Genomic DNA, 55,930 nt, shown 5'->3' on the forward strand with positions numbered 1-55,930 from the left:
GCCGCGGCCCGCTCACGCGGGTCGCGGCGGCGATCGCCACGACGCTGTTCGCGATCGGGGTCGGCGCGGCGCTGCCGGCCGGATCCGCGTTCGCCCACGACGCCACGACGGCGGCATCCGCTTCCGTCGAACGCGCCGAGGGGCGAGTGTCGGTCGAGCTGCAGCTCGAGTACGACCTGCTGATGAAGTCGGCGTGGCTCTACGCCACGGCCTACGAGGCCACCGATCCCGACGAGCAACGTGCACAACTGGCTGCGAACGCCGACGCCGTCGACGAGTACGTCGTCGAGCGGTTCGCGATCGATGCCGACGGCGAACGCTGCTCGCTCGAACGGGCCGCACCGAGCGGCATCCGCGACGATGCCGGGCGGAGCTACGCGGTGCTCGTCTACTCGGCCGACTGCCCGGGCCCAGGCCCAGGCGCCGACGGCGGTGCCGCAGCCGCGCTCGCGGCGTCGAGCGCGCTCTTCCCCGATGTCGAGGGGTTCGTGCACGACACGCAGACCCTCGTCACCTGGAACGTCGACGGCGTCGCGGGCAGCGGGCTGCTGACCACCGCCGCCCCGACGATCGCCCTCGGGGCCTCGGCGCCGAACCTCGTCGAGTTCTTCCTGCTCGGTGCGGAGCACCTGCTGCTGGGCCTCGACCACCTTCTCTTCCTCTTCGCGCTGCTGCTCGGCGCCCGAAGTCTGCGCGGCATCGTCATGACCGCGACGACCTTCACCGTCGCCCACAGTGTCACCTTCCTCGTCGCGGGCATGGGGTTCGTCAGCGTTCCCGCCGCGATCGTCGAGCCGGTGATCGCCGTGTCGATCGCGGCTGCGGCCGCCGCCGTGTTCTTCCGGCGGGAGGTGCCGGCGCGGTACCGGATGCCGGTCGTCTTCGCGTTCGGTCTCCTGCACGGGCTGGGATTCGCGAGCGCCCTCGGCATCGATGAGCAGTGGTCGTGGGGGCTGCTCGGCTCGCTCCTCGCCTTCAACGTCGGCATCGAGATCGTGCAGCTGGTGCTCATCGCCGTGGCGTTCCCGCTGCTCGTGCTGCTGCGACGCACCGCGATCGCCGATCCGTCGACCAGGGTCGCCGCGGCGCTCGTCGCCGCGGTGGGCCTGTTCTGGTTCGGCGAGCGCATCGTCGCGCAGTTCTGAGTCGCGGTTCAGGCGCTCGCGGGCTCTTCGACGGGCCGATGCTCGACGTCGTCGACCTGGGCGCTCGGCATCGCGATGCCTCCCGCGATCGTGACGGCCGCGGCGACCAGCACCGCCACGAAGACGGCCGTCGAGGCCGCGTGGATCGCGACGGGCGAGTGTTCGCCGAGCCCCGAGCGGGCGATCACGCCGTTCGCCACGGCTCCGAAGATCGCGACGCCGACCGCGCTGCCCATCGAGCGCAGGAACATGTTGGCGCCGGTGACGACGCCGCGCTCCGACCACGGCACCGACGACTGGGCGGCGATGAGCGTCGGCGAGGCCACGAGACCGAGACCGAGGCCGACGATGAAGCACGCGATCGCAGTGGTCCAGACGTTCGGCGTGACCGAGGCCGCCACGAGCGCGGCCGAGCCGGCCACGGTGATCGCCAGCCCGATGAGCGCGGTGCGGCGGAACCCGATGCGGAGGAAGAGCCGACCCGCCTGGCTCGCCGCGATCGGCCAGCCGAGCGTCAGCGCGGCCACCGCGAGCCCCGACACGAGCGGAGAGGCACCGGCCGTCGCCTCGAGGAAGGTCGGCACGTACGAGGTCAGCCCGATGAGCACGGCGCCGACGCCGAGCGAGATGAGCGACGTCGTCACGATGAGGCGGCGGGAGAAGACCCAGAGCGGCAGCACCGGTTCTGCCGCCCGACGCTCGATGAACACGAAGGCGACGAGCAGCAGGGCGCCGATCGCGAAGGCGCCGATCGACTGCCACGACGCCCATGCCCAGGCCTGGCCGCCCTCGAGCACCGCGAGGATCAACAGGGTCGACGCGATCGTGAGCACGGTGGCGCCGGCGAAGTCGATGCGATGCTTTTCGCGGCCGACCGACTCGTGGTACGAGCGCACGAGCATCCACGCGGCGATGAGGCAGAGCGGGATGTTCACGAAGAAGATCCACCGCCACGACGCGAACTCGGCGAAGAGGCCGCCGAGCGTCGGGCCGACGACGGAGGAGACCGCCCAGACGCTCGCGATGTAGCCCTGCACGCGGGCGCGCTCGCGCACCGTGTAGATGTCGCCGGTGATCGTGATCGAGACGGGCAGCACGGCGCCGGCGCCGAGACCCTGGATCGCACGGAAGACGATGAGCGAGGTCATGTCCCAGGCGAAGCCGCACAGCACCGAGCCGACGAGGAAGATGCCGATGCCGATGAGCATGATCGGCTTGCGGCCGACCGTGTCGGCGAGCTTCGAGGAGATCGGCACCGAGACCGCCTGGGCGAGCAGGTAGATCGAGAACAGCCACGGGAACTGGGCGAACCCGCCGACGTCGGCGACGATCGACGGCACCGCGGTCGCGAGGATCGTCGAATCGATCGCGATGAGGCCCGTGGCCAGCATCACGGAGATGAGCACGGGTCCGCGCTCGGAACGGAATCCCACGGCAGTTGTCTCGGTCACATTCCTCCTCCGGCGGGCGCAGCACAACCGGCCCGAACAAGAGCAACGCCGTGGCACCGGATTCATTCCGCAACGAGCGCCATCGGATCGAACTCGCCGGGGCGAGCGCGTCTCGGTCGGGATCGGCTCGCGCTACCTTCGGACTCATGAGGATCCGTACGAAACGCCCGGTACCCCCGCCGTCTCCCGCCGTGGCGGAGATCACGAGCGACGGCGACTCCCACGCGCCCGAGGTGCGGATCAACGCCTTCCGCATCGGCTTCGTCGGCGCGCTCGGCGTGCTGCTCGCGGTGATGCTCGGCGGCATCGTCGGCGAACTCGGCACCGTCATCCTCTACGTCGCGCTCGCGCTCTTCCTCGCGCTCGGCCTCGACCCGATCGTCAGCTGGCTGCAACGGCGGGGCATGGCGCGCTGGGTCGCGATCCTCATCGTGTTCGCCGCCGTGATCGGCATCTTCGTCGGACTCATCGCGACGATCGTGCCGATCGTCGTCGAGCAGACGACGAACATCGTCGAGCACTGGGACGACATCGTCGCGAACGTGCAGAACAGCAGCTTCGTCGCCTGGCTGAACACGCTCGGCGGCAGCGAGCACGCCATCCAGGACGCCATCGAGTCGGCCGGCAAATGGCTCGCCGACCCCGCGAACCTCGGCTCGCTCGGCGGCGGCATCCTCGCGGTCGGCGCCGGTATCGCCGGCGGCTTCACGGGTGCGACGATCGTGCTCATCCTCACCCTCTACTTCCTCGCCTCGCTCGACGCGATGAAGCGCTACGCCGCCCGCTTCGTGCCGGCGAGCTCGCGCCCCGGCTACCGCGACGTCTCCGAGGAGATCACGGGCTCCGTCGGCCGCTACGTCATCGGGCAATTCGGACTCGGCGCGATCAACGGCGTGCTGAGCCTGATCTACCTGTCGATCATCGGGGCGCCCGCGCCGATCCTGCTCGCGTTCATCGCCTTCCTCTTCTCGCTCGTGCCGCTCGTCGGCACGCTCACGGGCGCGATCATCATCTCGCTCGTCTCACTCGCGGCCTCGCCCGAGACCGCGCTCGCCGCGGCGATCTACTACCTGATCTACATGCAGGTCGAGGCCTACGTGCTGAGCCCGCGCATCATGAGCCGCGCGGTCGCGGTGCCCGGCGCGCTCGTCGTGATCGCGGCCGTCGCGGGCGGCACGCTCGGCGGCGTGCTCGGCGCCCTCGTCGCGATCCCGGTCGCGGCATCGCTCATCATCATCGTCGAGAAGGTCATCTTCCCCCGCCAGGACAACATCTGATTCGCGGGCGCGATCCGCGCGCCCGCGACGGCCGCCCGACCGAAGCGCCTCAGAACCAGATGCTGAGGTGCGGCGTGCGCTGCGAGGCGAACATGGCGTCGGCGAGTTCCATCGAACGCGCCGAGATCGCCTCGATGCGCCCCGCTCGCGCGAGCAGCGACGGCGCCACCCCGCCGAGGTAGATCGCGCCGAGCTCGCGCACCCCGAGCCTGATGCCACGTGCCGCAGAACCGGATGCCGCGGCATCCGCTCGATCGATGGGCGCGACCTCGGCCCGCCCGCGCTCGCCGACGACGAGCTCGAACCGGCCGGCCGCGAGGCCGACGGGGTCGTCGACCTCGATCACGAGCCGACCCGGCGTGCCGTAGGTGCGGGCCGCGAGCGCCGCGACCGGGTCGATCACGCGCAGCCAGAGGTGGTCGACGACGTCGGAGATCGTGACGGCGCGCGGGTCTTCGAGCAGCCAGGGCAGCGGTTCGTCGACCGAGCGCAGCAGTCCGCGGGTGCCCGACACGAAGTCCTGCTCCACGAGGAATCGCCAGAGGGCCCGCTCGGCGTCGTCGGTCGCGGCGGCGAGGAAGTCGAACTCGGCGACGCCCGGCTCGTTGGGCTCGCGGGTCACACGGAACACGGCGAAGCCCTGGGCGTGGCCGCGCTCGTCGTCGTAGCGTACGACCCGGCGCGAGCGCGAGCGCTCGCTCTCGGGGTCGTGCAGGCCGAGCACCCGGTCGAGCAGTCCGGGCCAGCGGTCGATCTCGCCGGGTGTGCGGGCCACGGCGCGGCGGGCGATCGCGGGGGCCGCTTCGCGGATCGACGCCGCTTCGACGAACTGCACGCGGCCCGGGGCATCCGGTCCGACCCAGTGCACCCGGCGGCGGTCGACGTGCACGGTCGCTGCGCGTGCCGCGGGGGCGTAGCCGTAGCGGCCGTAGATGGTGGCCTCGGTGGCGGTCAGCATCGCGAGCGCAGCGCCCGCCGCGCGCGCATTGGCCAGTTCGGCGAGCATGAGCGCCCTGGCGATGCCGCGTCGGCGATGCGTCGGCGACACCGTGACCGAGCTCACGGCCCAGGCGTCGACGCTGCCGTCGCCGGGCACGCTGAGCCCCGTCGGCCAGCTCGAGACGGTGGCGACGGGCACGGCCGGGTCGATGATGGTCGAGTCGTAGACGCCGTGCACCCGCCGGTCGGCGAGCACTGCGAGATCGTAGTCGAGGTCGACCTGTCTCGGGCGGGCGTGATGGAACCCGCGGAAGTCGGCTTCGACCCACGCCGTTGCGGCTGCCGCATCACTCGTGTCGACGAGTCGGTAGTCGAGGCCTCTCGCGGCCAGCGTGGCGAGCGCCGTGGAATCGGCGGGGAAGCCCTGCAGGTCGAACGACATCGAACCATCGTAGTCGCGAGGGTCGAGCGCTGCCTCCAGCGCATCCCGCAGTCGTTCGTGCTCGTGCTCGTGTTGCGCGCTGTCCGATCAATTGCGTCTGCCGGACGCAGTGCAACGCGTACGATGGACGCAGTGAGTTCGAAGGGGCATCGATGGGCGAGCACGACGAAACCTCGGCGACCGGCGCCGCCGCCCTGCTCTGGGCCGAACCGCCGGGGCGCCGGCCGGGCCCGAGGCCGAAGTTCACGTTGGCCGGCATCGCCGCCGCGGCGATCGCCATCGCCGACGACGCGGGGCTCGACGAGGTCACGATGCAGCGCATCGCCGATCGGCTCGGCACGACGAAGATGGCGCTCTACCGGTACCTGCCCGGGCGAGCCGAACTCGACGCGGTGATGCTCGACACCGCCCTCGGCGCGCCAGGCGTGGGGGTCGAAACCGGCGAGACCGGCGCGGTCGACGCGCCACGTGCGGCGGATGTCGCGGGCGACGACTGGCGCGCAGCCCTCACCGCATGGGCCGACGGCGTGCACGCGCGAGCGACGGCACACCCCTGGATCGTGGAACTCGTGCAGCGACCCCATACACCCGGCCCGATCGAGCTCGGCTGGTACGAGGCGGGCCTCGCGGCCGTCGCCGGCCTTCCCCTTCGCGGCGGCGAGCAGCTCGACCTGCTGGTCTTGCTGGTCGGTCACGTGATGTCGATCGCCCGGCAGCGCGTCTCGGGCGCGGGATCCGACGACGCGCTGGCGGCGGGCCTGACCGTGATCCTCGTAGATCGCGGCGAGACCTACCCGCGCACGGCGAGCGCGTTCGCCGAGGCCGGGCGAGACGGCGCCCGCGACGACGCGCTGCGGTTCGGCGTCGAACGGGTGCTCGCGGGGGTCGACGCGCTCGTCGCCGAGCGGTCGGCGTCTGCATCGGCGTCTGTGCCGGCGCGTGCACGATGATGAAGGTCGTCGTCGCGCCCGATTCGTTCAAGGGCACGGCGAGCGCAGCGGATGCCGCGGCGGCGATCGCGCGCGGATGGAGCTCGGTTCGCGGCGGAGACGAGGTGATCCAGCGCCCGATGGCCGACGGCGGCGAGGGCACTCTCGACGCGTTCGAGGCGGCGGTGCCGGGCGCCCGCCGCATGCCGATCAGGGTGCGCGGCCCCGTGGCGACAACCGAACCGGGCGCCGCTGTCGCTGCCGCTGCGATTGGCGCCGACGCTGCTGACGCTGCGGGCGCCGGCGCCGACGGCGCCGTCGCGACGCACTGGCTGTTGCTGGCCGACGGCACCGGGGTCGTCGAACTCGCGGCGACGTCGGGCATCACCCTGCTCGATCGGCTCGCGCCGCTCGACGCTCACACCGCCGGATTCGGCGAGGCGATCGCGTCCGCCCTCGACGCCGGCGTCGACCGGCTGCTGCTCGCGCTCGGCGGCAGCGCCTCCACCGACGGCGGTGCCGGAGCTCTCACGGCGCTCGGCGCGCGGTTGCTCGACGCAGACGGGCGCCCTGTTCCCCTGGGCAACCGCGGACTCGCCCGGCTCGCCCGAGTCGAGCTCGCAGGGCTCCGCCCGATGCCCGCCGGGGGAGCGGTGATTCTCGGTGACGTCACGAACCCGCTGCTCGGCGGGCACGGCGCCGCGGCGGCGTTCGGCCCGCAGAAGGGCGCGGATGCCCCGACCGTCGCGGTGCTCGAGGCCGGCCTCGCGAGGCTCGCCGCACGCGTTCGCGACGCCGTGCCCGCGGCCCGTGGCGTCTCACCGGACACGCCGGGCGCCGGTGCCGCCGGCGGCACCGGGTTCGGGCTGCTCGTCTGGGGCGCCGAGATGGGCGATGGTGCCGCGCTCGTCGCCGACACGGTCGGACTCGACCGCGATCTCGTGGGCGCCGACCTCGTGATCACCGGCGAGGGGCGCTTCGACGGTCAGTCGCAGGCGGGCAAGGCGCCCAGTGAGGTCGCCCGCCGATCGACGAACGCCGGGGTGCCGGTCGCGCTCGTCGCGGGCGTGATCGCCGCCGAGCCACGCGAGTTCGCGGCATCCCTCGCCCTGTCGGCGATCGCCGGCGACCCGCAGGCCGCGATGGGCAACCCGCTGCGCTGGCTCAAGGCGGCCGGCGCGATGCTCGCTCGCGAGCTCCGCGCCGACGCCTCGGACCGACCCTGACTCGACCTGGGCGACGCGCGATCGGGTCAGATGTGATGCATGCCGGGGTGCGGCTTCGGCGGCTCCACCCTGACGAACTTGCCGTGCCGTTCGGCCGCGTCGTGGACCTCGGGATGCGCGTCGGTCGACGTGTAGTCGCTGACCTCGGACTCGTCGTCTTCGGAGCCGTCGGTGCGAGTGTAGGCACCGGCGACCGTGCGCTCGTGCGGGCCTTCGCCGTCGACCTCGGTGTAGCTGCCTTCGAGGTCGTCGGTGGCGTCGCCTGCGACGGCGGGCACGACCGGCTCTCCGGAGGCGTTCGGCTCAGCGGCTCGGTTCGATTCGGACATCATCGCTCCCTCACTCGTTGATCGGGGCGCCGTCATGGGGCGACGTCTCGCTCCCATGCTATGTCTGAACGCCGTGAAGGGAAGGGCTTGGCGGCCTCGCGGGGGAAAACCGTCAGCGCAGGAACAGCCGCGCGTTGGACTGTTCGGCGTCGGAATACTGCACGGCGGCGACCCCGAGCGCCCGATTGAGGCCGGCGAGACTCTCTTCGACCTGCAGTTGCGTGACGCGCCAATCGGAGACCGCGCCCTGGAACGCGGCCGAAGCCTGACCCGACCACGACGACTGCAGCCCCGTGAGCTGGCCGAGCAGGGATGCCACTTCGGATTGGATGCGGCCGATCGTGCCCTGCACGGTCTGGGTCGCGGCGGACACCTGTTCGGCGTCGACTTGGTATACGGCCATCTGGGGCCCCCTTCACTCGGTGTGCGCGCCACGCTACGCGTCGGCGGATACCCGCAGACGGGCCGAACGGCTGCCTGTGGACGCAGGTCGGAGTGGGGCAGATGTGGAGGAGGAGTCGGCGGCGAGGGTCAGTCGATGCCGATCGGCTGCGGCGCGGCCGCCGAGCCGGCGAGCGGCAGCGACACGCGGAAGGTGGCACCGCCGCCGGGCGTCTCGACGACGTCGACCACTCCGTTGTGCGCCGCCACGATCGACGACACGATGGCCAGGCCGAGCCCCGAGCCGCCCGTCTCCCTCGTGCGAGAGGTGTCGGCACGCCAGAATCGCTGGAAGATCTTCTCGCGGATCTGCGGCGGGATGCCCTCGCCGTGGTCGACGACCTCGATCATCGCCCGCTCGGTGGAGTCGTCGACCGAGATGCGGATCTCGATGGGGCTCTCGGGAGAGGTGAAGCGGATCGCGTTGCCCATCAGGTTCGTGATCACCTGGCGGATCTTGTTCTCTTCAGCGAGCACGACGGTGCGGCGCACGGGTTGGGATCCGGCAGCGCCCCGGGTTCCCACAGGCGACGTCGCGATCGCCTTCGAGGAGGCGGCCGACGCGGCCGAGGCCGCGGCAGCCGATGCGGCGGCCGACGCGCGGGCCGCCCGCTTCGACACCGCGGCGGTGCCATTGCCCTTCGCAGCCGCCCTGCGGCTCTCGGCCGACGGCGACTCACTCCTCGGCCGGCGGCCGCGGAGGCGTGCAAGCGTCGCCCCGGCGAACGAGATCGCCCCGGTCGGGGTGGGATCGCCTGCACGGTCGAGCTCGACTTCGAGGTCGGCGGCGGGCTCGCCCTCGGCCGCCGTCGCGCCGACGTCTTCGGGTGCGATCACCGTGATCGTGCGCGCCGGGTGCGCGGCCATCGTGTCGAGCGCGGCGTCGCGCGCGAGCGGCACGAGGTCGACCTCGGCGAGTTCGAGCGGCTTCGCCTCGTCGAGTCGGGCGAGCGCGAGCAGGTCCTCGACGAGGAGGCCCATCCGGATGACCTCCTTCTCGATGCGATCCATCGCCTGGCCGACCTCTTCGGGCGATTGCAGCGCGCCCATGCGATAGAGCTCGGCATAGCCGCGCACCGACACGAGCGGTGTGCGCAGTTCGTGCGAGGCGTCGCCGACGAAGCGGCGCATCTGGTCGATCGTGCGGGCGCGATCGCGGAACGCCCGATCGATGCGGTTCAGCATCGTGTTGAGCGAGCGGTTCAGGCGCCCGACCTCGGTGTTCGGCGTCGCGCCGCCGAGGCGCTGGCTGAAGTCGCCGTCTGCGATCGCCGACGCCGTGCGCTCGACCTCGCGCAGGGGCATGAACGTCGTCGTGACGAGCATGCGGGTGAGCAGGGCGCCGACGAGCACGACGCCGACCCCGAACCCGAAGAAGATCGTGAGGTACATCGTGAGCAGCTGCTCGGTCTCCTTCGACGAGATCGCGAGGATGATCGGCGAGTAGTTGCCGTGATTGTCGGCGGTCATGATGGCCGCGACGGCACGGAACGTCGGGTTACCCGAGGCGTCGGGCAGGGCGAAGACCTGGTAGCCCCCGGCGTTCTTCGAGTTCACGAGCGCCGTCGTGAGCGTCTCGGGCAGCTTGGGCAGCTCGGAGGGATCGTGGTCTCGCCAGTTGTAGTTCGCGAGGTCGCCCGTCTGCGCGTCGTAGACGGCGACGAAGACGTCGAGATCGGGCCGGAACGTGAGGTCGTTGAGATTCGCCTTGTCGCTCGGCTCGGCGCCCTGGTCGGTGAAGTACTTGCGCAGATCACCCGATGCGATCGCCTCGAGCTTGCCCTTCACCTGGTCTTCGACGTACGAGCGCAGCATCGCCGCGGTGCCGATGCCCGACACCAGAAGTCCGAGCGTGAGCATGAGCACGGTGACACCGGTGATCTTGGTGCGCAGCGAGATGCGGTTCCACCGCTCGGAGATCTGATTCATGGCGGGCCGAGTCTAGGTTGGCCTTCCTGAGTCAGGGCTTGGAGGACTTCAGCATGTAGCCGAATCCGCGCTTGGTCTGGATCAGCGGCTCTGCCGAGTGCTGATCGAGCTTGCGGCGCAGGTACGAGATGTAGCTCTCGACGATGCCGGCGTCGCCGTTGAAGTCGTACTCCCACACGTGGTCGAGGATCTGCGCCTTCGACAGCACCCGGTTGGGGTTCAGCATGAGGTAGCGCAGCAGCTTGAACTCGGTGGGGGAGAGCTCGACGGGCACGTCGCCGACGAGCACCTCGTGCGTGTCCTGGTCCATCGTGAGCTCGCCGGTGCGGATCACCGCGTCCTCTTCGGCGTGCATGGTGCGACGCAGGATCGCCTTGATGCGTGCGACGATCTCGTCGAGGCTGAAGGGCTTGGTGACATAGTCGTCACCGCCGACGGTGAGGCCGGTGATCTTGTCTTCGGTGTCGTCTTTCGCCGTGAGGAAGAGGATCGGCGCGGTGTAGCCGGCCGAACGCAGGCGCTTCGTGACGCCGAAGCCGTTCATGTCGGGCAGCATGACGTCGAGGATGATCAGGTCGGGTTCCTCTTCGAGCACCGCCGAGATGGTCTGTGCGCCGTTGCCGACGGCACGAACGGCGAATCCTGCGAAGCGCAGGCTCGTCGTGAGGAGGTCGCGGATGTTTGGCTCGTCGTCGACGATGAGAATTCGTGGTCCGTCGCTCATGTGACGATTCTCTGCGCATCGGCTGGAACTTTGCTGAACATTCTTCGAGGGTTGCCGAATCGGTGTGTCGGATGTCGCGTGGCATCGCCCCTTCGCGGCGGGCGTGGAAGACTCGGCAGCATGACGATTCGACCCCAGGTGATCCGCCGTATCGGCCCGCGCGAGTTCGATTTCGCGCGCGAGGTCGCGGTCATGGCGATCGTCAACCGCACGCCCGACTCCTTCTATGATCGGGGCCGCACCGAGGCGCTCGACGCCGCCGTCGCCGCGGCCGAGGCCGCGATCGACGAGGGCGCCGACTGGATCGACATCGGCGGCGCGAAGTTCGCCCCCGGCCCCGCGATCTCCGCCGAGGAGGAGATCGAGCGCGTCGTGCCCGTCGTCGCCGCGCTCGCCGGATCGGGCGCCGTCATCTCGGTCGACACCTTCCTGCCCGAGGTGGCGCGTGCCGCGCTCGACGCCGGCGCCCATGTCGTCAACGACACGACGGGCATCCACGACCCGGCCATGGCCGACGTCGTCGCCGAGACCGGGGCGACGATCGTCGTCACGCACAGTCTCGCGAAACCCCGTACGCCGTACCCCTCGCCGCAGTACGGCGATGTGGTCGCCGAGGTGTCGGGGTTCCTCGCGGAGCGTGTCGCCCTCGCGGAGTCGCGAGGTGTGGCATCCGATCGCATCATCGTCGACCCGGGCCACGATCTCAACAAGCACACCCTGCACTCGCTCGAGCTGACCCGTCGGCTCCGCGAGATCACGGGCCTCGGCTACCCGACCCTCGTGGCGCTGTCGAACAAGGACTTCGTGGGCGAGAGCCTCGGCCGGCCGCGCGAGCAGCGCGTCGAGGGCTCGATCGCCGCCGCCGTCTACTGCGTCATGCAGGGCGCCCGCATCGTGCGCGTGCACAACGTGCGCGAGACGGTCGACGCGATGCGCATGATCGAGGCGATCGAGGGCTGGCGCGAGCCCGTGTTCCTGGAGCACAACCGGTGAGCGCCGACGCGCGCGCGCCGGAGCTGCCCGACCGGGCGGGGCTCTTCGCCGCGTACGCGCTCGACGATCGGGTCGCCCCGCGTGTCCGCATGAACTTCGTCGCGAGTCTCGACGGCGCCGTCACGCTCGACGGCCGCAGCGGCGGCCTCGGCGATGCGAGCGACCGGCTCGCGATGCAGGTGCTGCGAACCCTCGCCGACGTCGTGCTGGTCGGCGCCGGCACCGTACGGGTCGAGGGCTACGGCGGCCTCGCCGTCGGCGAAGCGGATGCCGCGTGGCGTGCGTCGCACGGCCTGCCCGACCAGCCCCGGCTCGCCGTGGTGTCGTCATCGCTCGACCTCGATCCCTCGTCGCCGCTCTTCACGGCCGCCGTGACGCGCCCGATCGTCGTGACGCACTCCGCGGCCCCGGCCGAGCGGCTCGCCGCTCTCGAACCCGTCGCCGACGTGATCGTGGTCGGCGAACGCGGGGTCGACGTGCGCGGCATGCTCGACGTGCTCGCCGAGCGAGGCCTGCGGCAGGTACTCTGCGAAGGCGGGCCGCACCTCTTCGGCTCGCTGCTCGAGGCCGACCTCGTCGACGAGCTGTGCCTCTCACTGAGCCCTACCCTCGTCGGCGGCACGGCGGGTCGCATCGTGCGCGGCGCCCCCGAGTTCGCGCGCCGCATGCACCTCGTGCACGCGATTCCCGCAGCCGACCTCGTCCTCCTCCGTTACACCCGCTCCTGAAGAGTGAAGACGCCGTCAGGCGGCTTCGAGCGAGTGCGCGTCGAGGATCGTGTAGCTGTAGCCCTGCTCGGCGAGGAAGCGCTGGCGGTTCTGCGCGAAGTCCTGGTCGACGGTGTCGCGCGCGACGAGCGTGTAGAAGTTCGCGCTGAGGCCCGACTCCTTCGGCCGCAGGAGGCGCCCGAGGCGCTGCGCCTCCTCCTGGCGTGAGCCGAACGAACCCGACACCTGAATGGCCACGGTCGCCTCGGGCAGGTCGACCGAGAAGTTCGCGACCTTCGAGACGACGAGCACGGGCGTGCGGCCCTCGCGGAACTCCTGGAACAGGCGTTCGCGCTCGTCGACCGGGGTCGCCCCGGTCAACTGGGGCGCGCCGAGCGCCTCGGCGAGTTCGTCGATCTGGTCGAGGTACTGGCCGATCACGAGGATGCGCTCGCCGGCGTGCTTGGCCACGAGCTCTTTCACGACGCCGAGTTTCGCTGGTGCGGTCGCGGCCAGTCGGTAGCGTTCGTCGTCGGCGGATGCCGCGTACGTCAGTCGCTCGGATTGCGGCAGGTCGATGCGCACCTCGTAGCACGCCGCGGGGGAGATGAAGCCCTGCGCCTCGATCTCCTTCCACGGCGCGTCGAAGCGCTTGGGGCCGATGAGGCTGAAGACGTCGCCCTCGCGGCCGTCTTCGCGCACGAGCGTCGCGGTGAGGCCGAGCCGGCGGCGGGCCTGCAGCTCGGCGGTGAGCTTGAACACGGGCGCCGGCAGCAAGTGCACCTCGTCGTAGACGACGAGACCCCAGTCGAGCGCGTCGAGCAGCGCGAGGTGGGCGTACTCGCCCTTCCGCTTCGCGGTGAGGATCTGGTAGGTCGCGATCGTGACGGGCTTGACCTCTTTCACCTGCCCCGAGTACTCGCCGATCTCGTCGGCGGTGAGCGAGGTGCGCTTCAGCAGCTCGTCGCGCCACTGCCGGGCCGAGACGGTGTTCGTCACGAGGATGAGCGTCGTGGTCTTCGCGGTCGCCATCGCTCCGGCGCCGACGAGCGTCTTGCCCGCGCCGCAGGGCAGCACGACCACGCCAGAGCCGCCGTCGAAGAAGTTGTCGATCGCCTGCTGCTGGTACCCACGCAGGTGCCAGTCGGCCTGGTCGAGTTCGATCTCGTGCGGAGTGCCCGGCGTATAGCCCGCGAGGTCTTCGGCCGGCCAGCCGAGCTTCACGAGTTCTTGCTTGAGTGCGCCGCGCGCCCACGCCGCGACGAGGAAGCTGCGATCGTCGAGTCGCTCGGTGAGCAGCGGTGCGATGCGCTTGGCCGAGGCGACCTCGGTGAGCACGGCGATGTCGTCGCTGTGCAGGCGCAGTGCGCCGTCGTCGGTGCGGTCGACCACGAGTCGCCCGTAGCGGCCGACGGTCTCGCGCATGTCGACGGCGACGGTCTGCGGCACGGGGAACTTCGCGTACTTCTCGAGCGTCGAGAGCATGTCGTCGGCGCCGTGCCCGGCGGCCCGCGCGTTCCAGAGGCCGAGCCGGGTGATGCGGTAGGTGTGCATGTGCTCGGGGGCCCGCTCGAGCTCGGCGAACACCGCGAGGTCGTGGCGCGCGTCTTCGGCGAGCGGGTGCGCGACCTCGAGGAGCACGGTTCGGTCGCTCTGCACGATGAGTGGGCCGTCTGACATAGCCGTCGAGTCTACGCCCGGATCGTGAGAGGACGGCCGGGAGGGTCAGGAGCGAGGGCGAGGGCCGAGACGGCCGGGAACACGGGGCGGGACGGCGGGGGCGGGAACGCGGGCCGACTCAGGCGCCCGTCGGCGCCGGTGAGACGGCCGCGATCGCCGACAGCGGCAGCGTGCGCTCGATGTCGGCCTTGCGGTCGCGCGCCCGCAGCCGCCCGTTCGCCACGCTCGCGGGCGCGAGCAGGTAGTCGGCGGTGTCACCGCCCGGCATGCGCACCGTGACGGTGAGCGTCTCTTTCGAGCGTGCCGCGGCCTCGAGCTGGCGCGCGAGCCATGCCTGCTCGGTCGCCCCTTCTTCGCCCTCGGCGAAGACGAGGTCGAGCAGCGCCTCGACGGGGTCGGCCTTCACCGCCGGTTCGGGCGCGGTCGCCAGGTGGTGTCGGCTGAGCCGGATGATGTTGCCGGCCGCGTCTTCGGCGGCGATCGGGTAGCGCGCGTCGGAGATCGCCCAGAACACGACCTCGGGCGTGAAACGCGAGAGCAGACGGTGCGGCCCGGTCTGGCGCAGCCCGATCGAGACGAGCGACTGGTCGACGGCGAGGGTGCGCACGAGCTGCTCGTCGTCGGAGCGCACCGAGGCCCGCGCCGGGGCATCGGCCTCGTCGGCGAGGGAGACGCGCAGCGACCCGAATCTCGCAGCCGCCTCGCCGACGAGGTACGAGAGCGGTTGCGGAATTCCGGTCAGGGAGATGCCGCCGAGGAAGGCGAGGATCGATTCGGCCGTCTCGCCGACGGCCAGACCGCGATTGACGGATGCCGCGCTGACGCGATACGTCGACGCCAGGTCGCGGCCCTCGACGTCGGCGAAGCTGCGCAGTCGTGCGTCGAGCGACGGTTCGAGCGGGCCGGGCGAGACGATCGAGAGGTCGTGCTGCAGGTAGACCTTCTCGACCTGGGCCGGGAAGTACGCCGCGAGCCGGGCCGAGGCTTGTTCGAGGTCGCCCGCGAGCACGAGCAGCGCGGTCGGCGCCGGCTCGCCGGCCACAGCCAGACCGAGTGCCTCGGCCTCGTTGATGAGTCGTTCGAGGCCCTCGTCGAGCCAGCGCCCGCCGGCGGGGTAGAACCAGCGCACGTCATCGCCGAGCGTGCTCGCCGTGAGGGACTCGCTTCGACGGGCCACGAGTTCGCGCAGCAGCTCGGGAATGCGGTCGCGCCAGCACTGGGCCAGACGCCGCCAGCGCCCCTCGGCGGTTTCGAGCGACCAGGCCGCCCCGCGCTCGGACTCGAGCCAGAAGGCGCCCTCGCGCACCACGAGCCCCGCCTCGCCGGCGCGGTGGAAGAGCCGGGGCAGCGCGTCGAGCGCCGTGCCGCTCGCCTCGGCGAGCCGCTTGGAGTCGGGCAGTGCGAGGCCGCCCTTGGCGAGCTCTCGAGCGGGCTGCACGCCGAGCGCGGCGAGCACCTCGGCCGTCGCCGTGACCGTGGCGTACGCGGTCTCGGCCGCACGCCGGTCGATGAGCGTGCGGTCGACGTCGTCGCCGGTGACGAGCACCGGGGGCGCCGACGCGGCGAGTTCGGCCGTGCTCGGCAGCTCGTCGCCGAGCCGCGGCGCGAGCCGCGCGATCACGGCGGCCGGAACATGCACGCGGTCGTCGACGCGCACCACGAGCAGCAGCCCGGCCAGTGCGTCGAGCAGTTCGCCCGCGGCATCCATCAGGTCTGCGGATGCCGCGTGCCCTGCCAACTCGTCGCGCACGGCGTCGACCGTGGTACTGCCGCCTTGGGCGAGGTCGACCGCGGCGGCGAGCACCGCGAGCCGCCGCCGGTCGAGGCGACCGATCGCGTGGTCGATCGAGTCGGGGGTGAGCACCGCTTCGGCCAGGTCGAAGAGATCGCGCACGCCGGCCGGTTCGAACTCGCGCGAGTGCAACGCTGCGGCGAGGGAGTCTCGCGACAGTCCGCGGAGTCGAGCGGCGAGTTCGAGCATCGTCTCCGATCAGCTCGATCCGGCCCGTGCGGCTCGGCTTCGGCGCACGGCGTTGACGATGAGCAGCACGATGAGCAGCAGGAACGCGATCGGCAGCCCGAACCAGGGCAGCATCGTCACGACCGGCCAGATGCCGGTGCCCATCTCTTCGCGGTCGACACCGGCGAAGGTGCCGATCATCACGGCGAAGAAGCAGACGATGGAGAGACCGACGATGGCGGCGAACATGTACGCGAGGACGCGCTCGGCACGATTGTCGGTGATGGGGCCGGAATCGCTCACCCTCTCAGAATAGGGGGTGAGCGCCCACTCGCGGGTGCCTGAGCAATAGACTGGGGCAGGACGGCGCTGTGGTTTCAGCGCGCCTGCAGACATGAGCGAGGTTCACACGATGCCCACCGGCAAGGTCAAGTTCTACGACGAGGAAAAAGGGTTCGGCTTCATCAGTTCCGATGACGGCCAGGAGGTCTTCCTCCACGCATCCGCTCTTCCCGCCGGCGCGACCGTGCGTGCGGGCAGCCGGCTGGAATTCGGCGTCGCCGAGGGCAAGCGCGGTGCGCAGGCGCTGTCGGTGCGCGTGCTCGACACACCCGTGAGCCTCACCAAGATCAACCGCAAGCCGGCCGACGACATGGCGATCATCATCGAAGACGTCATGAAGGTGCTCGACGGCATCGGCGCCGACCTGCGCCGCGGGCGCTACCCCGAGAAGTCGAAGGCGCGCACCGTCGCCGCGGCACTGCGCAAGGTGGCAGACGATCTCGATGCCTGAGTCGACGGAAGCAGAGCAGGCCGAGGCCGCGCAGGCCGAGGTCGGATCGGTCGAGGTCGAGCAGGCGGATGCTGCGTCGCCGGACGTTGCCGACGTCGAGGCCGCGAGTGCGCCCGCGGCCGTGGCCGACGAGGTGCTGCTGTCATCGGTCGACCTCGCTCGACGGGCGTTGCTCGAGGTCACCGCGCCCGAGACGGTCGGATCGGTCGTCGGCCACCTCGTCGAGGGCGAGCACGTGCTGACGCTGCTCTTCGCCTCCGACCTCAGCGGGTACCCGGGCTGGCACTGGAGCGTGACCCTCTCGCGGGTCGACGCCGACGCCGAGCCGACCGTGCTCGAGACCGAGCTCATGCCCGGCGAGACCGCCCTGCTCGCACCCGACTGGGTGCCGTGGTCGGAGCGGCTCGCCGACTATCGCGCCGCGCAGGAAGCCGTGGCCGCTGCGGCCGCTGCGGCCGGCGACGACGCAGACGGTGCCGACGACGAGCTCGACGACGAAGACGAGCTCGATGACGACGATGACGACGATGATGACGATGACGATGACGACGATGACGACGGCGAGCACGACGACGTCGACGAGGAGTTCGACGGAATCGACATCGACGCGCTCGACGAGTCCGACGACGAGGAGTCGGATGACGACGACTCGGATGACGACGACACCGACGACGATGATGGGCCCGACGACGACGAAGATTCCGACGACGACGACGAAGATTCCGACGACGACGACGACGACGAGTCCGACGACGATCAGTCGGTCGAGCGCTCCGCCGACTGATCCGTCGGTCGCTCCGCAGACCGGTCCGTGCGACGGCGGATCACCTGGACGACCACGAGGCCGATGAGGCCGATGACGACGCCGGTGATCGCGGCGGCCGTGAACCAGCCGAGCCCCGCAGCATCGAGCGGTTTCTGGAACACGAGGCAGGCCACGAGCGCGACGACCCAGCCGATGGTGCCCGCGACCACGGCTTTGCGGCCGTCGGCCCGTGCGGGCGCCGGGTCGGGGCGCCGTTCGTCGTCGCTGAGCCAGAGCCGCATCGCGGTCAGCCGATCTGCGTGAGCACGTAGTCGATCGAGGCCGTGAGCGCGCGAACGTCGTCGGGCTCGATCGCGGTGAAGGTCGCGACGCGCAACTGGTTGCGGCCGAGCTTGCGGTACGGCTCGGTGTCCACGATGCCGTTGGCCCGCAGCGTCGAGGCGAGCGCCGCGGCATCCGTCGACTCGTCGAAGTCGATCGTGACGACCACTTGGGAGCGGTGCGCGGGGTCGGCCACGAACGGGGTCGCGACCGAGGTGCGCTCCGCCCAGTCGTAGAGCACCGACGACGACTCGCGAGTGCGGGCGTCGGCCCAGGCGAGGCCGCCCGAGGCGTTCATCCACTCGAGCTGGTTCTCGAGCAGCAGCAGGGTCGCGAGCGCCGGGGTGTTGAGCGTCTGGTTCAGGCGCGAGTTGTCGACGGCGTTCGCGAGCGACAGGAATTCGGGGATGTATCGCCCGCTCGCCGCGATGCGTTCGATGCGCTCGATCGCGGCGGGGGAGAGGATCGCGAACCAGATGCCGCCGTCGGATGCGAAGTTCTTCTGCGGGGCGAAGTAGTAGACGTCGAACTGCGAGGCGTCGACCAGGATGCCGCCCGCCGCACTCGTCGCGTCGATGACGGTGAGCGCGCCCTCGTCGCCGGCCACCCGGGTGACGGGAGCCATCACGCCCGTCGAGGTCTCGTTCTGCGGCCACGCGTAGACGTCGACGCCCGCGAGTGCAGCGGGTTCGGCGCGGGAGCCGGCGGCAGCGGTGCGCACGTCGGGCGCCTGGAGCCACGGTGCGGCCGCAGCGGCGGCGAACTTCGCGCCGAACTCGCCGAACGAGGCGAGCTGTGCGCGGCCGTCGATCAGACCGAAGGCAGCGGCGTCCCAGAAGGCGGTCGAGCCGCCGTTGCCGAGCACGACCTCGTAGCCGTCGGGCAGGTCGAAGAGATCGGCGAGCCCGGAGCGCACCCGGCCCACGAGCTGCTTCACGGGAGCCTGCCGGTGCGAGGTGCCGAGGACCGAGGGGCCGAGTGCGGCGAGGTGGGCGAGCTGCTCGGGCCGGACCTTCGACGGTCCGCAGCCGAAGCGTCCGTCGGCGGGCAGCAGGTCACTGGGAATCACGATGCTCGGCATGCGTCGAGTCTAGCGATCGGGCCACGCCCGGTAGGCTGGACGACGGGCTGTGACAACGGGAGGATGACGCGTGACCGACCTGATCGACACGACGGAGATGTATCTCCGTACGATCCTCGACCTCGAAGAGGAGAACATCGTGCCGCTGCGTGCACGCATCTCCGAACGACTCGGTCACTCCGGTCCCACCGTCTCGCAGACGGTCGCCCGCATGGAGCGCGACGGACTCGTCGTCGTCACGGGCGACCGCCACCTCGAACTCACCGTCGAGGGCCGATCGAAGGCCGTGCACGTCATGCGCAAGCACCGGCTCGCCGAACGCCTGCTCTCCGACGTCATCGGGCTCGAGTGGGAGTTCGTGCACGACGAGGCGTGCCGCTGGGAGCACGTGATGAGCGAGCAGGTCGAACGCCGCCTCATCGAGATCCTCGGCGGCCCTCGTGAGTCGCCGTACGGCAATCCGATCCCCGGGCTCGAAGAGCTCGGCCAACCGCCGGCCGACCCCTTCATGTCGGGTGTCGTGAACCTCGTCGAAGCGGTCGACGCGAGCGAGGCACCGGTTCGCGGCGTCGTGCGCCGGCTCGGCGAGCCCGTGCAGTTCGACCCCGAGCTGCTCGCGCAGATGCGGCAGGCCGGCGTCATGCCGGGCGCCATGGCCACGTTCAGTCGCGCCGGCGGGTACGTGCTCGTCCAGGTCGACGGCGTCGACGGCGGGCTCGAACTGCCGAACGACGTCGCGGGGCACCTGTTCATCGCGGCCTGAGTCGGTCGGGTCGGTTTGCGCCTCAGGGAAAGCCCTGATCAGCGGCGCGCCGTGATCAGAATGTGACATTCGGCGACTCGTCGCGTAGTCTCATTCGAGTCCGCCGGCAAGAAGCCAGTCGGCTGGCCAGGGTCGAGACGCCTCCCAAGCCCACCGCTCGATCAAGTACCCGTAAGCGCCCTCGAGCGCATCCGGTGGGGTGACATCCGATGTCGTGGGGCGACGGAGGTACACATCTTGGCTCGATTCTCACGGCGGCGGCTGAACAGAAACCCCGCCCGCGGAGCTGCGACGAAGGCGATCATCGCCGCGAAAGCACCCGTTTCCCCCAGTTCCACCCAGCCTGACGCGGCTGCTCGCGTCGCCGCGACGCCATTGCCGTCGACGCGTCGACTGCGGCGCGGCCCGCTGGCCAACGTGCTCGTCATGTCGGTCGCGGCCGGCATCATCGGCACGCTCGCCATACCGGCGTACGCGTTCACTCCCGGCTCCGCCGGGCTGCAGTTCGGCGAGACCGATGTGACGAAGCTGACCAAGGCGCAAGCCCAGTCGGTCGAGGTGACCGACGACGTGATCGCGGCACCGGTCACGAAAGACGGCTACGACGCCGTCACCGGCGCCGACATCAAGGCCGCTGCCGATGCCGAGGCCGCCAGGGTCGCCGCCGAAGCGGCGATGAGTTCGTACGCCGCCTCGTACTCCGGACCCTCGGTCGGCGACTTCCTCGCCAACCCGCCCTACCCGGGCTACGACCTCGCGAGCGTCTACAACGTCGCGACGCAGTACATCGGGGTGCCCTACGTCTACGGCGGCGCCACGCCCGCCGGCTTCGACTGCTCGGGCTTCGTGATGTACGTGTACGCGCAGTTCGGCATCAGCATGCCGCACTCCTCGTCGGGGCAGGGCGCCATGGGCACCCGCATCTCCGAGGCCGACGCGCAGCCGGGCGACCTCGTCATCATGCCCGGGCACGACGGGTTCTACGCCGGCAACGGCATGATCCTGCACGCGCCCTACGAAGGTGCGTCGGTTCGCGTGCAGCCCATCTGGACGAGCGATTACTACATCGTGCGCATCGGAATCTGATCCATGAACATCGCATGACTCCATGCATGGATGGCGCGCCGGAAGTTTCCGGCGCGCCATTCGTGATCTACGCTGAAACCCTGACGATCCGAGAAACCGGGCAGGGGAAGCCGATGGTGAAGTCGTGCAGCATCCATTCCACGGATGCGCGCGCGCTCTTCGACCAACGGCGCAGCAGTCGAACGAGCACGAACCGGGCCGAGGCCTCGACGGGCACTGTCATCACGACGGTGCCCGTTCTCTGTTTTCGGGCCACCCGGCATACCCTCGGAACGCCGATCCGTTCACGCGGCTGGAAGCCATCCAGCCCCGATCGAAAGGCACTCCATGCGCACACTCGTGCTCAATGCGGGCTATGAGCCGCTCGCCGTCGTCTCGTTCAAGCGGGCGCTGCTCCTCGTCATGAACCACAAGGCCACCGTCATCCAGCACGAAGTCGGCAATCCGGTGTGCGCCGCGAGCGGCTCGTGGCAGCGACCGAGTGTCATCCTGCTCACGCGCTACGTTCGCCCGCCGCGATTGAACCAGGCTCCGGTGAGCCGCCGCGGCGTGCTGCGCCGCGACGACCACCGCTGCGCGTACTGCGGCCGGGCGGCGGCCACGATCGACCACGTGCTCCCGCGCTCGCGCGGCGGGCGCGACACGTGGGAGAACCTCGTCGCCTGCTGCCTGCGCTGCAACAACACGAAGAGCGACAAGACGCCGGCCGAGATGGGCTGGGAGCTCCGCTTCACGCCGACCCGCCCGAACGGGCGCAACTGGGTCGCGCGCGGGTTCGAGCGGCCGCTGCCGCAGTGGGACGAGTACCTCGTGACCGCGGCCTGACCCTCCTCATCGGCCGCGCCCGGCGGAACTCCTTCCCCTGGGGGCGCCACCGGGTCTACGCTGCGGATCGAGGAGCGGATTTCGGCTCCACCGGCGCGGTAGTTCAGGAGGCTCGGAATGAGCGAATCTTCGTCCCTCACCCGGATGCTCCGGCATCCGGTTCGAAGCGCCGAGGCCGCGGAGTCGTCGGCGCTCCTCATCGGGGCTGCGGCCCTCGTCATCGGCACGCTGATCGGCCTGTTCGTCTTCTGGGATCGCGACGTGCCGATCTCCGGGCGAGGGTCGGTCGGCATCTTCGCGGCGATCGGCGGCGCCCTCGCCGCGATCGCCGCATTCGTGATCGGCTGCTTGCTGAGACGGTCGCGGACCCGCGTCGCTCCGGGGAATCGCCGGCGCTTGTACTGGTTCGACGTCGTCGCGCTCGCCGTGGCGCTCGGCGTGATCGCGCTCCTCGGCTGGACCGGCCTCGCGTCGCTCTTGAGCGAGAGCTTCGTCGGCGCCCTCGTCTACGGCATCCCCGCCGCCATCCTCGGCGGAGCGGCGATGGCGATCACCGCGTACATGGCCTACCTCTCAGCGGTGAATCTCACGCCGATGCTGCTCTCGCTCGTGCTGGCGCTGTTCCTCGCCGTCGGCGCGCTCGCGAGCATGCTGAGCGCGACCGACCCGCTCTGGTGGCAGAAGAACCTCAGCACCCTCGGCATCAGCGACGACATCTCGGCCCTGGCGTTCAACCTCACGCTCATCATCGCGGGCGTGATGGTGACGACGATCGCCCATTACGCAACCGCGTTCCTGCCCGCCGACAGCGTCGCCGAGCGACGAGGCCGCAACCTCGTTCGTTTCGGGCTCATCCTGATCGGCGTCCTGCTCGCCTGCGTCGGCATCTTCCCCGTCGACGAGTACCTCGGTGCGCACAACCTCTCGGCGACCGGAATGGCGATCGTGTACGTGGCGATGGTGTTGAGCCTGCCGGCACTGCTCCCGTCCATGCCGAAGGTGTTCATCGTGCTTGGATACGCGTACGTGGGCGTCATCGTGGTGCTCGCCGCGTTCTTCATCAGCGGGTACTACAACCTCACCGCCGTCGAACTGATCGTCGCCGTGCTGGTCTTCAGCTGGGTCATCGTCTTCCTGCGCAACACCGGCGCGGTCGGGCAGGGCGGCGACGAGCCGCAACACCCGCACGATGAAGTGCAGGCGGTGACAAAGACGCAGCATGTGCCCTAAGGTGAAACGAGTCGGGCGCCCCTGAGGTCACCGACACCCGAGAAGCCACTCCGTTCCCGGGCTGCACTGCGGCCTCGAGCGGTGCCCGGAGGTCCCACTGTTGAACGCCGACGACACGAACGACGCATCGCAGCGCCCGCGCTCCGGACGTCGGTCGGCCGACCGTGATCGTGTGCGTCGGAGCGCCTCAGCCGAGCGGCGGCGTGCCGCGTCGGCGAGCCGCAGTCGCCCGGCACGCGTCTTCGCGACCGTGCTCGTGGTGCCCGCGATCGTCGGCACCATGGCGCTGCCGGCGTACGCGTTCATGCCGGGCGGCGGCACGCACGAGACATCCGGCACCTTCAGTCTCGCCAAGGCCCAGGCGCAAGACGTCGAGGTCTCGTCGCTCGTGAGCGGCGCCGAGCTCTCGAGCGAGGCGTACGAGGTCGTGACGAAAGCCGACATCGAGGCGGCGCGCCTCGACCAGGAGGCCAAAGACAAGGCGGCCTGGGCCGCGAACCTCGCCTCGCGGGGCAGCGGCAGCTACGCCATCTACACCGTCAAGGCCGAGGGCGACGACTACCCCTGGTGGGATCAGACTCCCGACGACTACGGCGGCGGCCTGTCGCCGTTGCGCTACTACTACCGCGAGTGCGTCGACTTCGTCGCCTGGCGACTGAACCGCGACGCGGGCGTCACGAGCGCCCCGTGGAAGTGGGACTGGTCGAACCTCGCTTCGGGCAGCGCATACGCCTGGGCCGATGCCTGGGCGAGCAAGGGCTGGCCGACGTCGAGCGAGCCGGTCATCGGCGCGGTCGCCTGGTTCCCGTACAACCACGTTGCGTACGTGCAGTCGATCAACAGCGACGGCAGTGTCAACATCGAGGAGTACAACCAGAACTCCGATCACTCGTACCACCGGCGCACGATTCCCGCCGGCGGGGCGCTCTACTTGTACCCGCCGGGCTGAGCCCGCTGCGTGCTCGCTACGCGCGCGCCAGGCACGAGCCCGCCAGTGGTCGAGTAGGCCCGCCAGGGCCGTATCGAGACCTACGCGCGCGCCAGGCACGCTGGCGCGGGCGTCGTGATCGTGCTCACGACGGCGGTCGGCACCCCTTCGGCGTCGAGCGCGACGACGGCGATCGAGTCCGAACCCTGATCGGCCACGAGCGCGAACCGCTCGTCGTGCGTCAGTTCGAGATCGCGCGGGTGCCGCCCACCTGTCACGACCGTCGCCACGAGCTCGAGCGTGCGCGCCTCGGCGTCGAAGCGCAGGCCGCGAATGGCGTCGGCGTCGCGGTCGCCGATGAGCACGATGCCGCCGCGGGTCAGGCGGATCGCCGAGCTGCCCAGCCCGCGCGGTTCGACGTCGTCGCCGATCGGGAACCAGGCGACCTCGCGCCGCGCAGCGAGGTCGAGGATGCTCGCGGTGCGGTCGAGTTCGTTCGCGGTGATCGCGAGGTCGCCGGCGATCACGAGGTGGCGGGGGCCGGCGCCGGCGTGCAGCACGATGTCGTCCGCCTCATCGTGGTCGAGGCGATCGGGCAGGCCGTCGAGCGCGAGCACCCGCACCCGGTCTGCGCCGAGGTCGGGCACGAGCAGCTGGTGTCGGGCAGCGTCCACGACGGCCTGATGCGGGTGCGATGACCTCTGTCGTTCGGCGTCCGGACCGGTGCCGGTGAAGTCCGCGGCGAGCGCGACGTCGGCCGGGGCGTCGGGCACCGGGCGGTGCACCGACAGGCGCGCGCCCCAGTAGTTCGCGACGAACAGCGACTCGCCGCCCTCGTCGAACGCGAGGTGGCAGGGGTCGGCGGCGCCCGTCGCACCGGGCAGGCCGAAGGGTGCGACGGCGGCGCCCTCGATCGTCCAGGTCGAGACGAGGCCGCCCTCGAGCTCGTGCACGACGCCGAGCACGCCGGCGGCGGGGGCGAGCGCGAGGAACATGGGGTTCGGCCCGACGTCGACCGGATCGCCGAGCGTCGTCGTGCCGTCGGCCGCGACATCCAATGGCCGGATGCCTCGCGCCGCAGTGCCGAGCATGCCGAGCGTCGACGCGCCCACCCAGAACCTCGTGCCCGTGCCGGTGCCCGTACTTGTGTCCGTGCTGGCGCCCGTGCTCGTAAACTCGCCCATGCCGCCCCGTTCTGCGGCCCCGCCGCGGTTCACCGACGCTCGCGCGCCGCAGCCCACGCTACCGCGATGCAGTTCGTCTGCTCGGTGGTCGAGGCGCGGCCTCGACCGGCAATCGCAGGAAGTAGACTCTTACGGCCGCCCCCGTAACTCAGGGGATAGAGTGCCGACCTCCTAAGTCGGAAGCGCAGGTTCGAATCCTGCCGGGGGCACCATATTCGCGACTTCGAACCGGCGACACGTGCAACCGTTCACCTCGGTTCCCGCGACGGTTTGCGCCACTACGGCGCTTTGGAATTGTCCTCCAGCGCAAAAAACGTCGCGCGAAGGGCACGCGCGAAGGGCGCACGCGCGAGCGGGCATCACCCGCCGATGAGCCCCCTGATGTCGTCGGCCGTGAGCGTCTCGCTGAACAGTTCGCCGTCGTCCATGAGCGAGGAGACGAGCTTCGCCTTGCGGGCCTTCAGGGCCATGACCTTCTCTTCGATCGTGCCCTCCGCGACCATGCGGTAGACGTTGACCGACTTCGACTGGCCGATGCGGTGCGCCCGGTCGACGGCCTGCGCCTCGCTCGCGGGGTTCCACCACGGGTCGAGCAGGAAGACGTAGTCGGCCTCGGTGAGGTTCAGGCCGAAGCCGCCGGCCTTCAGGCTGATCAGGAACACGGGCGCGTCGCCCTCGCGGAACTTCGTGATGACGTCGCCGCGCTTCGTCGTCGAGCCGTCGAGGTACGCGTACGGCACGCCGGCTGCGTCGAGCCGGGCCGCCGCGAGCTGCAGGAACGAGGTGAACTGGCTGAACACGAGCGCGCGGTGCCCCTCGGCGACGACCTCGTCGAGCTGGTCGAACAGCGCATCGAGCTTCGCCGACGGCACCTCGGCGTACTGCTCGGAGTCGATGAGCGCGGCGTGCAGGCTGAGCATGCGCAGGAGCGTCAGAGAACGGAACACCGTGAAGCGGTTGCGATCGAGGTCGTCGATGAGCCCCAGCAGCTTCTGCCGCTCGAGCTGCAGGAACGCGTCGTAGATGTGCTGGTGCTCGGGGTCGAGCTGCACGGTCAGCACCTGCTCCTGCTTCGGCGGCAGCTCGGGGGCGACGACGTCCTTCGTGCGGCGCAGCATGAACGGGCGGAGGCGTCGGCGCAGGGTCGCGAGCCGCCCGGCGTTGTGGTCGTTCTCGATCGGCCGGGCGAACCGCTCGGCGAAGCCGCGGGCCGACGGGAAGAGCCCTGGCGCCACGATTTTCAGCAGCGCCCAGAGCTCCATGAGGTTGTTCTCGACGGGCGTGCCGGTCACTGCGAGGCGGAACGGTGCACGGATGTCGCGTGCCGCCGCATTCGCCTTCGATGACGCGTTCTTCACGAACTGCGCCTCGTCGAGCACGAGCCCCGACCACTCGAGGCCCGCGAACTCGGGTGCGTCCAGGCGCAGGATCGCGTAGCTCGTCACGACGATGTCTGCGCGCGCCGCGACATCCGAAAGCCGTGTGCCGCTCGCCCCGTGCGTGGCCGTCACCGCTTCGACGCGCAGCCCCGGCACGAAGCGCGCGGCCTCGGCCACCCAGTTCGAGACGACCGAGGTCGGCGCGACGACGAGGAACGGGCGTTGCTCGCCTTCGGAGGAGGAGGCGGTCTCGAAGGCGTGAGCGATGAGCGCGAGGGTCTGCGCGGTCTTGCCGAGGCCCATGTCGTCGGCGAGGATGCCGCCGAGCCCGTGGCGGTGCAGGAATGCGAGCCAGCGGAATCCTGCGAGCTGGTACGGGCGCAGCTCCATCGCGAGCCCAGTGGGCGGTGCGATCTCGTCGACGCCGTCGGCGGCGCGGAGCCCGGCGACCGTCTCGCGCCACGCGACGGCCGTCTCCGACTGGTCGGCGAGGTCTTCGAACTCGGCCCAGAGGCTCGTCTGGTAGCGGCTGATGCGCAGCCCGGCCTCCCATTCGCGCAGCGATCCGGCCTCTTCGATGAGCTCGCGCAGCGGGTCGAACACGGGCTGCTTGAGCGAGAGGTAGCTGCCGTCGATGAGCAGCAGCTTGGCCCGGCCCTTCGCGAGCGCGCTGAACAGCGGCCCGAACGGCACCTTCTTGCCCTCGACCGTGACGACGACGCCGAGGTCGAACCAGTCGGTGCGCTCGCTCTCGACCGTGCTGACGGTCAGCTTCGGAGCCTCGACGAGTTCGCGGTACGCCGGCGGATCGCCGACGACCTCGACCCGCAGCCGATCGAGCTCGCGCAGTCGCGGCAGCAGCCGAGCGGTGAACTCGGCGCTCGCGAGCCCGCGCAGCGTCGCTTCGGGGCGCAGTCGCGGTTCGGTCGCGTCGGTCACAGCCGGGAGCCCGGCCGGGTCGTCGGCCAGCAACAGGGCGGCGGATGTCGCGACGAGTCGCTCCTCGACGGGGTCGTGGAACTCGGCGTCGGGCGCATCGAGCGCGAACCGGCGCCCGCCGTCGGCCTGCCACTGCCACTCGAGGCGCACGACGTGGCCCGGCTCGTGGTGCATCGTCGCGACGAGTGTCGCAGGCGGCAGCTCGGGCAGCTCGAAGCTGCCGTCGCCGCTCGCGAGTCGCAACGAGCGGGCGAGCGAGGCGTACTGCTCGTCGACGAAGGCCTCGACCTCGGCGGCGGGCACCACGATGGGAGCGCGACGGCGTACCGCAGCGCGGCCGGCGGGGGTGAGCGGTGCCGCGAGCGGGGCGAGCGTGATCGTGCCCGCTGCGAAGTCGAAGGCGTAGACGCCGTGGTCGGCGATGAGGCGCACCTGCTCGCTCGGGTGGCTGCGCTCGCCGACCGTGATCGACGGGGTGAGCACGAGGTCGGCGTCGAGGTCGTCGGGCTCGGGTTCGTCGTTGCCCGGCCCCGCTCGTCGTGCGTCGAGTCCGATCACCGCGGGTCCGGCGACGCCGATCGCCGTGCGAGTCGTCGAGCCGACGAGCGCGATGCCCAGCCGGGGTGCCGCCTCCAGCAGCGCCCAGAGGGTGGCGCTCTCGTACTCGTCGACCGAGATCCACGCCGAACCGTACTCGGCGAACGCGGAGTGCCGGTTGCCCTTCAGCAGCGAGAACTCGGCGAACCAGCGCGCCTGCGCCGGATCGAACCCCCCGGCCCGACCCTGGAAGCCGACGTTCTGCCAGGTGAGACTGCCCTTGATCCAGCCGCCGCGGGTGCCGCGCGTCACCGGGCGCACGGCGAGGCGGGCGACGGATGCCGCCGACGACGCGGGCTCGTCCTTCGCGGACTGGCGTGCGCTGCGACGCCCGGCCACCCGCTCGCGCAGTTCGAACTGGAGCGCGAGGGGTTGACGGGTCGCCGCGGCATCCGCTCGCCCTGCTGCACCGTCACTCGCGCTCGCGCCCGCCAGCGCCGCCAGCTCGTCGCGCCATCCGGCCGGTGTCGCGCCGACGGCCCGGGGCACCTCGATCGCGGCGGCCTCGACGCGATCGCGGCGGTGCCGATCGGCGGCGGCGAGCAGCGCGGCGGCGACGTGCTTGCAGTTGCGGCCGACGGGGCACGTGCAGGCACCGGCGAGGATCGTCGCGCGACCGGGCATGCCGAGATCGAGCTTGACCGTCGAGTGGTACGGCGCAGGTGCCGTTCCCTGCACCTCGGCGCTCAACCGGAAGTGCGCGGGATCCCAGTTCAGCGAGAGCACCCCGCCCGCGCGCTCGACCGTGCGGCCGCGGCTCAGGGCCAGGGGGCCGACGAATCGCGCGATCGCGAGTTCCTCCACGAAGGGGTACGTGTCGACGGGCATCCTTCAATCGTCGCACCCCGCAAGGGTCGGAAATGCACACGCGGGTGCGGTTGCAGCGTTCGGGCGACGATTGCAGACGGTTCTCGATGCCGGCCGGCGGCTCAGCCGGCCTCGCGGCCGCTCGGATGGGCCGCGGCCGACGCCCGGATTCGGGCGATGCGACGGGCGGCCCAGCGCCCGCTGAGCGGGCCGACGACGAGCAGGAGCAACCAGGTGTAGCGCCCCCAGTCGGCCCCGAACAGGTACGCGACGGGAATCGAGGCGAGGAACACCGCCGGCGTCGTGAGCGTGTCGATGAGCTTGACGGTGTCGGCCCTTCGCGGGAGCGGGTCGCGCAGCACCCCGTCGCGGCGCGCGACGTAGAAGACCGCCGTCTGGGCGAGCACCGCCATGCTGATGTTCAGCGCGTAGACGGCGACGGGCAGCGGCAGTTCGCTGAGTTCGGCATCGCTGATGCCCTGGGTCGAGAAGGGAATGAGCACGACGAAGGCGATCGCCACGAGGTTCGCGGTGATCGTCGCGGGCGAGATCGCGCCGAAGCCGGCGACGATGCGATGGTTGGCCCGCCAGAACACGGCGATGACCGCGAAGCTGATGCCGAAACCGAGCAGTTGCCAGCCGAGCCCGCTCGCGAGCAGGGCGCCGACGCTCGTCCACTCCGAGGCCGGCGGCGGTTCGACGTTGATCACGAGCAGGGTGAGCGCGATGCCGTAGACGGCGTCGAGGAACGCGAACGTGCGAGCGAACTCGACGCCGTCGCGTTCGTACCGACGCGAAGCGGTCGCCGTGGTCATCTGCTGTCGCCCTGTCGACACGCCGCCCGTCGCCTCGCCGCCCATCGAATCAGCCGAGCACGTCGTCGAGGTCGTAGGCGACCGGGCGCTCGATCTGCTCGAAGGTGCACGAGCGCGGCTCGCGGTCGGGCCGCCACCGCTCGAACTGGGCCGTGTGGCGGAACCGGTCGCCCTCGAGCTGGTCGTAGCGCACCTCGGCGACGAGTTCGGGCCGCAGTTGCACGAACGAGACGTCACGGCCCGACGAGAAGCGGCTGCGCTCGGTCTCGCCGGTGACCGCCGCGCCGTCGTCGCCGCGCACGACGTAGGGCGCGAGCTCGTCGATGAGTTCGAGACGACGGGCGTTCGAGAACGCCGACATGCCGCCGACGTTGCGGAGCCGGCCCTCGTCGTCGTAGAGGCCGAGCAGGATCGAGCCGACGCCGTTGCCCGAGGCGTGCACGCGATAGCCGAGCGCGATCACGTCGGCGGTGCGGTGGTGTTTCGCCTTCAGCATCACGCGCTTGCCGGGGGAGTACGGTGCGGCGAGCGGCTTGGCGACGACGCCGTCGAGCCCGGCGCCCTCGAACTCCTCGAGCCAGCGGCGGGCCAGCTCGACATCCGTCGTGATGCGGGTGAGTCTGATCGGGTCGCCGATGGCGCCGACGAGTCGTTCGAGTGCGGCGCGGCGCTCGGAGAACGGTCGGCCCAGAAGCGATACGCCGTCGGACTCGATCAGGTCGAACGCCACGAACATCGCGGGCGTCTCTCGGGCGAGCAGCTCGACCCGGCTCGCGGCCGGGTGGATGCGCTGCGAGAGCGCCTCCCAGTCGAGCCGCGCCGTGCCGGCCCCCGCCTTGCCGGCGCCCGCCGTGCCGGCCCCCGCCGTGCCGGCCCCCGCCGTGCCGGCGCGGGTCGTGGCGACCACGATCTCGCCGTCGAGCACGCACGGCCCGGGCAGCAGGCGCGTGAAGGCCTCGACGAGCTCGGGGAAGTAGCGGGTCAGCGGCTTCGCCCCGCGGCTGCCGATCTCGACGTGCTCGCCGTCGAACGCGACGATGCCGCGGAAGCCGTCCCATTTCGGTTCATACGCGAGACCGCCCGGCACGGAGTCGGGGTCGGGCACGCCGGGCACGGCCTTGGCGAGCATGGGGGCGACGATCTCGTTGGGCGCCATGGCGTCCACCATAGAACCGGATGCCTCCACTGGCGACCCTGGGCGGCTGAGATCACCCAACCACGTCCACCTTAGAACCAGCCTCAGATCACCGCGCGAAGCCCCGCCGACAGGGCGGTGTGGTGCTCGAACACGAGGTTCGTCTCGGTGAGGGCGACGGCGGGGTTCGCCGAGAGGTTCTTCAGCACGAACTGTCGCACGTGGTCGCTGTCGCGCACACGCACGTGGATCAGGAAGTCTTCGGAGCCGCCGAGGAAGAAGAGCTGGGCGACCTCGGGCTGAGTGCGCAGCTCGTCTGAGATCTGCTCCATGAGATGCCTCGCGCCCGGGCGGATGCGCACGCTCACGAGCGCCTGCAGGTGGTAGCCGAGGGCCGCGGGGTCGATCTCCGCGGTGTAGCGCACGATGACCCCGCGTTCACGCAGCGAACGCACGCGCGCGAGGCACGTCGACGGTGAGACGCCGACCGCACGCGCGAGATCGACATTCGAGATGCGCGCGTTCTCGTGCAGCCGAGCGACGATCTGCTGATCGATCGCGTCGAGCACCACGGGTGTGGACTCTGCGCCGGGTGCGCTGATCTGCGGTGTGTCGGGCATCGAGACATCCTTGAATCGAATGAATGAAGTGGATGTCTCGATTCTAGCGAATTCTGTACGGATCAACTGTCGAGACGACGAACAAGCCGCGACAATTGATGCACTCGTCATCACGAGATTCGGTTCACAGCAACGGAGCAACCATGCGCATCGGCGTGCCTGCAGAGATCAAGAACAACGAATTCCGCGTCGCGATGACGCCCGCCGGCGTGCACGCGCTCGCCGGCCGCGGTCACGACGTCGCTATCCAGGCCGGCGCCGGCACGGGAGCCGGCTACCTCGACGCCGAGTACGCCGAGGCCGGGGCCACGATCGTCGCGACCGCCGCAGAGGCGTGGTCGGCCGACCTCGTGCTGAAGGTGAAGGAGCCGATCGCCGCCGAGTACGGCTTCCTCCGTGCCGACCTCACGCTCTTCACCTACCTCCACCTCGCGGCCGACCTGCCCCTGACCCGGGCGATCCTCGACTCGGGCGTCACCGCCATCGCCTACGAGACGGTGCAGCTCGCCGACCGCTCGCTGCCCCTGCTCACCCCGATGAGCGAGGTCGCCGGGCGGCTCGCGCCCCAGGTCGGCGCCGCCGAACTGCTCGCCTCGAGGGGTGGCCGCGGCGTGCTGCTCGCTGGCGTTCCCGGCACCTCTCCCGCGAAGGTCGTCGTCATCGGCGGCGGCGTCGCCGGCGAGCAGGCCGCAGCGACCGCGCTCGGCCTCGGCGCCGACGTCACGGTGTTCGACATCTCGCTGCCGAAGCTGCGCGAGATCGACGCGCGCTACGACCACCGCATCCATACGCTCGCCTCGTCGCCGTACGAGATCGCGCGTCAGCTGAAAGACGCCGACCTCGTCGTCGGCGCCGTGCTCGTGCCGGGTGCTGCAGCGCCGAAGGTCGTCAGCGACGCGATGGTGGCGTCGATGAAGCCCGGGTCGGTGCTCGTCGACATCGCCATCGACCAGGGCGGGTGCTTCGAGGGCTCGCACGCCACGACCCACGCCGACCCGACGTTCCGGGTGCACGACGCGATCTACTACTGCGTCGCCAACATGCCCGGCGCCGTGCCCGCGACGTCGACGCCCGCGCTCACGAACGCGACGCTGCCCTACACCCTGAAGATCGCCGACCTCGGCTGGGAGGCTGCGCTCGCGGCCGACCCCGCGCTCGCCAAGGGGCTGAACGCCACGGCGGGTCGTCTCACGAACGAGGGTGTCGCCACGGCGCACGGCCTCGAGCTCGCGTCGGTCTGACGCCGTCGGCTCCCCGACCGGCCGGTCCGCTCCCCGGGCCGGCCGGACCTCGGGCGGGTCCCGCGCCGGCCACGCTCACGAGAGCGTGAGGAAGAGCTTCTCGAGTTCGTCGACGCTGAGGCGCCCCGAGTCATCCGTCGCCTGCTGATCGTCGGTCTCGGCGAGGCACTCGCGCATCGCGGTCGAGATGACCGCGAAGCCGGCCTTGTCGAGCGCGCTCGAGACGGCGGAGAGCCGGGTCACGACCGTGCGGCAGTCGGCGCCCGACTCGACGGCGTCGATGACGGCGCTCAGCTGGCCGCGGGCGCGCTTCAGGCGATTGGCGATGCGCCGCTGCGCGTCGGCCTTCGACGGTGTTTCGCTCGTCACGACGCCCCGCCGAGCGTGACGGGAAGACCGGCCTGATACCAGGCCATGATGCCGCCGTCGATGTTCACCGCATCGATGCCGCGGCTCTCGAGGTACTGCGCGGCCTGGGTGCTCCGCCCGCCCGCGTGGCACAGCACGTAGACGGTCGTGTCGGCGGGCACCTCGTCGACCCGTGCGACGAGCTCGCCGAGGGGGATGTCGAGGGTGCCCTCGATTCGGGCCTGCGCGAGTTCGCTCGGTTCGCGCACGTCGAGGATGACGGCGCCGGTGATGTCGTGCACGGCGTTCGGGGTGGTGGATCGCATCGGGGCTCCTGTATCGGTCGGGGGCTGGGTCTGGGTCGGTCTGAGGTTCGGGTGCCGGCTTCGGGGTCGAGCGCCGGTGCGTCGCTCAGGCGGCGAGCGGCACCTCGGCGAGCGCCCGGGCGCGCTGCCCGTCGCGCCAGGTGAGGTACCCGCCGTCGAGGTTCACGACGTCGTGCCCGAGCTCGGCGAGCAGGCGCGCCGCGGTGTGCGCGCCCTGTCCGACGCGGCAGTGCACGACGACCCGGCGGCCGGCGAACTCGGCGTGCCGTGCGCGCAGTCGCTCGACCGGGATCCACTGCGCGCCGGGGACGCGCCCCTCGGCGAGCTGGCCCTCGGCGCGCACGTCGATGAGCACCGCGCCGCCGGCGAGCTCGTGCTCGAGTTCGTGCCACTGGATCACGCGGTCGTCGCCGGCCGCGAGGTTGCGCGCGACGTAGCCGAGCATGTTGACGGGGTCTTTCGCCGAGCCGTACTGCGGCGCGTAGGCGAGTTCGAGATCTGCGAGAGCGGATGCCGCGAGGCCCGCGCTCATCGCCGTGGCGATGACGTCGATGCGCTTGTCGACACCGTCGGTGCCGACGGCCTGGGCGCCGAGGATGCGGTCGTCGGCGGCATCGACGACGAGCTTCAGCGAGAGCGGCGCAGCGCCGGGATAGTACGTCGCGTGCGAGAACGGGTGCGTGTGCACGACCCGCACCTCATGGCCGCGCTCGCGGGCGGTGCGCTCGGTCCAACCGACGCTCGCCGCGGTCAGGCCCGCCGCGTCGACGATCGCGGTGCCGAGGGCCGGCCGCGCCGGGGCGGTGTCGCGGCCGGCGATCGTGTCGGCGACGGCGCGTCCGTGACGGTTCGCGAGGCCGGCGAGGGTCGCGAGCCGGCCCGAGCCGTCGACGGCATCGCGCTTCTCGGCGGCGTCGCCGATCGCGAAGATCGCGGGGTCGCTCGTACGGTGCAGGGCGTCGACGGCGATGCCGCCGCTCGCGCCGATCGCGAGCCCGGCGTCGGCCGCGAGCGAGGTCTCGGGGGTCACGCCGAGTGCTGCGACGACGAGGGCGGCGGCGATGCGACGGCCGTCGTCGAGCACGACGTGGTCGGCACCGATCGAGGCCGCAGTCCGGCCGAGTCGCACGTCGATGCCGAGGCCCGCGAGATGGTCGGCGACGGGCGCCGCCATCTCTTCGTCGAGCGCCGCGAGCACGTGCGTGCCGCGTTGCACGAGGGTGACCGCGAGGCCGCGCCGGTGCAGGTTGTCGGCCATCTCGACGCCGATGTACCCGCCGCCGATGACCACGACCGGGGCGCCCGCCGTCAGATCGCCCAGTCGTCGCATCAGCCGGTCGAGGTCGTCGAGAGTGCGCAACGCCTGCACCGGGGCATCCGTCGCCATGCCGGCCGGCCGTCGCGGAGCGGCGCCGGGTGAGAGCACGAGCTCGTCGTAGGCGATCTCGGTCACGGTGCCGTCGTCGAGCCGGCGCACCGCGACGGTCTTCGCGGCCCGGTCGATCGCGACGGCCTCGTGACGCACGCGCGCATCGATGCGGAATCGTGCGGCGAGCCGCTCGGGGCTCTGCAGCGACAGGGCGTCGCGATCGGCGATCACGCCCGACACGTGGTACGGCAGTCCGCAGTTGGCGAACGAGACCTCGCCGCTGCGTTCGAGCACGATGATCTCGCGCCGCTCGTCGAGGCGGCGCAGGCGGGTGGCCGCGGACATGCCGCCGGCGACGCCGCCGACGATGACCGTCGTGCGATGCGCGAAGGTCGCGGATTCGAGCGTCGCGGACTCGGAGGTCTGGGATTCGAGCGTCGGGGCAGGGTTCTCGGGCAGTGCTTGGCTCACCTCGGCGAGGTTAGCACAATACCCTGGGGGTATCGGAAGAGCCGCGGGCGCGGCGATGCTCCGAGGAATCCGCGTGATTGCACGTATGGTATCCGTGTGCGGCGGCTCGATCGGAATCACGACGAGGAGGACATCCTCGACCCCGAGATCGACGCTGCCGCCGAGAACCTCACCCCCGACACCATGCGACACGACAACACGAGCCCCGAAGCGCTGAGCCTCGGCGACCCCGACCTCGTCGCGGGCAACGTCGCCGAACCCGCCTGGCGGCGCTGGAACGCCGAGCTCGCAGCCGTGGGCGGCCGCTCGCCGCTCGTGCGCTTCGTCGACACCCCGCGCACCCGCATCGAGCTCTCGACGACGCATCCCGGCGGCCTGCCGCAGTTCATCACCGGCAAGTCCACGCTGCTGTCGAGCCTCATCCGCGACGAGCTCGCGTTGCGCAACGCCCGGCTCGCTGCCGCCGAGATCACCCAGAAGGGCATCGAACTGCGCTCGGTGCGCGGCATCGAGTCGGTGCACCTCGCCATCGGGCTCGCGTCGTGGCGCAACGCCGGCGAGGAGTTCCTCGCGCCCGTGCTGCTGCGCCCGCTCGCGATCCGGCGGTACGGCCGCGACTTCGAGCTGAAGCTCAAGGGCCAGCCCTTCCTGAACCCCGCGCTCGCCCGCGAGCTCCGCGAGCAGTTCCAGATCACGCTCGACGCCGAGGCCTTCGTCGCGCTCGCCATCACGAACGGGGTGTTCAAGCCGCAGCCGGTGATCGACCGGCTGCGCGGGCTCACGAGCCACCTGCCGTGGTTCCATGTCGCGCCGCGGCTCGTCGTGTCGTCGTTCGCCGAGGTCGGGCCCGAGATGGCGGCGGATGCCGCGAAACTCGACCACCCCGTCATCGATGCGATCGCCGGCAACCCGGCCGCCCGCGCGGCCGTCGTCGCGGCGACCGGCGAGCGGGTGCGCGCGGTGTCGCAAGACGCGCGACCGCCGTCGACCGACACGCTGCTGCTCGACGCCGACCCCGAGCAGGAGCAGGCGGTCGCCGAGATCGAAGCGGGCACCTCGGTCGTCGTCAAGACGCTGCCCGGCACGGGCGGCACGCAGACGATCGTGAACGCGATCGGCGCCCTCGTCGCGAAAGACAAGCGCGTGCTCGTCGTCGGCGCGCGACGGGCGAGCCTCGACGGCATCGCCCACCGCCTCGGGCAGGTCGGGCTCGGCGGCGCCGCCGTGACGACCGCCGGGCTGCGCCGTGAACTCGTCCAGTCGATCTCGCGCAACGAGAAGGCCGAGCGGCCGCGCGTCGCCGACGTCGACGACGCCCTCGTGCGCCTTCGCAAGGTGCTGCTCGACTACCGGTCGGCGCTCACTCGCAAAGACCCCGAGCTGCACGTCTCGGTGCTCGACGCGCTCGGCGAGCTCGCGAGCCTCGCGCTCGTGCCGAGCCCGCCGTCGACGACGGCACGACTCGACCACGCCGCCCTCGCGGCGCTCGCCGGCGGTCGCGACGACGTCGCCCGCGATCTCGCTCGGGCCGCGGCGCTCGGCGAGTTCCGGTACGGCCCCGGCGACTCGCCCTGGTACGGCGCGTCGTTCACCTCGTCCGAAGAGGCGACGGCCGCGCACGAACTCGCGAAGCGGCTCTCGCGCAGCGACCTGCCGCGCCTGCTCGATCGGGGCCGCGCGCTCATCGCCCAGACCCGACTGCGCGAGTTCGAGTCGGTCGCCGAGCTCGGCGTATTCCTTCGGCTGCTGCTCGACGTGCGCGAGACGCTCGACCGCTTCCAGCCGTCGGTCTTCGACCGGCCGCTCGGCGAGCTCATCGCCGCGACGTCGTCGCGTCGCGAGTCGCCGGGGATGTCGGGTGCGAACCGTCGCCGCCTGCGCCGGCACGCGCTCGAATTCGTGCGCCCCGGGGTGCACGTCTCAGACCTGAACTCGGCGCTCCGCGGCATCCAGCAGCAGCGCACCCTCTGGCAGCGCTACTCCGACGCCGGTGCGATCCCCGGCGTGCCCGTCGGCATCGACGACGTGCACGTGGGCTACCAGCACGTCATGGGCGACCTCGCGGCCCTCGATGCCCCGCTCGGCGTCGTCGGCACGCAGCGTCAGCTCGCCGCGCGGCCGGTGCGCGAACTCACTGCGAACCTCGCCGGGCTCGCCGCCGAGTCCGAGGTGCTGACGAACCTGCAGGAGCGCACGGCGGTGCTCACCCGCCTCCGCGATCTCGGCCTCGACCCGCTGCTGCTCGACCTCGCCGAACGCCACGTGCCCGAACGGGCCGTCGCAGCAGAGCTCGAGCTCGCCTGGTGGCAATCGGTGCTCGAGTCGATGCTGGCGACCGAGAAGGCGCTGCTCGGCGCGAACACCACGGTGCTCGACCGGCTCGAAGGCGACTTCCGCCTCGTCGACGAGGCGCACGCCTCGGCTGCAGGGCCGCAGCTCGCCTGGCGCCTCGCCGAGAACTGGAAGGTCGCGCTCGTCGACCACGCCGACGAGGCCGGACGCCTGAAGCGGATGCTCCGCGGCGACCGGGTGCGCCCCCAAGACCTGCAGGCCGAGACGCCGCACCTGTTCCGCGCCCTCGCGCCGATCTGGCTCGCCTCGCCGTACGACGTCGCGGCCATCGACGACTCGATCGCCTTCGACACCGTGATCCTCGTCGATGCCGGGGCCACGAGCATCGCCGAGAACCTCGGTGCGATCCGCCGGGCGAAGCAGGTCGTCGCGTTCGGCGACCCCGTGACGCAGACGCCCACACTCTTCGAGACGGGCATCGACGATGCCGAGCACCCGCGCAGCTCCACGACCGAGCACGGCGTCGACGCGCTGCACGCCGACTCCGCGCTCGCCCGCCTCGGCGAGCTGCTGCCGACGCTGACCCTGACCCTCAGCTACCGCGCGGGCGGCGAAGACCTCGCCGAACTCGTGAACAACCGGTTCTATGCGGGCCGCATCGCCTCGCTGCCCTGGGCCGGCAGCTTCCTCGGCCACGGCAGCCTCGGTCTGCACTACGTCGCCGGCAACGGTCTGCCCGACTCGATCACCGGCACCGTCGAATCGATCGACTCCGAGGTCGCGAAGGTCGTCGAGCTCGTCATGGAGCACGCCGTCAAGCGCCCGCGCGAGTCGCTCATGGTCATCACCGCGAGCACCAAGCACGCCGGGCGCGTGCACCAGGCGGTGCTCGCCGCGTTCGCCAAGCGCACCGACCTCTCCGACTTCATCCTGAAAGACCGCGCCGAGCCGTTCACGGTGCTGACCCTCGAGCAGGCCGTCGCGCAGAGCCGCGACCGCGTGATCTTCTCGGTCGGCTACGGGCGCACCCCGCACGGCCGCCTGCTCTCGAACTTCGGATCGCTCGGCGAACCCGGCGGCGACCGGCTGCTCGCGGTCGGCATGACGCGTGCCCGCCGCTCGATGGACCTGGTCTCGGCGTTCCGCCCCGACGACATCGACGAAGACCGGCAGAGCCACGGGGTGCTCGCCCTTGCCAACGTGCTCTCGCAGACCGAAGAGCGTGCGGCGTCGCCGAGCGCGACCGGCGAGGCGCCGTCGATGGTGCACGATCTCGCGGCACGGCTCGAGCGCCGCGGCATCCGGGTCAGTGTCGGCCATCGCGGCCGGCTCGCGCTCGCCGCCGCGAACGCGGGCAAGGCCGTCGTCGTCGAGACCGACGACGCCCTCGCCGGGCTCAGCCTGCGCGAGTCGCTGCGGCTGCGGCCCGAGGTGCTGCGCCGGCTCGGCTGGCACTACCTGCGGGTGCACAGCTTCGAACTCTTCGGCAATCCCGAGGCGGTCGCCTCACGGGTCGCGTCACTGCTCGGCAAGCCCGACGCAGAGCGAGCGGATGCCGCGGCCGAACGCCGATGACCGAAGAACCGCGTCAGCGCGTCGAACGTGCAGCGGGGCGGGCGCGCCGTGCCAAGCTCACGCCCGCGCCCGGCTCCGACCCGTCGCCCGAAACGCCCGTCGATCGTGCGCCCGAATCGGCGCCGCGGCAGACGGGCAAGGCCCGCCCCGCGTCATCCGACGACGAGCGTCTGACGCGGGACAGGCCGCCGCACTGGCGTCAGACCTGACTACTCGCGATGCGTGCCGGTGCCCCGTTCGGCGAGCAGGTCGCGGATCTGGGCGAGCATGGTGAGCTCGGTCTCGGGCTCTTCGGGGTCGGGCACGCCCGCCTTGCGCTTGGCCTCCGCCCGCTCCTTGACGTGGTTCATCGGCATCACGAAGACGAAGTAGACGACGGCGGCGACGGCGAGGAACGAGATGATCGCGCCGATCACGGCGCCGTAGGCGAACGTCGCGCTGCCGAGCTGGAACGTCAGGCTGTCGAGACCGTCGGCGTTGAACAACAGGCTGATCAGCGGGTTGATGAGTCCCTCGACGATCGCGTTGACCACGGCCGTGAACGCGGCGCCGATGACGACCGCGACAGCGAGATCGATGACGTTGCCGCGCATGATGAATTCTTTGAAGCCCCGGATCATGGCCCTGCCCTCCGTCGGTCGCGGATCCGAGGGTCTGGATCCGACGGGAACCACGCTAGCGGAAGGCCGGTTCGGCGTTAAGGCCGCCGCGGCGCGTCAGCTACCCGACGAGGTCGAACCCGACGACGAGGAAGAGCCCGACGAGGAAGAGCCCGACGACGAGGATGAACCCGAAGACGACGAGCCCGACGACGAGGACGAACCCGACGACCCCGACCCCGACGAACCCGACCCCGACGACCCCGACCCCGACGAACCCGACCCGCTCGAGCTGCCGCCGTCTGCACCGCCGTTGCGCGAATCGGTGCGGTAGAACCCCGAGCCGTTGAAGGTCACGCCGATCGTGTTGAAGAGCTTGCGCAGCTTGCCGCCGCAGACCTCGCAGACCGTGAGCGTGTCGTCGGTGAACGCCTGATGGATGTCGAAGGCGTTGTCGCACTCGGTGCAACGGTAGGAATACGTGGGCATGGTGCTTCTTCCGATTTCGGGTGGGTGCCGGCGCCGTGGCCGGTCAGAACGCGATGATCCGCGTGGGTGTCACGACGCCGTCGACGCCTTGGTCGTGCACCTCGCGCGGCACGGTCTCGATGAACTCGCTGTCGAAGACCACGGCGTACACCGGAGGACATTTTCCCATCGAACCGAGGGTCTTGTCGAAATAGCCCCGGCCCCAGCCGAGCCGCATGCCCGTCGCATCGATCGCGGCCGCCGGCACGATGATGAGGTCGACGTCGTTGATCGCCATCGGGCCGAGCAGTTCGCCGACCGCTTCGGGGGTGCCGTGCGGGCCGAGCGTCTCCGTCTGCTCTTCGCCGACCGTCCAGTCGAGCAGTCCGTCTTCTCTGGTCACGGGGAAGAGCACGCGGATCCCGCGAGCCTCGGCCCAGTTCACGAAGGGCCGGGTGTTCGGTTCGGTCGGCATCGAGAGGTAGCACGAGATCGACTCCGCCTCGGCCTGGCCGACGAGTTCTTCGAGGCGGGCGGTGAAGCCCTCGGTCGCGAGTTCGCGCTCGTGGGCCGGCATGTTCCGGCGGCGCTCGCGCAATTCGGCGCGAAGGATGCGCTTGTCTACATCCGGATCGTCGGGCATGGCTCACATCCTAGGACGAAGCGATCGGTTCCGGCCGGGAGTGCGGCGGTACGCTGAACCGCATGACTCAACGGATCACGAAGGCCGTCATCCCCGCAGCCGGCCTCGGCACGCGCTTCCTGCCAGCCACGAAGGCGATGCCGAAAGAGATGCTGCCGGTCGTCGACAAGCCGGCCATCCAGTACGTCGTCGAAGAGGCCGTCGATGCCGGCCTGACCGATGTGCTCATGGTGACGGGGCGCAACAAGAACGCGCTCGAGAACCACTTCGACCGCGTCGCCGAGCTCGAGGCGACCCTCGAGGCCAAGGGCGATACCGCCAAACTCGCGAAGGTCAACGAGTCGACGGGCCTCGCCGACATGCACTACGTGCGCCAGGGCGACCCGCTCGGCCTCGGGCACGCGGTGCTGCGCGCCCACATGCACGTGGGCGACCAGCCCTTCGCCGTGCTGCTCGGCGACGACATCATCGACGCCCGCGACACCCTCTTGACCCGCATGCTCGAAGAGCAGGTCGCCCGCGACGCCTCGATCGTCGCGCTGCTCGAGGTCGACCCCGATTCCATCCACCTCTACGGCGCCGCCGCGGTCGAGGCCACCGACGACCCCGACGTCGTACGCATCACGGGCCTCGTCGAGAAGCCCGCAAAAGAGGTCGCACCGTCGAACTACGCCGTCATCGGCCGTTACGTGCTGAAGCCCGAGGTCTTCGAGATCCTCGAGCGCACCCCGCCCGGCAAGGGCGGCGAGATCCAGCTGACCGACGCGCTCATGACCATGGCGGGCGACGTCGAGGGCACCGGCGGCGTGTACGGCGTCGTCTTCCGCGGCCGCCGCTACGACACGGGCGACAAGCTCGACTACATCAAGGCGGTCATCCAGCTCGCCTCCGATCGCCCCGACATCGGCCCCGATCTGCGCCCGTGGCTCATCGAGTACGCGTCGCACCTCGAAGCGGCACCGGGACTCGATACAGTCTGAGCATGCCCGCAGTCGCCGTACCCACCCTGCGCGATGGCGACGTCACGCTGCGACCCATCCGCGTCCGTGACGCGAAGCCGCTCGAGCGGGTGCTGATCGCCAATCGCACGTGGCTGCGCCAATGGGAGGCGACGTATCCGGGCGGCGGCTCGATCATCGACACGCGCTCGAGCATCCGCAACCTGCTGGCGCACACGCGCAGCGGCCATGCGCTGCCGTTCATCATCGAGGTCGATGGGCAGCTGGTCGGGCAGCTCAACGTCTCGTCGATCGCGTACGGCTCTCTCTCGTCGGCCACGATCGGCTACTGGGTGGCACAGGACGTCGCGGGGCGAGGCATCACGCCGACGGCGGTCGCGCTCGCGACCGACTACTGCTTCCGTACGCTGCGGCTTCACCGTATGGAGATCTGCATCCGCCCCGAGAACGGCCCGTCGCTTCGTGTGGTCGAGAAGCTCGGATTCCGTTACGAGGGGCTTCGGCGCCGATTCATCCACATCAACGGCGTCTGGAGCGACCATTTCGCGTTCGCCCTCGTGACCGAAGAAGTGCCGGGCGGGGTGCTCAAGAGGTGGCGTGAGGGGCGCGTGCCCGAGGATGTCGCGCGAGTGAACGCCGAAGACCGGGCGGCATCCGCGCACCCCCTGCAACTGCCCGATCGGTGAACACGCGGGCGTCGAGTACGCCTCGGGGCATGTAGTGACCTAGCGTTGTGCCATGGACGTGATCGGTGGGGGACTGCTCGTGGCTGTGGCAGCCGCGCTGTGGATCGCGTACCTCCTGCCGAACTGGCTGCGTCGACGGCAGTATCTGGCGACCGAGCGCAACGCCGTGCGCCTGCAGCAGACCCTTCGCATCCTCGCCGAGACGGCAGAGACGCCCGAGCCCGTGCGGGTCGAGGCGACGGCTCGCGAGGTCGCCGCGCAGCAGCGCATCTTGCACCAGCGCGAGGCGACGGCGCGGTTGAACGCCGAGGCCGAAGAGCGAGAGGCGCTCGCCGAGCGCTGGGCGGCCGAAGGCGCGGTGGATGCCGCGCGCCTCCGTGTCGGCATCGTGCTCGCCGCGGCCGCCGCGGCCACCGAACCCATCACCGTCATCGCGCCGGCCGATGCGATGCCGCCGAGGGCTGAGGAGACCGAGCCCGGTGCTGGTGCCGCCACTGCCTGGCCCGCCGCCGATGCCTCCGCCGCGCGTCGTGCCATGGCGCGTCGGCGACTTCGCCGTGGGCGGGCGCTCTGCTCGCTCGTGCTGCTCGTCTCACTGCTCACCGGTGTGGGCGGCGGTATCGCCGTCGCGTTCGGTGCATCGATCGTGGTACCGGTGCTCGGCGGCGTCGGCATCGTGCTCGCGCTCGCCGGTCTCGTGAGGCTCGCGCGGGTGCACCCGGCGGCTCCCGTCGCGGCGTCCGCGGCACCCGTCGCCGAGGCGCAGCCGTTCGAGCCCATCGACCTCGTCGAACCCGAGGCGCCGGCCGACGGCTGGGTTCCGCAGCCGCTGCCGCGCCCGCTGCACCTCTCGCGGGGCACGATCGCCGCGATGGCGATGGCATCGATCGACGCGGCGGCCGAGCTCAAGCGCGCGGAGACCGGCGACGACATCGCGCGTCGCGCCGCCGAGCTCGAGCCACAGCTGCCCGTCATCACGCCCGCTGCGTCGACGGCTGCGTCGGGGTCGGCCGCGACATCCGCTGCCCGTGTGCGGCCGTCGGCCGAAGCGGTGCGCGACGACGCCCCTGCGAGCCCATATGCGCGCATGGGCATCATCGACGATGCGCGGCCCGGGTTCGACGATCTCGACGCGGTGCTGCGCCGCCGCCGGCAGGCCGGCTGACCCGCTCGGCGCACCCTGCTTGGTCTGCACCGCGTTCGCGAGATGATAGGCTCTTTCTCGCTCGGGCCCATGGCGCAGTTGGTAGCGCGTCTCGTTCGCAATGAGAAGGTCGGGGGTTCGAATCCCCCTGGGTCCACCGTGTGATGAGAGCCCGGCCATCGGCCGGGCTCTCGTTGTCGGTAGCACCAGTAGGTCTGGTTCGGGTCGATGGTGTTGGTCGCCATGCCATGGATCAGCGTGGACTCACCGTGTACCGCGGGTCGACGGTCTGGGTGGCTGCGGAGCCCTCGCGCAGCAGATGCACCACGCGCCCGTCGTGCGCCTCGTGCAGCCGAATGCCGTCACCGAGCAGGACCGGGGCGATGTGGACGATGACCTCGTCGATCAGTCCGCGCTCCAGCAGCTGCGCAGAGAGGTCGGGGAGAACACTTCGACGTTCTTGCCCCTGGCCGCCCCCACGGCGATGCGCAGCGCCTCCTCGGCGGGGAACCGTCATTCCGCCCCGATGACACTGAGGCCGTTTGGAGCATCGACGAGCACCGGTACGTCTACCTCAAGGCGGGGCAAGGCCTGCCTGGCGGCAGCTTGGTCACCATCCTCGTCCACGATCTCGACGGATTCCTTCGGGCCGCAGCCGATCGCGGCGTGATCCCGGACGGCCGCGAGGAGTACGGCGAGGGGGTCGGCAAGGCCGTCTTCCACGACCCCGACGGCAATGAGTTCGGCGTCGGAACCGTGCCGGAGGGGTAGGAGACGTCAGCCCAGAGACGCCCTCGCCCCGACCGTGCGGGGGCTTGTGATTCGCGTGCCGGCTGCCCCTCACCGCGGATCGCCAGGGTGTGCGGGTAGCGTGGTCGAGAGCCATCGTTTCGCGTCGATACCCGATCGGAGGACAGCGTGGCCACGACAGCAGCGCATTCCGACGAGCGCCGACCCGACGAGCCGCGATCGGCCGCTCCGACTGCGGGCGAGCGCCGTCACGTGCCGCTGCGCAGCACGTGCGCCCAGCCCCACCGCTGCCCGAAGCCCATGCGCATGCGCATCCTCGCGCAGGTGCCGTTGTTCGCGGGGCTGTCGACCGACGAGCTCGACGACATCGACCGTCGCATGGTCGCCCTGTCGTGGGCCGAAGGAGACCGGCTGTACAGCGAGGGCGACCCGGCCGATCACCTCTACGTCATCGCGGCGGGCCAGGTGAAGGCGTTCCGCTCAGCGGCGAACGGGCAGGATTCGATCGTCGACGTGCTCGCACCCGGGGAGATCTTCGGCGGCATCGGCGAGAGCCAGACTGTGCACACCGAGACCGTCGAGGCCCTCGTCACGACGTGCGCGCTGCGCATCGAGCGAGATGTGTTCCGTGACGTGCTGCTCGAGCACCCCCGGGTCGCCCTGCGCGTGCTCGACGACGTGACCGCGTCGCTCGGCCTCGCGCGTTCGAGCGCGCACCGGCACGCGACCGGCACGGTCACCCACCGCGTGGCCGCGACGCTGCTGCGACTGGCCGAGAAGTTCGGGCAACCCGACGCGGGCGGCGACGGCACGCTCATCCAGCTGCCGCTCTCGCGCGTCGACCTCGCCGCGATGACCGCGTCGACACCCGAGTCCGTCTCCCGGGTGATGAGTCGACTGCGCAAAGACGGCGTCATCGACTCCGGCCGGCGGTGGACCGCCATCCTCGATCGCGAGCGACTGACCGCGATGGTCGCGGCCGACGTCTCGAGCCAGGGCGCTCTGCGGCCCTGAGCCTCGCAGTCCTGCAACCCGAATCCACGCGGGTCTGCGGTTGACTGACGCACGTCATGGTGCCGTTCGCGTGCACTCCGTAGCGTCGAAGACGACCGACCACCTCGGAAATCGCACGACGGAAAGGGCGACGAAAATGAGTACTGCAGCAGACGCGGGCACGCGCACCATCCTGCGCGCGGAGGGCTTCTCGTGCCCCTCGTGCGTGGCCAAGATCGAGAAGCAGGTCGGGCGAGTGCCCGGCGTCGCAGCCGTGAAGGTGCACTTCGCCTCCTCGCGCATCGAGATCGACCACGACGCCTCGACCGCGAGCGTCGACGACCTGGTGGCCGCCGTCGGACGGGCCGGGTACACCTCCCGCCCGTCCGCGTTCTGAAGGAGGTCGACATGAGCGCCATGCGCACGTGGGTGAACAACCGGTGGGCGATCCCGGCGCTCTCCGGATCGCTGATCGTCGCGGCGCTGCTGCTGCACGCGGCCGGCCTCGCGACGATCGGCGACGCGCTCATGGTCGCCGCCGCCGTGGTCGCTGGCGCGCGCATCGTCGTGGCCGCGGCCCGAGCGCTCTGGGCGAGGGTCGTCGGCATCGACCTGCTGGTGTCGGTCGCGGCGATCGGCGCGGTGGTCATCGGCGAATACTGGGAGGCCGCAGCCGTGACCTTCCTGTTCGCGATCGGTCACGCCCTCGAGGCGGCGACGCTCAACCGCACGCGCTCGGCGCTCGCCGAGCTGGTGGCCGTCGCCCCCGATGTGGCGATCGTGCTGCGCGGCGGCGTTCAAGCGGAGATCCCCGCGGGCGCGGTGCACATGGGCGAGACTGTGCTCGTCAAGAACGGCGGCAAGGTGCCCGTCGACGGCGAGGTGATCGGCGGCTCCGGAGCCCTCGACGAAGCCTCGATCACCGGCGAGTCGATGCCGGTCGAGAAGGTCGCCGGCGACCGGGTCTTCGCCGGCACCGTGGCACGCAGCGGGTTCCTGCAGGTGCGGGCCACCGGCGTCGGTGCAGACACCACCCTGGCCAGGATCATCCACCGCGTCGAGGACGCGCAGGACGCGAAGGCCAGGACCCAGGTCTTCATGGATCGCTTCTCGGCGTGGTACACCCCGGCGATCATGGGGCTCGCGATCGTCGTCGGCCTCATCACCGGCGACGTGGTGCTGGCACTGACCCTCTTGGTCATCGGATGCCCCGGGGCCCTCGTGATCTCCATCCCCGTGTCGATCGTGGCCGGCATCGGCCGGGCCGCGAAGGACGGCATCCTGATCAAGGGCGGCGAGTTCCTCGAGACCTCTGCGAAGATCTCCGTCGTCGCGGTCGACAAGACCGGCACGCTCACGACCGGCACGCCGCGGGTGACCGATGTCGTGGTGCTGCGACCGGATCAGGACCGTGCGCAGTTGCTCACTTGGGCGGCACGTGCCGAGGCGGGCTCCGAGCACCCCCTGGCGCGGGCGATACTGGATGCGGCGGCGCTCGAAGGGCTGGAAGCGACCGGCCTGCCCGACGCGACCGTTCCCGTGCCGGGCAAGGGCATCGCAGTGCAGACCGCAGGCAGCCAGGTGCTGGTCGGCAACCTCGCACTGCTGGCCGAGTACGGCGTGCCCGACCTCGAACCCGCGACGCGCGTCGCCGATGAACTCGTGGCCGCCGGCCGCACGCCGATGATCGTGGCGGTCGCCGGCACCGTGGCCGGGGTCATCGGCGTCGCCGACGGGGTGCGCCCCGAGGCCGCCGAGATGGTGGCGAGGCTGCACGCCACGGGCGTCGAGGTCGTCATGCTCACGGGCGATGCGCCGCTCGTGGCACATGCGGTCGGCGCCGTCACCGGAATCGACGAGGTGCACGCCTCGCTGCTGCCCGAAGACAAGATGGATGTCGTCGCGCGCCTTCAGGCGGCGGGACACGTCGTGGCGATGGTGGGCGACGGCGTCAACGACGCCCCGGCTCTGGCGATCGCCGACATCGGGGTGGCGATGGGCGCTGCCGGATCTGCGGTGGCCGTCGAGACGGCCGACATCGCCCTCATGGGCGACCGGCTGCTGAAGCTGCCCGAGGCGATCTCGCTCGCCAAGCGCACCGTGAACAACATGCGTCAGAACATCGTCATCGCCCTGATCACGGTCGCCCTGCTGCTGGTCGGTGTGCTCTTGGGCGGGGTGACGATGGCGGTCGGCATGCTCGTGCACGAGGCATCCGTGCTCATCGTGATCGTCAACGCAATGCGCCTGCTGCGCCGCCGTCGCGACGGCGGCGACGGCGGCCGGCGGGATCACCCGAATGCCGGTGCGGAGCGACATGCGAGCGGGGGAGACGTGAGCCCCCTCGGCGAGTCCTTGGCCGCCCGTGATGCCGATGGGGGTGCCTCGACGTAAGGTTGAGGCGATGTCAGACGCGCCAGCCACACGGTCGATCCCGGTTTCAGAGCAGCATCGTTGGCGCGCGTACTGGGTGTGCGTGGCGGTCGCGGCGCTCACGATCATGGACCTCTCGAAGGTCAACGTCGGGCTGCCGGCCATCGAAGAGGCGTTCGACGCGGGGTCGACCGAGCTGCAGCTCATCGTGGCGGGGTACGTGCTCACCTTCGGCCTCACGCTCGTGCCGGCGGGGCGCATCGGCGACCAGCGCTCGCGCAAGACCCTCTTCATCGTGGGCCTCAGCCTCTTCACCCTCACGAGCATCGTCGCGGCGCTCGCACCGAACGCGACGGTGCTGCTCATTGCACGGCTCGTGCAGGGCGTCGCCGCCGGCATCCAGATGCCGCAGGTGCTCGGCCTCATCCAAGAGCTCTTCCGGGGCAAGGAGCGCGGCAAGGCGTTCGGCCTGTTCGGGGCGACGATCGGCCTCGCGACCGCGTTCGGACCGACGCTCGGCGGGCTCATGATCGCGATCGGCGGGCCCGAAGACGGCTGGCGCGGCATCTTCTGGATCAACGTGCCGCTCGCCCTCATCGCGATCGTGCTCGCCGTCTGGCTGCTGCCGTTGACGCGGCATCCGTCTGACAAGCCGTTGTCGCTCGACCCTGTCGGCATCGTGCTGTTCGGCGTCAGCGTGCTCTCGCTCATGTGGCCGTTCCTCTTCACGACCGGGTCGCCCGACGACGACCCGAGCCGCTGGTGGGTGCTCGTGATCTTCGTCTTCGCGTTCACGGCCTTCCTCGTGTGGGAGCGGCGGTATGCGGCGAGCGGCAGGCATCCGCTCGTGCCGCTGAACCTCTTCGGCATCAGCTCGTACCGCAACGGCACCGCGCTCTCGAGCGTCTACTTCGCCGCGCTGCCGCCGATGTTCCTGCTCACGACGCTCTACCTGCAGCACGGTCTCGGTCTCGCGGCGGTCTTCGCGGGCATGGTGACGATCGGGTTCGCCCTCGTCAGCGCCCTCACCTCGTACATCGGCGGCAACCTCGTGAATCGCTTCGGGCGCCCGCTCGTGGTCTGGGGCCTCGTGCTGATCATCGTCGGCGTCGGGCTCTCGGTGCTCGCCGCGTACGCGACGCCGCCCGAGATGACGCCGTGGGCGATCGCCGTCGCGATGACCATCGCCGGGGCGGGCGGCGGTTTCGTCATCTCTCCGAACCAGACGCTCGCGCTCGCCGACATCCCCGTGAAGCAGGGAGGCCTCGCCGGCTCGGTCGGCCAACTGGGCCAGCGCATCGGCACGGCCATCGGCACCGCGATCACGCTCTCGCTCTTCTATTCGACGATCTATCGCGAGTCGAGCGGGGCGCCCGGCCTCTCGGTCTACCGCGACGCCTACGCGGTGGGCATGATCGCGGTCGCCGTGCTCGTCGCCGTGTCCTTCGCGATCGGCGTGCTGGACCTCGGTGCGCGCGGGCGGCAGCGCAGCGCGCTCGGCGGGGCGCCCGCCGAAGACCTCGACTGACGCCGGCGCCGGCACCTGCACCGGCACCTGCACCGGCGTCAGCGGATCGCGAGGATGCTCGCCCGCTCGACCTTGTCGTAGTGCTCGATCGCCGCGCGCAGCGCGACCCTCGGCATCGTGGCGGCGTGCCGCTCGACGAACGCCGTGAGCCGCGTCCGATCGACGTCGCCGGCAGCGCGCAGCACCCAGCCGAGCGCCTTCTGCACGAGGGGCTCGGGGTCGTCGGCGAGGGCGTCGGCCAGTTCGAAGGCGTCGTCGAGTTCGCCGCGGCGAACGAAGGCGAAGGTCGCCACGAGCGCGGTGCGGCGTTCGGGCCAGAATCCGGATGCCGCGAGCCGGACGAGCGGCGAACGATCACGTTCGAGCAGGTACCCGCCGATCACGTCGCGCGCGGCGAGGTCGACGAGGTCCCACTGGTCGATGCGGTCGTGGCGGCGCAGGTAGAGCTCGTACAGTTCTCGGCGCCGGGCCTCGCCGGTCTTCGGCCGTGCCGCCGACGTGCCCATGATGCTGCAGGCGAGGGCGCGCACCTCGTGCGTCGGCTGCTCGAGCAGCGCCTCGAGTTCGCCAGCCGGCAGCTCGAGAGCGGTCTTCGCGAGCGCGAACACGGCCCCCATGCGTACACCGATGAACGGCGCGTCGGGGTCGGGCGCGAAGTAGCGCGTGTACTTCTGCCGCTCCTCGGCGCTCGCGAGGCCTTCGAGCGTCGAAACGAGCGCCGCGGCATCCACACCTCGCTCCTTCCGTCGTCGGCAACAGCGTAGCGAGTGGATGCCTCGGCGACGCGAGTCGCGAATCAGGCGGCGAGGTGCACGGCGGGCGTGAGGAGCGCGGCGAGCTCGGCGGCCGAGAGTTCGCGGCCGAAGGCGGGGTGTCCGGGCTCGAGCGCGACGCCGTGGCGCAGTTCGCCGCCGTCGACGGGGTCGAAGCCGAGTTCGTCGATGATCTCGGCGACGACCGCGCGGGCCTCGTCGTCGTCGCCGACGACGGCGAGGGCACGGCGCAGGGGAGAGCCGGCGGCCATGCTGTCGTCCTCCATCTCGTGATAGCCGAGGTGGTTCAGCGACTTCACGACGCGGGCGAGGGGGTTTCGTGCCGCGTTGATCTCGCTCGTGGTGCGCGGGTCGTCGTCGACCTCGGCGATGTTGCCGTCGACGGGCGGCCAGTAGTTCATGGCGTCGACGACGATGCGGCCGTCGAAGGCGGGCCAGGGCACGGTGCCGGCCTTGCCGAACGGCACGGCGACGATGATGACGTCGGCGGTGGCGGCGAGGGTCTCGGGCGAGGTCACCTCGGCACCGGGGGCGACGACGCCGACGAGCAGGTCGAGGGCGGTCTGTCGGGGGGATCCGGCGATGAGCACGCGGTGGCCGGAGGCGACGAGCAGTCGGGCGAGGGCAGTGCCCACCTTGCCCGCGCCGTAGATTCCGATGACCGGCCGTTCCGTCACGCTTCGATTCTCCCATTCCCGGCGCAGCGATTCGATGCGTCGACATGGAAGAGAACGCGCCCCGCCCGGCGCGCATTCCCCGTGCACGGGCGCGCGCGCCCGCCGCACGGTGCCGGGGAATAGTCTCGACCCGAGGGCGGTTCCGACTATGCATGCAGATGCATGGAAAAATGGAGAGGGATCAGGATGTCTGAGCGCTACGAATTCGGACTCGACACGTTCGGCGACGTCACGAGAGGGCCTGACGGCGAACGGTTGCCGCACGCCCAAGTGCTGCGCAACGTCGTCGAAGAGGCCGTGCTCGCCGACCGGCTGGGCCTCGACTTCTTCGGCATCGGCGAGCACCACCGTGAAGACTTCGCCGTCTCGGCGCCAGAGGTCGTGCTCGGCGCGATCGCCGGGCGCACCGAGCGCATCCACCTCGGCTCCGCGGTGACCGTGCTGAGCTCCGACGACCCCGTGCGCGTGTTCCAGCGCTTCGCGACGCTCGACGCGCTCTCGAGCGGCCGCGCCGAGGTGATCCTCGGGCGGGGCTCGTTCACCGAGTCGTTCCCGCTCTTCGGCTTCGAGCTGAACCAGTACCAAGAACTCTTCGAAGAGAAGCTCAACCTCTTCGCCGCCCTGCTGCCGCAGGAGCCGGTCTCGTGGAGCGGCCAACTCCGTGCGCCGCTCAGCGAACAGCTCGTCTTCCCGCCCGTCGAGCACGGCCGGCTGAAGACCTGGGTCGGCGTCGGCGGCAGCCCCGAGTCGGTCGTGCGCGCCGCCCACTACGGGCTGCCGCTCGTGCTCGCCATCATCGGCGGCAGCCCAGCCCGGTTCGCCCCGCTCGCCGACCTCTACCGTCGTGCGCTCGAGCAGTTCGGCAACCCCGTGCAGCCGATCGCCATCCACTCGCCCGGTTTCATCGCGGACACCGACGCCGAGGCGCTCGACACGCTCTGGCCGCACTACAAGATCATCATCGACCGCATCGGGCGCGAACGCGGCTGGGGCCCGGTCAGCCGCGAGCACTTCGAAGACGAGGCGGGCCCGAACGGCGCACTCTACGCGGGCACGCCCGAGCGCGTCGCCGTGAAGATCGCCGACGCCATGCGGGCGATCGGTGCGAGCCGCTTCGACATGAAGTACTCCAACGGCGGGCTGCCGCACGAGGCCATGATGCGCAGCATCGAGCTCTACGCCACCGAGGTTGTGCCCCGCGTCAGGCAACTGCTCGCGGCCGCCGACGCCGATGCGGCCGCCGATGCCGATACAGCCGCCGACGCCGACTCAACCGGCAGCTGACGTCGCCGCCGCTCGCCTGCGCACCGCCGCCCGGAACCACACGGCGTCGGGCAGGCGCGCGAGCACCGTGCCCGCGACGATCGTGATGAGCACGTAGCCCGTCGCGAGCGGCGCGAACTCGGGGGTGACGACGCCGGATCCGACGGCGAGCCCCGCGATGACGATCGAGAACTCGCCTCGCGGGCCCAGTGCGAGCCCGGCACGCCATTGTCCGAGCGTGCCGACGCCCGCGCGCCGGGCCGCATAGGCGCCCGTGACGAGCTTCGTGAGGATCGTCACGACCGCGAGGCCGAGTGCGGCGGGCAGCACCGACAGCAGGGCCGACGAGTCGGTCGTGAGGCCGAAGAAGACGAAGAAGATCGCGGCGAAGAGGTCGCGCAGCGGTGTGAGCACCTGACTCGCGTTCACCGCGACCCGCCCCGACAGGGCGATGCCCACCAGGAACGCGCCGACCGCCGCCGACACGCTGACCTCGGCGGCGAGTCCCGCGACGAGCATCGTGAGGCCGAGCACCCCGAGCAGCAGCGGCTCGAAGTGGTCGGCGGGGAACAGCCGCGAGACGAGGTGCCCGTGCCGCAGGGCGACGTAGAGGATCAGCGCGACCACGCTGACCGCGACGGCGACCGAGACGGCGCCCTGCAGCAGGCTCATGCCGACCACGAGTGCCGAGAGCACCGGCAGGTAGAACGCCATGGCGAGGTCTTCGATGACGAGCAGCGCGAGGATCGCCGGCGTCTCGCGGTTCGAGAGGCGCCCGAGATCTCGCAGCAGCTTCGCGATGACGCCCGACGACGACACCCACGTCACGCCGGCCAGCGCGACCGCTGCGACCGGCCCCCACCCGAGCAGCAGCGCCAGGCCGGCCCCGGGCAGCGCATTGAATGCGGCGTCGACGAGTCCTGCGGTGCGCGCCGACTTCAGGCTGCCGAAGAGCTCCGCCGCGGTGTACTCGAGGCCGAGCAGCGCGAGCAGCAGGATCACGCCGATCTCGGCGCCCGTCTGGAAGAACTCGGCGCTCGCGTCGAGCTCGACGAATCCGCCTTCGCCGAAGGCGAGGCCGAGCACGAGGTAGAACGGGATCGGCGAGATGCCGAGTGCGAGCGCGAGGCGCCCGAGCAGACTCATGCCGAGAAGCAGCGCGCCGACTTCGATGAGGAGCAGCGTGGTCTCGTGCATGCGCCGGGCCTCAGTCTGGGCCGTTGGCGAGCAGTCGGGCTACTCCGTCGAGTCCTTCACGTGTTCCGACGACGACCACGACGTCTCCGGCGCGCAGCGTCTCTGCCGGCGTCGGCGACGGGATGATCGCGCCGTCGCGCACGATCGCCACGATCGAGGCGTGCGTGCGGGTGCGGGCCTTCGTCGCGCCGAGGGTGCGATTCAGGTAGGGCGAGTCGGTCGGCAGTGCGATCTGCTCGGTGTAGAGGCCGGCGGTCTCGTCGCTGAGGCTCGTGAGACGGCTCAGCATCACCGAGGCGCCGAGCACATCGGCGAGGGCGGCGGCCTCGTCGTCGTTCAGGGGGATGGAGTCGCGGCAGGCGTCGGGGTCGTCTTGATCGAAGACGCCGAGGTCGCGCTCGCCGTCACGGTGCGAGACCACGCTGATGCGCCGGCCGCTCTCGGTGACGAGGTCGTGCCGAACGCCGATGCCCGGCAGGTCGACCTTCTCGATTCGAATTCCCACAGTCGCAATCGTAACCCCGCGCGGAGGTGTCGCGGCCCGCGGGTTCAGCGCGCCGGGGCGGCGTTCGTGCGCATCGTCAGCACGGGCGTGCCCGCGTCGTCGCCGGTCTCGAATTCGACGTGCACCTCGCCGAGTTCGGCGAGCGAGCCGACGTGCGTGCCGCCGCACGCGATGCGCGCCGTGCCGCCGGGCAGTTCGGCCACCCAGTATCTGCGATCGGTGAGCGCGTCGCCGTCGCGCTCGACGCGCACGACCGCGCCCGCGGCCGCCCAGTCGGCGATCGTCGAGGTGACGGATGCCGCGAGCTCGCCGAGCCCGTCGGCGGCGACCGCGCTCGTGTCGAAGCCGGCGCGGCGCAGTGACCTGTTCAGCCGGTACACGTCGACCGAGCCGTCGGCGAGGATGCGGCTCGACGCGATCGCGATGCCGTCGAAGTCGGGGGAGCCGAGGCTGTCTTCGCGTGCAGGCTTCGACCAGCGGCCGGCGAGGGCCGCATTCAGGGCGAGGGCTGCCGCATGGCAGGCGGTGTGGCCGATCGAGAGGGCGTGGCGCGTCGCGGCATCTGCTCGCACCGTCACCGCATCGCCCTCGGCGACCGCGGCGTCGTCTGCGACGAGATGCGCGACGAGGAACGACCAGCCCTCGGTGCCCCTGCGCACCGGGATGTCGGCGCCGAGGTGGAGGGCGGTGCCGTCGCTCGCTGCGACGACGGCGTCGACGATCGGCACCTCGATGCCGCCGGCGACGAGCCGACCCGTGTCGGCGGGCTGGTCGGGCCACGCGGCATCCACCGGGTGGAAGCTCGTCGACTCGGTGACGACCGCGACGAGGCCGTCACCGGCTCGGGCGATGTGCAGCACGACGGTCTCGGCGTCGAGTGCGCCGTCGGGGTAGGTGACGCGCGTGTCGCTCGATGGAAGCAACGCTCAGACGCCGTCGCTGCGGCCGAGGATGTGGAACGGGATCGCGAGTGCGAGCGACACACTGAGGATGCCGCCGAAGAACAGGCCCGCCTGGAATGCGGCTGCGTCGGGCGCGGTGCCCATGAGCCAGAGGCCGAAGACGAAGAGCCCCATCGAGATGAGGAAAGAGACGACGTTCACAGCGACCTCCAGTGTCGATTCGGGCGGTCCGCGCCGCCCGGCCAAGTCTACCGGGCGGCCCGGCCCGGGTGCGGGTTCACGGCTCGATCGGGCCCAGCCACGCGTTCGCGACCGTCGAGTGGGCGGACTCGTCGTCGGACGGGTGGAAGATGCCGGCGAGCACGTCGCGATAGAGACGACCGAGTTCGGAGCCGGCGAAGTAGGTCGACCCGCCCGAGACCCGCACGGCCTGGTCGACGACGTGCTTGGCCGTCTCGGTCGCGCGCACCTTGATGCCGACGAGCTTGGCGAACCAGAACGCGCCGTGGTCGACGAGCTCGTCGAGGTCGCGTGCGATCGCGAGCAGCTGGGGCTCGATGGCCTCTTGCGCGAGCGCCGCGTCGGCGATGCGCCAGCGGATGTCGGGGTCTTGCGAGAGCGCCGCGCCCCCGTTCTTCATCGAGGTGCGCCGGTGCGCCGCCGCGACTGCGAGGTCGAGCGCGCGGTCGCCGATGCCGGCGTACACCGAGGCGAGCAGCAGCTCGAAGTTCGCGAAGATGCCGAAGATCAGGGGGTCGGCGTTCGGCCCCGGCTCGAGCCGGCGCACGATGCGGTCGGCGGCCGCGAAGGCCCCGTCGAGCACGGTCGTGCGGCTCTGGCTCGCCCGCATGCCCATCGTGTCCCAGTCGTCGAGGATGCGCACGTCGGGATCTTCGCGGTCGATGAAGCCGTAGACGATCTTCGGCGCATCGGCCGAGGTCGAGTCGAGGCCCATCGTGCCGAGCCGCGTCCACGCGGGCGAGAGCGAGGTGAAGATCTTGCGGCCCGTGTAGCGGTAGCCGCCGTCGTTCTGCGGTTCTGCGACCGTGCGCGAACCGAAGAGCATGAGGTCGTTGCCGGCCTCGCTGATGCCGAACCCGAAGATCTCACCGGCGCCCGCCTCGCGCAGCACGAAGTCGAGGGAGTCGTCGCCGCGGTCGCGCAGCACCTTCGCGACGCCCGTCCAGACGAGGTGCATGTTGATCGCGAGCGCCGTCGAGGGCGCCGCTCCGGCGAGGCGCATCTGGGCGCGCACGGCGTCGGCGAAGGTCCAGCCGAGGCCGCCGAGCTCGACGGGCACGAGCGCCGTCAGGTAGCCGGCCTCGCGGAGCTCGACGAGGTCTTCGTCGAAGAAGGCGTTGTCGCGGTCGTATCGGGCGGCTCGCTCGCGGATGCGTTCGAGCAGCT

Annotated in this window: 54 protein-coding genes, 2 tRNA genes and 1 pseudogene (1 of these 57 cut by a window edge); 27 read left to right on the forward strand and 30 right to left on the reverse strand. The window is 70.9% G+C overall.

Annotation, left to right across the window (positions count from 1 at the left end):
• Positions 1–1,145, forward strand: a 1,145-nt coding sequence (locus tag ACWGST_RS08370) for a HupE/UreJ family protein (protein ID WP_452046209.1), incomplete at its 5' end; no start/stop codon positions are given.
• 8 nt (positions 1,146–1,153) lie between these two features.
• Here ACWGST_RS08370 and ACWGST_RS08375 read toward each other — a convergent pair.
• Entirely contained in the window at positions 1,154–2,596 is a 1,443-nt protein-coding gene (locus ACWGST_RS08375) for an MDR family MFS transporter (RefSeq protein WP_452046210.1), read from the reverse strand.
• 191 nt (positions 2,597–2,787) lie between these two features.
• On the opposite strand from ACWGST_RS08375, the gene ACWGST_RS08380 reads away from it, so the two are divergent.
• Positions 2,788–3,873 (forward strand): AI-2E family transporter, encoded by a 1,086-nt coding sequence (locus ACWGST_RS08380; RefSeq protein ID WP_452046211.1) that lies wholly within the window; start codon positions 2,788–2,790, stop codon positions 3,871–3,873.
• A gap of 49 nt (positions 3,874–3,922) precedes the next feature.
• On the opposite strand, the gene ACWGST_RS08385 is transcribed toward ACWGST_RS08380, so the two are convergent.
• Positions 3,923–5,254, reverse strand: coding sequence for a GNAT family N-acetyltransferase (locus ACWGST_RS08385; RefSeq protein WP_452046212.1), 1,332 nt, complete (start codon positions 5,252–5,254; stop codon positions 3,923–3,925).
• Positions 5,255–5,406: 152 nt separating this feature from the next.
• Here ACWGST_RS08385 and ACWGST_RS08390 point away from each other — a divergent pair, with 152 nt between their 5' ends.
• Together ACWGST_RS08390 and ACWGST_RS08395 are read left to right on the forward strand one after the other, a co-directional pair.
• Positions 5,407–6,204, forward strand: a complete 798-nt coding sequence (locus tag ACWGST_RS08390) for a TetR/AcrR family transcriptional regulator C-terminal domain-containing protein (protein ID WP_452046213.1) — start codon at positions 5,407–5,409, stop codon at positions 6,202–6,204.
• Complete coding sequence (locus ACWGST_RS08395) at positions 6,201–7,409, forward strand: glycerate kinase (RefSeq protein ID WP_452046214.1); 1,209 nt, start codon at positions 6,201–6,203, stop codon at positions 7,407–7,409. The genes ACWGST_RS08390 and ACWGST_RS08395 overlap by 4 nt, the downstream gene beginning before the upstream one ends.
• Positions 7,410–7,435: 26 nt before the next feature.
• Here the strand turns inward: ACWGST_RS08395 and ACWGST_RS08400 are convergent, their stop codons facing one another.
• The 4 genes from ACWGST_RS08400 to ACWGST_RS08415 form a co-directional block, all read right to left on the reverse strand.
• Positions 7,436–7,738: a hypothetical protein gene (locus tag ACWGST_RS08400; protein ID WP_452046215.1), complete on the reverse strand. Its 303-nt coding sequence runs from the start codon at positions 7,736–7,738 to the stop codon at positions 7,436–7,438.
• 112 nt (positions 7,739–7,850) lie between these two features.
• On the reverse strand, positions 7,851–8,141 hold the full coding sequence (locus tag ACWGST_RS08405; protein ID WP_452046216.1) for a WXG100 family type VII secretion target: 291 nt from the start codon (positions 8,139–8,141) through the stop codon (positions 7,851–7,853).
• Between the two features lie 128 nt (positions 8,142–8,269).
• A complete protein-coding gene (locus ACWGST_RS08410) occupies positions 8,270–10,108 on the reverse strand; it encodes an ATP-binding protein (RefSeq protein WP_452046217.1) in 1,839 nt (612 codons plus the stop codon).
• 31 nt (positions 10,109–10,139) lie between these two features.
• On the reverse strand, positions 10,140–10,832 hold the full coding sequence (locus ACWGST_RS08415) for a response regulator transcription factor (RefSeq protein WP_022894322.1): 693 nt from the start codon (positions 10,830–10,832) through the stop codon (positions 10,140–10,142).
• Between the two features lie 120 nt (positions 10,833–10,952).
• On the opposite strand from ACWGST_RS08415, the gene folP reads away from it, so the two are divergent.
• Positions 10,953–11,825: a dihydropteroate synthase gene (gene folP, locus ACWGST_RS08420; protein ID WP_452046218.1), complete on the forward strand. Its 873-nt coding sequence runs from the start codon at positions 10,953–10,955 to the stop codon at positions 11,823–11,825.
• On the forward strand, positions 11,822–12,553 hold the full coding sequence (locus ACWGST_RS08425; protein WP_452046219.1) for a pyrimidine reductase family protein: 732 nt from the start codon (positions 11,822–11,824) through the stop codon (positions 12,551–12,553). The genes folP and ACWGST_RS08425 overlap by 4 nt, the downstream gene beginning before the upstream one ends.
• A gap of 15 nt (positions 12,554–12,568) precedes the next feature.
• Here the strand turns inward: ACWGST_RS08425 and ACWGST_RS08430 are convergent, their stop codons facing one another.
• The 3 genes from ACWGST_RS08430 to ACWGST_RS08440 form a co-directional block, all read right to left on the reverse strand.
• Positions 12,569–14,212, reverse strand: coding sequence for a DNA repair helicase XPB (locus tag ACWGST_RS08430; RefSeq protein ID WP_452046220.1), 1,644 nt, complete (start codon positions 14,210–14,212; stop codon positions 12,569–12,571).
• Between the two features lie 118 nt (positions 14,213–14,330).
• A complete protein-coding gene (locus tag ACWGST_RS08435) occupies positions 14,331–16,193 on the reverse strand; it encodes a helicase-associated domain-containing protein (protein WP_452046221.1) in 1,863 nt (620 codons plus the stop codon).
• 9 nt (positions 16,194–16,202) lie between these two features.
• On the reverse strand, positions 16,203–16,475 hold the full coding sequence (locus ACWGST_RS08440; protein ID WP_452046222.1) for a multidrug ABC transporter ATPase: 273 nt from the start codon (positions 16,473–16,475) through the stop codon (positions 16,203–16,205).
• Between the two features lie 109 nt (positions 16,476–16,584).
• On the opposite strand from ACWGST_RS08440, the gene ACWGST_RS08445 reads away from it, so the two are divergent.
• Both ACWGST_RS08445 and ACWGST_RS08450 read left to right on the forward strand, forming a co-directional pair.
• Positions 16,585–16,965: a cold-shock protein gene (locus ACWGST_RS08445; RefSeq protein WP_452046223.1), complete on the forward strand. Its 381-nt coding sequence runs from the start codon at positions 16,585–16,587 to the stop codon at positions 16,963–16,965.
• Positions 16,958–17,749, forward strand: coding sequence for a DUF3027 domain-containing protein (locus ACWGST_RS08450; RefSeq protein ID WP_452046224.1), 792 nt, complete (start codon positions 16,958–16,960; stop codon positions 17,747–17,749). Before ACWGST_RS08445 ends, ACWGST_RS08450 begins: the two co-directional genes overlap by 8 nt.
• On the opposite strand, the gene ACWGST_RS08455 is transcribed toward ACWGST_RS08450, so the two are convergent.
• A complete protein-coding gene (locus ACWGST_RS08455) occupies positions 17,722–18,012 on the reverse strand; it encodes a DUF2530 domain-containing protein (RefSeq protein ID WP_452046225.1) in 291 nt (96 codons plus the stop codon). The two genes, ACWGST_RS08450 and ACWGST_RS08455, sit on opposite strands and share 28 nt — an antisense overlap.
• A gap of 5 nt (positions 18,013–18,017) precedes the next feature.
• Positions 18,018–19,133, reverse strand: a complete 1,116-nt coding sequence (gene serC / locus ACWGST_RS08460) for a phosphoserine transaminase (RefSeq protein ID WP_452046226.1) — start codon at positions 19,131–19,133, stop codon at positions 18,018–18,020.
• 70 nt (positions 19,134–19,203) lie between these two features.
• On the opposite strand from serC, the gene ACWGST_RS08465 reads away from it, so the two are divergent.
• The 5 genes from ACWGST_RS08465 to ACWGST_RS08485 all read left to right on the forward strand — a co-directional run bounded on the left by ACWGST_RS08465 (position 19,204) and on the right by ACWGST_RS08485 (position 23,986).
• Complete coding sequence (locus ACWGST_RS08465; RefSeq protein WP_452046227.1) at positions 19,204–19,896, forward strand: iron dependent repressor, metal binding and dimerization domain protein; 693 nt, start codon at positions 19,204–19,206, stop codon at positions 19,894–19,896.
• 426 nt (positions 19,897–20,322) lie between these two features.
• Positions 20,323–20,982: a C40 family peptidase gene (locus ACWGST_RS08470; protein ID WP_452046228.1), complete on the forward strand. Its 660-nt coding sequence runs from the start codon at positions 20,323–20,325 to the stop codon at positions 20,980–20,982.
• A 327-nt stretch (positions 20,983–21,309) separates the two neighbouring features.
• Complete coding sequence (locus tag ACWGST_RS08475; RefSeq protein WP_452046229.1) at positions 21,310–21,807, forward strand: HNH endonuclease; 498 nt, start codon at positions 21,310–21,312, stop codon at positions 21,805–21,807.
• Between the two features lie 117 nt (positions 21,808–21,924).
• A complete protein-coding gene (locus tag ACWGST_RS08480; protein ID WP_452046230.1) occupies positions 21,925–23,037 on the forward strand; it encodes a hypothetical protein in 1,113 nt (370 codons plus the stop codon).
• A 172-nt stretch (positions 23,038–23,209) separates the two neighbouring features.
• On the forward strand, positions 23,210–23,986 hold the full coding sequence (locus ACWGST_RS08485; protein ID WP_452046231.1) for a CHAP domain-containing protein: 777 nt from the start codon (positions 23,210–23,212) through the stop codon (positions 23,984–23,986).
• Positions 23,987–24,066: 80 nt separating this feature from the next.
• On the opposite strand, the gene ACWGST_RS08490 is transcribed toward ACWGST_RS08485, so the two are convergent.
• Positions 24,067–25,149: a lactonase family protein gene (locus ACWGST_RS08490; RefSeq protein WP_452046232.1), complete on the reverse strand. Its 1,083-nt coding sequence runs from the start codon at positions 25,147–25,149 to the stop codon at positions 24,067–24,069.
• A gap of 137 nt (positions 25,150–25,286) precedes the next feature.
• On the opposite strand from ACWGST_RS08490, the gene ACWGST_RS08495 reads away from it, so the two are divergent.
• Positions 25,287–25,361, forward strand: a tRNA-Arg gene (locus ACWGST_RS08495).
• Between the two features lie 147 nt (positions 25,362–25,508).
• Here the strand turns inward: ACWGST_RS08495 and ACWGST_RS08500 are convergent.
• The 4 genes from ACWGST_RS08500 to ACWGST_RS08515 form a co-directional block, all read right to left on the reverse strand.
• The gene (locus ACWGST_RS08500; protein ID WP_452046233.1) at positions 25,509–28,892 is read right to left on the reverse strand and encodes an SNF2-related protein; all 3,384 of its coding nucleotides are present in this window, start codon (positions 28,890–28,892) and stop codon (positions 25,509–25,511) included.
• Between the two features lie 101 nt (positions 28,893–28,993).
• On the reverse strand, positions 28,994–29,686 hold the full coding sequence (locus ACWGST_RS08505) for a TMEM175 family protein (RefSeq protein WP_452046234.1): 693 nt from the start codon (positions 29,684–29,686) through the stop codon (positions 28,994–28,996).
• A gap of 49 nt (positions 29,687–29,735) precedes the next feature.
• Positions 29,736–30,842, reverse strand: coding sequence for an ATP-dependent DNA ligase (locus ACWGST_RS08510; protein WP_452046235.1), 1,107 nt, complete (start codon positions 30,840–30,842; stop codon positions 29,736–29,738).
• A gap of 83 nt (positions 30,843–30,925) precedes the next feature.
• Positions 30,926–31,441, reverse strand: a complete 516-nt coding sequence (locus ACWGST_RS08515) for an Lrp/AsnC family transcriptional regulator (protein ID WP_452046236.1) — start codon at positions 31,439–31,441, stop codon at positions 30,926–30,928.
• Between the two features lie 143 nt (positions 31,442–31,584).
• Between ACWGST_RS08515 and ald the strand changes: the two genes are divergently transcribed.
• Positions 31,585–32,682 (forward strand): alanine dehydrogenase, encoded by a 1,098-nt coding sequence (ald, locus tag ACWGST_RS08520; protein ID WP_452046237.1) that lies wholly within the window; start codon positions 31,585–31,587, stop codon positions 32,680–32,682.
• 75 nt (positions 32,683–32,757) lie between these two features.
• Here ald and ACWGST_RS08525 read toward each other — a convergent pair whose 3' ends face one another.
• The 3 genes from ACWGST_RS08525 to ACWGST_RS08535 all read right to left on the reverse strand — a co-directional run bounded on the left by ACWGST_RS08525 (position 32,758) and on the right by ACWGST_RS08535 (position 35,094).
• Positions 32,758–33,051, reverse strand: coding sequence for a metal-sensitive transcriptional regulator (locus tag ACWGST_RS08525; protein ID WP_452046238.1), 294 nt, complete (start codon positions 33,049–33,051; stop codon positions 32,758–32,760).
• Positions 33,048–33,356, reverse strand: coding sequence for a rhodanese-like domain-containing protein (locus tag ACWGST_RS08530; RefSeq protein ID WP_452046239.1), 309 nt, complete (start codon positions 33,354–33,356; stop codon positions 33,048–33,050). Before ACWGST_RS08530 ends, ACWGST_RS08525 begins: the two co-directional genes overlap by 4 nt.
• Before the next feature lie 85 nt (positions 33,357–33,441).
• The gene (locus ACWGST_RS08535; protein WP_452046270.1) at positions 33,442–35,094 is read right to left on the reverse strand and encodes an FAD-dependent oxidoreductase; all 1,653 of its coding nucleotides are present in this window, start codon (positions 35,092–35,094) and stop codon (positions 33,442–33,444) included.
• A 198-nt stretch (positions 35,095–35,292) separates the two neighbouring features.
• Between ACWGST_RS08535 and ACWGST_RS08540 the strand changes: the two genes are divergently transcribed.
• The gene (locus ACWGST_RS08540) at positions 35,293–39,063 is read left to right on the forward strand and encodes an AAA family ATPase (RefSeq protein ID WP_452046240.1); all 3,771 of its coding nucleotides are present in this window, start codon (positions 35,293–35,295) and stop codon (positions 39,061–39,063) included.
• Between the two features lie 209 nt (positions 39,064–39,272).
• Here the strand turns inward: ACWGST_RS08540 and mscL are convergent, their stop codons facing one another.
• Positions 39,273–39,683, reverse strand: a complete 411-nt coding sequence (gene mscL / locus ACWGST_RS08545; RefSeq protein ID WP_452046241.1) for a large conductance mechanosensitive channel protein MscL — start codon at positions 39,681–39,683, stop codon at positions 39,273–39,275.
• On the opposite strand from mscL, the gene ACWGST_RS08550 reads away from it, so the two are divergent.
• Positions 39,682–39,996, forward strand: a complete 315-nt coding sequence (locus ACWGST_RS08550; RefSeq protein ID WP_452046271.1) for a hypothetical protein — start codon at positions 39,682–39,684, stop codon at positions 39,994–39,996. The genes mscL and ACWGST_RS08550 overlap by 2 nt on opposite strands.
• A 14-nt stretch (positions 39,997–40,010) precedes the next feature.
• Here ACWGST_RS08550 and ACWGST_RS08555 read toward each other — a convergent pair.
• Both ACWGST_RS08555 and ACWGST_RS08560 read right to left on the reverse strand, forming a co-directional pair.
• Positions 40,011–40,151, reverse strand: a pseudogene (locus tag ACWGST_RS08555) (FmdB family zinc ribbon protein); the annotation flags it as partial.
• A gap of 43 nt (positions 40,152–40,194) precedes the next feature.
• Positions 40,195–40,773, reverse strand: a complete 579-nt coding sequence (locus ACWGST_RS08560; RefSeq protein ID WP_452046242.1) for a 5-formyltetrahydrofolate cyclo-ligase — start codon at positions 40,771–40,773, stop codon at positions 40,195–40,197.
• A 62-nt stretch (positions 40,774–40,835) separates the two neighbouring features.
• Here ACWGST_RS08560 and galU point away from each other — a divergent pair, with 62 nt between their 5' ends.
• The 4 genes from galU to ACWGST_RS08580 all read left to right on the forward strand — a co-directional run bounded on the left by galU (position 40,836) and on the right by ACWGST_RS08580 (position 43,719).
• Positions 40,836–41,753 (forward strand): UTP--glucose-1-phosphate uridylyltransferase GalU, encoded by a 918-nt coding sequence (gene galU / locus ACWGST_RS08565; protein WP_452046243.1) that lies wholly within the window; start codon positions 40,836–40,838, stop codon positions 41,751–41,753.
• 2 nt (positions 41,754–41,755) lie between these two features.
• On the forward strand, positions 41,756–42,418 hold the full coding sequence (locus ACWGST_RS08570) for a GNAT family N-acetyltransferase (RefSeq protein WP_452046244.1): 663 nt from the start codon (positions 41,756–41,758) through the stop codon (positions 42,416–42,418).
• Positions 42,419–42,470: 52 nt separating this feature from the next.
• Positions 42,471–43,583 (forward strand): hypothetical protein, encoded by a 1,113-nt coding sequence (locus ACWGST_RS08575; RefSeq protein ID WP_452046245.1) that lies wholly within the window; start codon positions 42,471–42,473, stop codon positions 43,581–43,583.
• Between the two features lie 63 nt (positions 43,584–43,646).
• Positions 43,647–43,719, forward strand: a tRNA-Ala gene (locus tag ACWGST_RS08580).
• Positions 43,720–43,815: 96 nt separating this feature from the next.
• Here the strand turns inward: ACWGST_RS08580 and ACWGST_RS08585 are convergent.
• On the reverse strand, positions 43,816–44,079 hold the full coding sequence (locus tag ACWGST_RS08585; RefSeq protein WP_452046246.1) for a dihydrofolate reductase family protein: 264 nt from the start codon (positions 44,077–44,079) through the stop codon (positions 43,816–43,818).
• Positions 44,080–44,168: 89 nt separating this feature from the next.
• Between ACWGST_RS08585 and ACWGST_RS08590 the strand changes: the two genes are divergently transcribed.
• The 5 genes from ACWGST_RS08590 (at position 44,169) to ACWGST_RS08610 (ending at position 49,206) form a co-directional block, all read left to right on the forward strand.
• A complete protein-coding gene (locus ACWGST_RS08590) occupies positions 44,169–44,333 on the forward strand; it encodes a VOC family protein (protein WP_452046247.1) in 165 nt (54 codons plus the stop codon).
• 147 nt (positions 44,334–44,480) lie between these two features.
• A complete protein-coding gene (locus ACWGST_RS08595; protein WP_452046248.1) occupies positions 44,481–45,326 on the forward strand; it encodes a Crp/Fnr family transcriptional regulator in 846 nt (281 codons plus the stop codon).
• 136 nt (positions 45,327–45,462) lie between these two features.
• Positions 45,463–45,702 (forward strand): heavy-metal-associated domain-containing protein, encoded by a 240-nt coding sequence (locus tag ACWGST_RS08600; protein ID WP_452046249.1) that lies wholly within the window; start codon positions 45,463–45,465, stop codon positions 45,700–45,702.
• 11 nt (positions 45,703–45,713) lie between these two features.
• Complete coding sequence (locus ACWGST_RS08605) at positions 45,714–47,699, forward strand: heavy metal translocating P-type ATPase (RefSeq protein WP_452046250.1); 1,986 nt, start codon at positions 45,714–45,716, stop codon at positions 47,697–47,699.
• A 10-nt stretch (positions 47,700–47,709) separates the two neighbouring features.
• On the forward strand, positions 47,710–49,206 hold the full coding sequence (locus tag ACWGST_RS08610) for an MFS transporter (protein ID WP_452046251.1): 1,497 nt from the start codon (positions 47,710–47,712) through the stop codon (positions 49,204–49,206).
• A 38-nt stretch (positions 49,207–49,244) separates the two neighbouring features.
• Here ACWGST_RS08610 and ACWGST_RS08615 read toward each other — a convergent pair whose 3' ends face one another.
• Together ACWGST_RS08615 and ACWGST_RS08620 are read right to left on the reverse strand one after the other, a co-directional pair.
• Positions 49,245–49,937: a DNA alkylation repair protein gene (locus ACWGST_RS08615; protein WP_452046252.1), complete on the reverse strand. Its 693-nt coding sequence runs from the start codon at positions 49,935–49,937 to the stop codon at positions 49,245–49,247.
• Between the two features lie 65 nt (positions 49,938–50,002).
• Positions 50,003–50,656: an NADPH-dependent F420 reductase gene (locus tag ACWGST_RS08620; protein WP_452046253.1), complete on the reverse strand. Its 654-nt coding sequence runs from the start codon at positions 50,654–50,656 to the stop codon at positions 50,003–50,005.
• Positions 50,657–50,842: 186 nt separating this feature from the next.
• Here ACWGST_RS08620 and ACWGST_RS08625 point away from each other — a divergent pair, with 186 nt between their 5' ends.
• Positions 50,843–51,940: an LLM class flavin-dependent oxidoreductase gene (locus ACWGST_RS08625; RefSeq protein ID WP_452046254.1), complete on the forward strand. Its 1,098-nt coding sequence runs from the start codon at positions 50,843–50,845 to the stop codon at positions 51,938–51,940.
• Here the strand turns inward: ACWGST_RS08625 and ACWGST_RS08630 are convergent.
• The 5 genes from ACWGST_RS08630 to ACWGST_RS08650 form a co-directional block, all read right to left on the reverse strand.
• Positions 51,926–53,116: a cation:proton antiporter gene (locus tag ACWGST_RS08630; protein WP_452046255.1), complete on the reverse strand. Its 1,191-nt coding sequence runs from the start codon at positions 53,114–53,116 to the stop codon at positions 51,926–51,928. The genes ACWGST_RS08625 and ACWGST_RS08630 overlap by 15 nt on opposite strands.
• Before the next feature lie 10 nt (positions 53,117–53,126).
• Entirely contained in the window at positions 53,127–53,621 is a 495-nt protein-coding gene (locus ACWGST_RS08635; protein WP_452046256.1) for a cation:proton antiporter regulatory subunit, read from the reverse strand.
• A gap of 44 nt (positions 53,622–53,665) precedes the next feature.
• Positions 53,666–54,544, reverse strand: a complete 879-nt coding sequence (locus ACWGST_RS08640) for a metal-dependent hydrolase (protein WP_452046257.1) — start codon at positions 54,542–54,544, stop codon at positions 53,666–53,668.
• 3 nt (positions 54,545–54,547) lie between these two features.
• Entirely contained in the window at positions 54,548–54,724 is a 177-nt protein-coding gene (locus ACWGST_RS08645) for a hypothetical protein (protein WP_452046258.1), read from the reverse strand.
• A 76-nt stretch (positions 54,725–54,800) separates the two neighbouring features.
• Positions 54,801–55,930, reverse strand: partial view of an acyl-CoA dehydrogenase family protein gene (locus ACWGST_RS08650; protein WP_452046259.1) — the 3' portion only. The gene runs 34 nt beyond the window's last position; the window shows 1,130 of its 1,164 coding nt (coding positions 35–1,164); the start codon falls outside the window, past its right edge; its stop codon occupies positions 54,801–54,803.

It is taken from the genome of Agromyces sp. NPDC055520, assembly GCF_053619715.1.

Excerpts from the sequence above, each read along its gene's own strand:
- ACWGST_RS08450 (WP_452046224.1), top strand. The coding sequence starts at position 16,958 with ATGCCTGAGTCGACGGAAGCAGAGCAGGCCGAGGCCGCGCAGGCCGAG.
- ACWGST_RS08510 (WP_452046235.1), bottom strand. The coding sequence starts at position 30,842 with ATGGCGCCCAACGAGATCGTCGCCCCCATGCTCGCCAAGGCCGTGCCC.
- ald (WP_452046237.1), top strand. The coding sequence starts at position 31,585 with ATGCGCATCGGCGTGCCTGCAGAGATCAAGAACAACGAATTCCGCGTC.
- ACWGST_RS08560 (WP_452046242.1), bottom strand. The coding sequence starts at position 40,773 with ATGCCCGACGATCCGGATGTAGACAAGCGCATCCTTCGCGCCGAATTG.
- ACWGST_RS08480 (WP_452046230.1), top strand. The coding sequence starts at position 21,925 with ATGAGCGAATCTTCGTCCCTCACCCGGATGCTCCGGCATCCGGTTCGA.
- ACWGST_RS08515 (WP_452046236.1), bottom strand. The coding sequence starts at position 31,441 with ATGCCCGACACACCGCAGATCAGCGCACCCGGCGCAGAGTCCACACCC.
- ACWGST_RS08630 (WP_452046255.1), bottom strand. The coding sequence starts at position 53,116 with ATGCACGAGACCACGCTGCTCCTCATCGAAGTCGGCGCGCTGCTTCTC.
- ACWGST_RS08415 (WP_022894322.1), bottom strand. The coding sequence starts at position 10,832 with ATGAGCGACGGACCACGAATTCTCATCGTCGACGACGAGCCAAACATC.
- ACWGST_RS08585 (WP_452046246.1), bottom strand. The coding sequence starts at position 44,079 with ATGACGGTTCCCCGCCGAGGAGGCGCTGCGCATCGCCGTGGGGGCGGC.
- ACWGST_RS08475 (WP_452046229.1), top strand. The coding sequence starts at position 21,310 with ATGCGCACACTCGTGCTCAATGCGGGCTATGAGCCGCTCGCCGTCGTC.
- ACWGST_RS08405 (WP_452046216.1), bottom strand. The coding sequence starts at position 8,141 with ATGGCCGTATACCAAGTCGACGCCGAACAGGTGTCCGCCGCGACCCAG.
- ACWGST_RS08625 (WP_452046254.1), top strand. The coding sequence starts at position 50,843 with ATGTCTGAGCGCTACGAATTCGGACTCGACACGTTCGGCGACGTCACG.
- ACWGST_RS08575 (WP_452046245.1), top strand. The coding sequence starts at position 42,471 with ATGGACGTGATCGGTGGGGGACTGCTCGTGGCTGTGGCAGCCGCGCTG.
- ACWGST_RS08445 (WP_452046223.1), top strand. The coding sequence starts at position 16,585 with ATGCCCACCGGCAAGGTCAAGTTCTACGACGAGGAAAAAGGGTTCGGC.
- ACWGST_RS08385 (WP_452046212.1), bottom strand. The coding sequence starts at position 5,254 with ATGTCGTTCGACCTGCAGGGCTTCCCCGCCGATTCCACGGCGCTCGCC.
- ACWGST_RS08570 (WP_452046244.1), top strand. The coding sequence starts at position 41,756 with ATGCCCGCAGTCGCCGTACCCACCCTGCGCGATGGCGACGTCACGCTG.
- ACWGST_RS08455 (WP_452046225.1), bottom strand. The coding sequence starts at position 18,012 with ATGCGGCTCTGGCTCAGCGACGACGAACGGCGCCCCGACCCGGCGCCC.
- mscL (WP_452046241.1), bottom strand. The coding sequence starts at position 39,683 with ATGATCCGGGGCTTCAAAGAATTCATCATGCGCGGCAACGTCATCGAT.
- ACWGST_RS08505 (WP_452046234.1), bottom strand. The coding sequence starts at position 29,686 with ATGACCACGGCGACCGCTTCGCGTCGGTACGAACGCGACGGCGTCGAG.
- ACWGST_RS08500 (WP_452046233.1), bottom strand. The coding sequence starts at position 28,892 with ATGCCCGTCGACACGTACCCCTTCGTGGAGGAACTCGCGATCGCGCGA.
- ACWGST_RS08600 (WP_452046249.1), top strand. The coding sequence starts at position 45,463 with ATGAGTACTGCAGCAGACGCGGGCACGCGCACCATCCTGCGCGCGGAG.
- ACWGST_RS08550 (WP_452046271.1), top strand. The coding sequence starts at position 39,682 with ATGGCCCTGCCCTCCGTCGGTCGCGGATCCGAGGGTCTGGATCCGACG.
- ACWGST_RS08400 (WP_452046215.1), bottom strand. The coding sequence starts at position 7,738 with ATGTCCGAATCGAACCGAGCCGCTGAGCCGAACGCCTCCGGAGAGCCG.
- ACWGST_RS08490 (WP_452046232.1), bottom strand. The coding sequence starts at position 25,149 with ATGGGCGAGTTTACGAGCACGGGCGCCAGCACGGACACAAGTACGGGC.
- folP (WP_452046218.1), top strand. The coding sequence starts at position 10,953 with ATGACGATTCGACCCCAGGTGATCCGCCGTATCGGCCCGCGCGAGTTC.
- ACWGST_RS08610 (WP_452046251.1), top strand. The coding sequence starts at position 47,710 with ATGTCAGACGCGCCAGCCACACGGTCGATCCCGGTTTCAGAGCAGCAT.
- serC (WP_452046226.1), bottom strand. The coding sequence starts at position 19,133 with ATGCCGAGCATCGTGATTCCCAGTGACCTGCTGCCCGCCGACGGACGC.
- ACWGST_RS08395 (WP_452046214.1), top strand. The coding sequence starts at position 6,201 with ATGATGAAGGTCGTCGTCGCGCCCGATTCGTTCAAGGGCACGGCGAGC.
- ACWGST_RS08430 (WP_452046220.1), bottom strand. The coding sequence starts at position 14,212 with ATGTCAGACGGCCCACTCATCGTGCAGAGCGACCGAACCGTGCTCCTC.
- ACWGST_RS08435 (WP_452046221.1), bottom strand. The coding sequence starts at position 16,193 with ATGCTCGAACTCGCCGCTCGACTCCGCGGACTGTCGCGAGACTCCCTC.
- galU (WP_452046243.1), top strand. The coding sequence starts at position 40,836 with ATGACTCAACGGATCACGAAGGCCGTCATCCCCGCAGCCGGCCTCGGC.
- ACWGST_RS08410 (WP_452046217.1), bottom strand. The coding sequence starts at position 10,108 with ATGAATCAGATCTCCGAGCGGTGGAACCGCATCTCGCTGCGCACCAAG.
- ACWGST_RS08390 (WP_452046213.1), top strand. The coding sequence starts at position 5,407 with ATGGGCGAGCACGACGAAACCTCGGCGACCGGCGCCGCCGCCCTGCTC.
- ACWGST_RS08530 (WP_452046239.1), bottom strand. The coding sequence starts at position 33,356 with ATGCGATCCACCACCCCGAACGCCGTGCACGACATCACCGGCGCCGTC.
- ACWGST_RS08605 (WP_452046250.1), top strand. The coding sequence starts at position 45,714 with ATGAGCGCCATGCGCACGTGGGTGAACAACCGGTGGGCGATCCCGGCG.
- ACWGST_RS08470 (WP_452046228.1), top strand. The coding sequence starts at position 20,323 with ATGTCGGTCGCGGCCGGCATCATCGGCACGCTCGCCATACCGGCGTAC.